Here is a 57671-nt window from a genome sequence, read left to right as displayed (position 1 = left end):
GGTTTGCGATGCTTTTGAGCAGTACGCACCGGTCGGAAAGCCGGACGCCATGAACGCCCCTCACCCTCCGAAAGTGGCTGGAATCGATTCAACGGTTCCCGCGCCCGCACACACTGTCGCGCCCGCGCCCCTCGCCCCGGGAACCACTCCGGTCCCCCCGCCGAGCGCACCGGGAGCACTGCTCCAGGACCGTCTCGCCGGCTGGGTCTCGGACCTCACGACCCTCCATGAACTGACCGAACGGCTGGCCCGCACGGACGCACTCGCGGACGCCCTGACCGAACTGCTGCGCGCCGGAGCCGCCCTGGTGGGCGCCCGCCGCGGTCTCGTCGTACTGGAGCCGGCCGACGGGCTCGGCCCGGCCACGACGATCGGCCTGGGCCTCGGCCGGGCCGACCTCGGTCACATCGAGACCGTGCCGCGCAGCGCGATGCCCTACGGCCGCATCCTGGACGGACTGCCGGGCGCGGATTGCGAGATCGCCGAGCCCGACCTGCTCTCCGAGGACGGCCTCGACCCCCGCCACCGCGAGGTGGCCGCCCGCCTCGGCTACGCCGCCAGCTACTCCCTCCCCCTGTCCGCCGAGGCCGCGGGCCGCCTGGGCGCCGCCGTGTGGCTGTACGACGAGCCCGCCGAGCCGGTCGAACGCCGGCGCCACCTCGTCGGCCTGTACGCGCGCTACGCCGGTGAACACCTGGGCCGGCTGGTCGAGGTGGAGCGCACGCGTGCGTGCATGGCGACGATGGCCGAGGAGCTGCTGCCGTCCCGGCTCCCCCGCGTCCCCGGCGTCCAGCTCGCCGCCCGGCACCGCACCGGCCCGCGCGGAGGAGGCGACTGGTACGACGCGCTGCCGCTGCCGGACGCCGCCCTCGGCCTCGCGGTCGGCTCGGTGACCGGTTGCGGACCGAGCGCCGTCGCCGCGATGGGCCGGCTGCGGGCCTCCCTGCGCGCGTACGCCGTGATGGAGGGCGAGGACCCGGTGGCCGTCCTGTCGGACCTGGAGCTGCTGCTGCGCCTGACCGAACCCGCCCGCTCCGCCACCGCCCTGTTCGCCTACTGCGAACCCGCGCTGCGCAAGATCACCCTGGCCGGCGCCGGGCACTGCCCCCCGCTGCTGGTCGGCGAGCGGCGCACCGAGTACGTGGAGACGTCGGTGTCCGCGCCGCTGGGCATGCTCGCCTGCTGGGAGGCGCCCAGCATGGAACTCGAGGCGCAACCCGGCGAGACGGTGCTGCTCTACACCGACGGCCTGCTGCACCGCACCGGCGACCCCACCGACCGCGCCTTCGCCCGGCTGCACGCGGCGGCGGCCGGCGTGCCGAGAGCGCTGCGGCACGATCCCGACGCGATCGCCGACCATGTGCTGCGCACGGTGCTGCCGGAGGGGCTGGACGCGGCGGACGGCGAGGAGGACGTCGTCCTGCTGGCGGCACGGTTCGAGTGAGCCGGAGGCGTGTTCTTCCGTACGCGCGCGCTTCCCTCGGTAACAGGCCTTTCGTCCCTGGGCCCCCTTCCGTACGACCGTACGATGGAGGGGGTCCAGTGCCGTATCGAGGAGGATGACCGTGGCCGACGAGCTCAATCCGGCTGATACATCCGCTGCTGCCGCAGCGGACCCGGAAGAGACCGAAGAGCCCATCAAGCAGCGCAAGAACGGCCTGTACCCGGGCGTGTCCGACGAGCTGGCCGAGAACATGAAGTCCGGCTGGGCCGACACGGAGCTGCGCGACCTGCGGCCGATCGCCCAGGCCGCCGAGACCGCGGCCCGCCGTGCGGCGCTGTCCGCGCGCTTCCCGGGCGAGCGTGTGGTGATCCCCGCGGGCAACCTGAAGACCCGTTCGAACGACACGGACTACCCCTTCCGGGCGTCGGTCGAGTACGCGTACCTCACGGGCAACCAGACCGAGGACGGCGTGCTCGTGCTCGAGCCGACCGCCGAGGGCCACCGGGCGACGATCTACCTCCTGCCGCGCTCCGACCGCGAGAACGGCGAGTTCTGGCTCTCCGGCCAGGGCGAGCTGTGGGTCGGCCGCCGGCACTCGCTGACCGAGGCGGAGAAGCTGTACGGCATCCCGGCCTCCGACGTGCGCGAGCTGCCCGACGCGCTGCGCGAGGCGACCGGTCCGGTGCGCGTCGTGCGCGGCTACGACGCCGGGATCGAGGCGGCGCTGACCGACAAGGTCACCGCCGAGCGCGACGAGGAGCTGCGGGTCTTCCTCTCCGAGGCGCGGCTGGTCAAGGACGAGTTCGAGATCGGCGAGCTGCAGAAGGCCGTCGACTCGACGGTGCGCGGCTTCGAGGACGTCGTACGCGTGCTCGACAAGGCCGAGGCGACCAGCGAGCGGTACATCGAGGGCACGTTCTTCCTCCGCGCGCGGGTGGAGGGCAACGACGTCGGCTACGGCACGATCGCCGCGGCCGGGCCGCACGCGTGCACGCTGCACTGGGTGCGCAACGACGGGCCGGTGCGCTCCGGTGAGCTGCTGCTGCTGGACGCGGGCGTCGAGACGCACACGTACTACACCGCCGACGTCACGCGCACGCTCCCGGTCAACGGCCGCTTCAGCGAGATCCAGAAGAAGATCTACGACGCCGTGTACGACGCCCAGGAGGCCGGTATCGCGGCCGTGCAGCCGGGCGGCAAGTACCGGGACTTCCACGACGCCGCGCAGCGTGTGCTCGCCGAGCGGCTCGTCGAGTGGGGGCTGGTCGAGGGTCCCGTGGAGCGGGTGCTGGAGCTGGGGTTGCAGCGGCGCTGGACGCTGCACGGGACGGGCCACATGCTCGGCATGGACGTGCACGACTGCGCCGCCGCGCGCGTGGAGTCGTACGTCGACGGCACGCTGGAGCCGGGGATGTGCCTCACCGTCGAGCCGGGGCTGTACTTCCAGGCCGACGATCTGACGGTGCCCGAGGAGTACCGGGGCATCGGTGTCCGGATCGAGGACGACATCCTGGTGACCGAGGACGGGAACCGGAACCTGTCGGCGGGCCTGCCCCGGCGATCGGACGAGGTCGAGGCCTGGATGGCTTCGCTCAGGGGCTGATACGGGACGGATGGCCGGGTACCAGTGAGGTGCCCGGCCATCGACGTGCCCGGACACACGTACCTAGGGGGAGGGTTTTCGTGAACGACTTCTTGGCCGGTGTCGGGGTCGACCTGCATCTGGAGCCCGATGCCGGTGACGGCCGGCGGGTCGGTCTGGAGCGGGCCCTGCGGGACGCCGTGCGCGACGGGCGGCTGGCGCCCGGCACCCGGCTGCCCGCCACCCGGCGGCTCGCGAGTGAGCTCGGGATCTCCCGGGGCACCGCCAAGGCGGCCTACGACCAGTTGGTCGCCGAGGGGTATCTGACCGCCCGGCAGGGGTCGGGGACGCAGGTCGCCCAGTTGCCCTCGGCCGACCAGGAGGCGCCGGACGCGGCCACGCACGCGCGTACCCCGCGTTTCGATCTGCGGCCCGGCAGCCCGGACGTCGGGGCGTTCCCGGCGGCGGCCTGGCTGCGGGCGCTCAGACGCGCCATCGCCACGGCTCCCCTGCTGGCGTACGACTACGGGGACCCGCGCGGCCGCATCGAGCTGCGGCAGGCGCTGTCGGGGTACCTGGGGCGCGCGCGAGGGGTCATCGCGCCCCCGGAGCGCATCGTGATCACCTCCGGGTACGTGCAGGGGCTCGCGCTCCTCACGCGCGTGCTGGAGGGCGGCGAGATCGCCATGGAGGATCCCGGGCTGCCGTTCCACCGTGAGGTCGTGCGGCACAACGGCGGCACGGTGGTGCCGGTGCCGGTCGACGAACGCGGGGTGTGCGCGGATGTGTTGACGGACCCGAAGGCCGTCGTCGTCACCCCCGCCCACCAGTACCCGACGGGCGTCACCCTGCGCCCCGAGCGGCGGCGGGCGCTGACGGACTGGGCACGCGCGCGGGGCGGGCTGATCGTCGAGGACGACTACGACGGGGAGTTCCGGTACGACCGCCAGCCGGTGGGCGCGTTGCAGGGGATGGCTCCCGGGCAGGTCGTCTATCTGGGCACCGCCTCCAAGACGCTCGGGCCTGCGCTGCGGCTCGGCTGGATGGTGCTGCCGCCGCACCTGGTGGACGCGGTCGCCGACGCCAAGCTGCACAGCGACCACCACACCGAGTCCATCGGCCAGCTGGCGCTCGCCGAACTCATCGACAGCCACGCCTACGACCGGCACGTGCGCGCGTGCCGGCTCCGGTACCGCAGACGCAGGGACCAGCTCCTGGACCGGCTCGGCGGGCGACGCAACGTGCGCGGGATCGCCGCCGGGCTGCACGCGCTCGTGGAGGTCGCCGACGAGGCGGAGGTGCTCAAGCGTGCCGAGGCGGAGGGGCTCGCGCTGGGGCGGCTCGGCGACCACTGGCACGCGCCGGGCGAGGACCGGGCGCAGGGCGTGATCGTGGGGTACGGGACGCCTCGGGAGCGGGTGTATCCGCGGGCGTTGGAGGTGCTGGGCAAGGTCCTGGACGGCGGCTGAATTGGGCCAGTGAGAAGGCGGATGATTGGGCCTGTCCGAGGGTCCATTGCTGGCCTCGCTGCTGGTGGGGTGGGGGGAACACCCGGGTGGCTGCTGCTGGGCGGGGCGACGGTGGCGGCGTCGTACGCGATGGGGCCGGCCACGAGGCGGGCTGCCGACCGCATGACACGGCCGGGTGAAAGCGCGGGGCGCGAAGATGCACGGACCGGCTGGGGAGCGGGCCCGGTGCGCCGGGGAAATGGATCTCAAACTCCCCCACGAAGTAAAGCCTTGATAAAAAATTGCCGAGTTTGGAGCCGGTCGGGTACTTCTTGGACTCCTATCGGAGGAGTCATCGAGCGCGTTTCCGCCACTCCGACCCTTCCGGAACGGGGGTCTGAATGGGATTTTCCTACTGCTCAACTCCGTTACGGGTGCTGGCAGTTGGGGTACGTGCAGGCGCTTCGCGATCCTTTCGGGCCGTGTGGTTTCATGGCTCCCCCAGACTCACGAGCGTGTTCGCCAAGCGGTGCGCTCCATGTATCCGTAATATCCGCTTCGTGTGGATTGTCTTCTGGCCGGTCCAGCGGACACACGGAAGATCGAGGTTCGCCCATGAGCACGTCCACCCCAGCCTCGGCCGAAGAGCCGGGGAAGCCGTCGACCGCCGGGCCCGAGCGGGTCCCGCTGGTACGGCTCGCCGCCCGCCGGGACGGTATCGCGGCCGGTGCCCTGACCCGGGTGGTGGCGCACGGTGCTCCTGAGCGAGGTCCCGCCCGCGTCTCCGTCGCGGCGTTCCAGTCGGCCGTCTGAGTCCCCGCCCCTCGGGCAGGAATCGAACAGTGCGCTCATGGACCCCTCGCCCCACCCCCTGAGCCAGTTCGTGCTGAAGATGCACAGCCGCTGCGATCTCGCATGCGATCACTGCTACGTCTTCGAACACGCGGACCAGAGTTGGCGAGGCCGGCCCAAGGTGATCTCCGACGCGGTTCTGGACATCGCCGCCGAGCGCATCGCCGAGCACGCCCGGACCCATCGGCTCGACACCGTCCACGTGGTCCTGCACGGCGGGGAACCCCTCCTCGCCGGCCGGGCCAGACTGCGTCGTGCGGCGGAGGGGTTACGCACCGCCCTCGCCGACGTCTGCGGCCTCGACCTGCGCATCCACACCAACGGCGTCACACTCGACGAGAAGTTCTGCGACCTGTTCGCCGAGTTCGACATCAAGATCGGCGTCTCACTCGACGGCGACCGGGCCGCCAACGATCTGCATCGCCGCTACCGCGACGGGCGCAGCAGCCACGACCGTGTCCTGCGCGCGATCGCCCTTCTGCGGCAGCCGCGCTACCGGCACCTCTTCGCCGGCATTCTCTGCACGATCGACCTGCGCAACGATCCGGACACCGTCTACGACGCGCTCGCCGAACTCTCGCCTCCCCGCATCGACTTCCTGCTCCCCCACGCCACCTGGGACGAACCCCCGCCCCGTCCGGCCGCGTCCGCGACGGCGTACGGTGACTGGCTGCTCCGGATCTTCGACCGCTGGACGGCCGACGGCCGCCCCATGGGCGTGCGGGTCCTCGACTCCGTGCTGCGCACGCTGCGCGGAGCGAGCAGCCTCACCGAGTCCCTGGGACTGGCGCCCGTGGAACTGGCGGTGATCGAGACCGACGGGGCCCTGGAGCTGGCGGACAGCATGAAGACGGCATACGACGGCGCTCCCGCCACGGGAATGAGCGTGCAGGCCAACTCGCTGGACGAGATGGCGACGCATCCCGGCATCGTCGCCCGGCAACGGGGGCTGGACGGGCTGAGCGACACCTGCCGCGTCTGTCCCGTCGTCCGTTCCTGCGGCGGCGGTCTGTACGCGCACCGCTACCGCACCGGGAGCGAGGCGAACGGGTTCATGAACCCGTCGGTGTTCTGCGCCGATCTCAAGCAGCTCGTCCTCGGCATCCGCGACAGGGAAACCCAGAAGATGTCCATGCCACCCCCGCTCAGGAACGGCGGGCACCTCGCCGAGCTGGCCTCCGGCTTCGGTGGCCACGAAGCCGTCGAACTGCTGGCCCGGCACGAACTCACCGTCAACCGTGAACTCCTGGCCGCCGTCTGGCACGAGGTCCCGCACAGTGCGACCGGGACGGCCGCCTGGGAGACCTTGACCGTCCTCGACGCCGAGGCTCCCGGATCGGTCGACGCCGTACTGGCCCACCCGTATCTCAGGCCCTGGGCGCTGCGCTCCCTCGGCGGTGACGAGGAGGCCGGCCCGATCGCGATGCGCGGCGTCGCCGAACTGGCCGCCGCGGCGCTGGTGCGGGCCGGCCGGCCGGGCACGGTGACGGTTCCCGCCCGCTCCGGGCTGCTGCGTCTGCCGACCCTGGGGGCGCTCAGGGTGGGCGACGCCGCCGAGGGTCAGGTGACCGGGGACGTCGACGACGGCTTCGCCGTGCGTGTCGGGGGCCGGGAGCACCGGATCGGGCGCAAGCAGGGGACGGATCCCTCGTGGCTCGACCGGCATCTCTTCGAACTGCCCGACTGGACGGTCGCGTTGGAGGACACCGACCCCTGGCGCGACGTCCACGGGTACGCCGTGCAACCGCGGCTGTCCGACGCGGCGGCCGAGAAGTGGCGCGGCCGGCTCGCGGCCGCCTGGGAGTGGATCCGGCGTGAACTGCCCGCCTACGCCCCCGGGCTCGCCGCGGGGCTGAGCGTGGTCACCCCGCTGAAGGCGGGCGTCTCCGGCGCGGACATCAGTTCGGCCGCGCGGGACGCCTTCGGTGCGGTCGGTGTCGCGCGACCCGACGCGCCGGAGACCCTGGCCTGTCTGCTGGTGCACGAGTTCCAGCACGTCAAGCTGGGCGCCGTACTCGATATGACCGACCTCTACGACCCCACGTGCGAGCAGTTGTTCTACGCGCCCTGGCGCCCCGATCCGCGCCCCCTGGAAGGGCTGCTGCAGGGGACGTACGCGCACATCGCCGTCGTCGACTTCTGGCGCGCGCGGCACAGGACCACGGACGGTGCCCAGGCGCGCGCCGCCGAGGCGCAGTTCGCGCGGTGGCGCGAGCAGACCGCTCAGGCCGTGGACACGCTCGCCGCCTCGGGAGCCCTGACGGAGGAGGGCGAGCGGTTCGTGACAGCCATGGGGGAGACCCTGGCGAGCAGGCTGGCGGCGCCGCTGAGCCCGGACGCCCTGACCGAGGCGCGCAGGGCGGCGGCGGACCACAAGCGGCGCACGGCGTCCTGAGCGCGCCACCGCTTGCCTCGCTCCCCGCCCCGGAGGCCCTTTCTCCGTCGGACAACTCCCGGATTTCGCGGCCCCGTTCCGCGAAGGGAGCCTGGTTCCTACACTGAAGCTCCGTCGGCGGCTCATCGGGGGGCATTCGTGCGAGTGGACGCAGAGGACCCCAGGAACAGACGGCCGTACTTCTTCCTGAGCTACGCCCACACCCCGCGCAACGACTCCGAGGTCGCCGGTCCCAACGCATGGGTGAAGAAGCTCTACGACGGCCTGTGCGCCCACATCCTGGAGATGACGTCGTTACCGGTGGGGGCGAGGGCCGGGTTCCTGGACCAGGGGATGGCGCTGGGGACACGGTGGACGGACGAGCTGTCGGAGAACCTGGCCCGGTGTCAGGTGTTCGTCCCGCTCTATTCGCCGCGCTACTTCATCAGCGAGCAGTGCGGCCGCGAGTGGTGGGCCTTCTCCCAGCGGGAGATATACCGCCACACCCGGCGCGGGGAGTCCCGGGAGAGCGCCATCGTCCCCGCGTTATGGGTGCCCGTCGAAGTCGCTCAGCTGCCCCAGGTGGCCAAGGACCTGCAGTTCCAGCACGCGGACTTCGGGGAGGACTACGCGGCCGAGGGGTTCTACGGACTGACCAAGCTCAGCTATCTGAAGGACCAGTACGAACGCGCCGTGTACCGGCTGGCGCAGCGGATCGTGCGGGCGAGCCGGGCCATCGACCTGGAAGAGGGGCAGATCTACCGGGACTACGAGTCGCTGCCCAGCGCGTTCGGCGACACCGCGCACCCACCCGGGTTCGACGTCACCGTGCTCGCCCGCTGCCGCTCGGACCTGCCGGACGGCCGGGTGCCCGACTACTACGGTGAGACCCCGACCGAGTGGAACCCGTACCACCCCGTCTCGACCCGTTCCCTCGTGGAACACGCCGCCGACCTCGTGCGGGCCATGAACTTCCGCGTCACCGTGAGCGACTTCGAGAACGAGGCCGACCGCCTCCTGTCCTCCGGCCCGCCCACCGCACCCGTCCTGCTGCTGCTCGACCGGTGGGCCCTGGACTCCCCGCGCGTCAAGGAACTGATGGCACAGCTGGCCGAGCGCCGACGGCCGTGGATCAGCGTCATGATCCCCCAGCACAAGGACGACGCCATCCCGCCCGAGCGGGACCGGCAGCTGCAGGAACTCACCGACCGGCTGCTGGCCACGCGACAGGCGGCGGGCTCGGGCCATCGGTCCCCGGGCGGCGGCATCCGCACCCTGGAGGCGTTCTCCGTCGAGCTGCAGAAGGCCGTACGACAGGCCGTCAGCTACTTCGAGGCCCATGCGATGACGTACCCGCCGAAGGGACCACCGGCCGATCCCCCCTGGCTGCCCAGGCAGGTGCACCCCGTCTAGGCGGGCGCCGAGCACCCGCGGGACGCACTCGGGCGGCACACGACAGGCACGGCACCAGGGAAGGGCAGGCCGAGACAGTGGAGGGCTCCATGACCGAGAACCGCAAGGGCTCAGTGATCACCTTCTACTCGTACAAGGGTGGGACCGGCCGCACGATGGCTCTCGCCAACGTGGCCTGGATCCTGGCCGCCAACGGCTATCGCGTGCTCGCCGTCGACTGGGACCTGGAGGCGCCGGGACTGCACAGGTTCTTCCACCCGTTCCTGAAGCCCTCCCTGCTGCGGGCCACGCCCGGCCTGATCAACCTGATAGACGACTACCGGCGCGAGGCGCTGCGCGACCTTCCCGACCGCGAGCCGGACTGGCACCGCCGCTACGCCCGGGTCCGGCCGCACGCCATCTCCCTGGACTGGTCGTTCCAGCCCCCCGGCAGCCTGGACTTCCTGTCGGCCGGCATGCGGCACCGCGACTATCCGATCGTCGGCAACATGGACTGGGACCGCTTCTACAGCAGTTACGGCGGTGGGCAGTTCTTCGACGCGATGCGCGCGGACATGGAGCGCTACTACGACTACACGCTGATCGACAGCCGGACCGGCCACAGCGACCTCGCCGACATCTGCACCGTCCAGATGCCCAGCACGCTGGTGGTCTGCTACACCCTCAGCGACCAGAGCATCGACGGTGCCGCCTCGGTCGCCCGGGACATCGAGGAGCGCTACGGCGAGAAGGGGATCCGCATCCTCCCGGTCGCCATGCGCATCGACGACGGCGAGAAGGACAAGGTGGACGCGGGACGGGCCCTCGCCCGTGAGCGCTTCGACGGTCTGCCCAGTGGCATGAGTCCCGACGAACTCGTCGCCTACTGGGGATCGGTGGAGATCCCGTATCGCCCCTACTACGCCTACGAGGAGATCCTCGCCCCCTTCGGCGACCCGCCCAAGGTGGCCAGTTCCATGCTGACGGCCTGCGAGCGGCTGACCGCCGTCATCACCGGGAACCGGGTGACCGGCCTGCCGCCCATCAGCGAGGTCAAGCGCGCCCAGTACGTCTCGGCCTACACCCGCCGCCGTCCCCTGCCGCCCTCGAAGCTGCTGCTGCAGTACGTCTCCGAGGACCGGATGTGGGTGGACTGGCTGGAGACCGTGCTGCGCGAGTCCCGGTTCGACGTCGCCTCCCAGGACGTGCGGTCGATGACGACCCTGGAGGTCGGCGCCGGAGCCACCGGTGGCTCGCAACGGGTGCTCGCGGTCGTCTCCTCCGCGTTCCTCGGCTCACGGACGGCTCGCGCGGCCTGGGAGGCCGTGATGCACGCGGACGGTTCGCAGAAGCACCAGCCCGTCGCACTGCGCGTCGGGGACGTACCGCAGATTCCCCACGCCGGCCGCAACGGCACCATCGACCTGGTGCGGCTGGACGAGGACGCGGCGGCCGCGGCGCTGCTCACGGGCCTGGGCCGGCCGAGTTCGCCGGGACCGGTCGGCAACCTGCACGGCGTGCGGTTCCCGAACGCCAGCACGAGCGTGTCCAATGTCCAGCCCCGCTACCCGTTCTTCACCGGCCGCTCGTCGATCCTGGACCAGGTGCGGCGGCAGTTCGTCGCCGGCGCCTCCGGGCAGCGGCTGCCGCAGGTACTGCACGGGCTCGGCGGGGTGGGCAAGACCCAGCTGGCACGCGAGTACGCCAACCGCTTCAAGGCCGACTACGACCTGGTGTGGTGGGTCGACGCCGAGCAGCCCGACCTGGTCCCGCCCAAACTCGCCGACCTGGGCCGCCGGCTCGATCCCGGCATCGGCGACGACGTCAACGAGGCAGCCCTGGCCGCCCTGCAGGCGCTGCGGGCCGGACGGCCGTACAAGCGCTGGCTGCTGGTGTTCGACAACGTCGAGGACCTGGACCAGGTGCTGACCCGGTTCGTCGACCTGACCACCCCGATCCCGGACGACCTGTACGGCCATCTCCTGGTGACCACCCGGACCAAGCCCACGTCGACCCAGGTGCAGCCGGTGGAGGTGGAGGTGTTCACGCGCGAGGAGAGCGTCGAACACCTGTCCCGGCGGGTGCCCGGGCTGCGCGACGAGGACGCGACCCGGGTCGCCGAGGCGGTCGGCGACCTTCCCCTGGCGATCGAGGTCGCCGCGGCCTGGCTGGAGACCACGGCGACACCGGTCGGCGAGTACATCGAGCAGCTGAGCGAGCAGAGCACCCGGGTGCTGTCGGTCCCGGCCGCCGTCGGCGCCGTGGAGTACCCGTCCTCCGTGGGCGCCACCTGGAACATCTCGATCAACCGGCTGCGCCAGGAATCCCCCGCGGCGGCCCGGTTGCTCGAACTGTGCAGCTTCCTGTCCGCCGAACCGATCTCGATGACGCTGGTCGGCAGCGACGCGATGATCAGGGCGTTGCTGCCGTACGACAAGGATCTGCGGGCCCGGTACATGCTCGGCAAGGTCACCCAGGCGCTGAACAGGTTCGCGCTGGCCAAGGTCGACTCCACCGACAACTCCATCCAGGTGCACCGCCTGGTGCAGGCGGCGGTCCGCGACAGCATGGAGCCGGAGGCGTTCAACGACACCGCTCACGAGGTGCACCGCATCCTCGCCGCGGCGCGGCCGCCCGAGGGCGCGGTGGACGACCCCGCCCAGTGGCCCGGGTTCGAGGTGATCTGGCCGCACCTCGTGCCCTCCCAGATCCGCGAGTGCGCGGAGGAGGAGCCCCGGCAGCTGATGGTGGACCGCATGCGCTACCTGTGGAAGCGCGGCGAACTGCACGTCGCCCGGACCCTCGGCACCCAGTTGAACGAGTTCTGGAGCACCGAGTTCCCGGACTCCAACGACGAGCAGATACTCAACCTCCGTTTCGAACTGGCCAACATCGTGCGCTCCCAGGGCGAGTACCAGACCGCCCGTGAGATGGACGAGGACACGTTGGAGCGGCAGCGCCGGCTCCTCGGCGAGGGCCACCCCTCCCTGCTCATCACCTCCGGCAGCGTGGCCGCCGACCTGAGGGCGCTCGGCCGCTTCAACGAGGCGCTCGAACTGGACCAGCGCATCTACAGCGGCTTCCGCGAGATCTTCGGCGAGGACCACCCGCGCACCCTCAGCTCGGCCAACAACCTCGCCATCGACTACCGCCTGACCGGGGAGAGCAAGGCCGCCCGACGGCTGGACGAGGACACCGTCCGACGCCGTACCGCGCTCCTGGGCCCCCTGCACCCCTACACACTGACCACGCGCAGCCACTACGCCCGCGACCTCAGGGAACTCGGCGAGTACGACGAGTCCGTGCGGATCCTGCAGGAGGTGCGCGAACTCTTCGGGCAGGTCCTCAACCCGTACGTGCCGGAGGTGCTGCGGGTCGACAAGAGCCTCGCCGTGTCCTTGCGCAGGGCAGGACGGCACCAGGAGGCGCTGCGGCTGAGCGAGCAGACGTGGGAGACCCATGCCCGCTCCCGTGACCGCTACGGCCGCTCCATCCCCGAGGAACTCGCCTGCGGGCTCAACCTCGCCGCCGACTACCTGGCCACCGACCCCGGTCAGGGAGCCGAACGGGCCGTGCAGCAGGTCACGGACGTGCTGGAGGGGTACCGGAACTCCTTCGGCGCCGACCATCCGTTCACGATGTTCTGCATCAACAACCTCGCCGTCTACCACCGGGCCCAGGGCGACGCGCGCACGGCCGCCGACCTGGCCGAACAGGCCCGCTCCGCGCTGGCGGGGGCCCTCGGCAACCTCCATCCCGCCGCCCTCAGCGCGGGGACCAGCCTGGCCAACACCCTGGCCGACCTCGGCCGGCACGAGGAGGCGGAACACTGGGAGCGACTGACCTTGACCGGCCTGCGCAAACGGCTCGGTCCCAGCCATCCGGACACCGTGAGCAGCATGGCCAACCTCGCGATCACCCTGCGCGAGCTGGGCCGGGGCGCGGAGGCCACGGAACTCCACCAGGAGGCGGAGACCGAACTGATCCAGCGTCTGGGTGAGACGCACCCGCTGAGCGAGGCGACGGTGGCCTGGCGCCGCATCGACCGGGACCTGGAGCCGCAGCAGGTGTGACGGGGGCCTCGACCCGAAGGGGAGCCTCGACGGCACTCCCGTACCGGGCCTCGGCTACCCCCAGTGCCAGGCCCGCCGCTGTTCCTCCCCCTGGGGCCGTGAGGCCCAGCCGATGACGCGGGTCATCACCCGCAGCGCGCCGAAGTGGGCCGCGTCGCGTTCGACCTCGACCCGGGCACCGGGGATGTTGCGGCCGAGCCAGCGTGTGTGGGCCACCGGCGCGAAGATGTCCTCCTCCCCGTGCCAGAGGTAGACGGGGGCCGTGATGCCCGAGAGGTCGAAGCCCCAACTGGTGCTGAACGCCATGACGTCGTCCACCCAGCCGTCCGCGGAACTGCGCAGTCCCTCGGCGAAGTTGCGCTCCAGCATGGCCTGGATGCCGGCGTCCGCGACGATCCAGCGGTCGGACTCGGGCAGTTCGCTGCGCATCTCGGCGACGGAGGCCGCCGGGTCCGCGCGGATCGTCAGCGACCGGCGCCCCAACGCGGCGGTGAGCCGCTGCCGGCCCGCGGCCGCGTTGACGTACGCGTGGACGTTGGCCTCGGTCATACCGTCGAACCAGTCCAGATCGGCGGCGTCCGGAGGAGCGAGGCCCACCAGGGCCCCGGCCCGTGCCGTACGGTCCGGGAGCAGAGCCGCGCAGGCGAGGGCGTGCGGGGCTCCGCCGGAACGGCCCACCACGCCGAACCGGTCGATCCCCAGGGCGTCGGCGATCAGGCTCACGTCCTCGGCCGCGGCGCGTACGGTGCGTCCCGGCCTGCGGTCGGAGTCGCCGTATCCCGGCCGGTCGAACGTGATCAGACGGACGCCCATGCGGTAGAGCACCGACGGCCGCGGCGCGGGCCCCAGCCTGCTGCCGGGAGTGCCGTGCAGCAGGAACACCGGGCGGCCCCGCGGATCACCGCGCTCCTCCACCGAGAGCCGCCGCCCGTCCCCCGCGCATACCGTCCACGCCATTGACAGTCCCCCTGCAGCCCGGCGTTCCCCTGACTCCGACAGCGGACCGACCGGCGTCGGCCCCAGTGGTGCGCGGCGCACCGCGGATGCCCTCAGCCCGGTACTCCCGCTCGCCTCCGCGCCGGGCCGGACCGCGTGTGCCGGACGTCCGCCGACTTCGCCGCCTGGCCAGTATGCGGAACGGTCCCCCCGCAGTCATGCCGTCGGATCCTCACACCGCCATCAGCGGCGCGTCCTCGCGCCACTTGAGGATCTTGTCGAAGCTCACCACCGTGCCACCGCGGCCCGGCTTGTCGCCGATGTGGACGTGGTCGGCGAGTTCCTGGATGAGGCACAGGCCCCGGCCGTGCTCGGCGTCGGTACGGGCCGGACGGACGGGGGCGGCGGCGGAGATGCCAGGCCCGGAGTCGGTGACCTCGATGCGGCACTTCTCGCCGTCGAGATAGGCGGTGACCCGGTACGCCTCGGAGGACGCGCCCCGCGCCGCGTCGCCGCCGTGCTCCACGGCGTTCGCGCAGGCCTCGCTCAGCGCGACCGAGAGGTCGTAGGAGACGTCCGGGTCGACGCCCGCCGTCTCCATCGTGCCGAGCAGCAGCCGTCGCGCGAGAGGAACGCTCGCAGCTTCCCGCCGCAAGTGGAGTGACCACCAGATGCTCATGCTCCAGCCTCCCGGCCGCGGCTCGACATACCGTTTCTTATTGCCGCGCGTGCCCTTGTGTAAGCACGGAGTTGACGTGATACCGCCCATATGGTCGATGCATCCAGGCCGGAATCGGTGTATGTGTGGGCAGCCCCCATCGACTCACCCCAGAGGGTGGTCTTCCCGCCCGGACACGACCTTGCGGACCTGCCGTACGGCGGCCGTACGGCCAGTGGGATGATGAGCGCGCCATGACCGACCCCCACCAGCGCACGGCGCGCTCCGGACGAGACATCCGGATGCTGCGGGCCGCGGTGTTCGCCGCGGTCTGCGTCGTGCTGGCCGCGGGCGGTCACACGCTGGCCTCCTGCGCCACCGTTCCGCTGTGGACACTGGGCGCGGGGTTCCTCGGGGTTCTCCTGGTCGCGGCGCCACTCGCCGGACGCGAGCGCTCGCTGCCCGGCATCGCCGCGCTGCTCGTGCTCGGCCAGACCGTGCTGCACACGCTGTTCGGGCTGGGACAGAGCGCGTCGGCCTCCAGTGGGATGGCGATGACGTCGACCGACGCCTCGCTGGTCGCACGCGCGGCACGGCTGGTGTGCGGGACGACGGCGGCGGCGATCACGCCGGCGCACGCCCGCCGGATCCTCGCCGACGCCCGGCTGTCCACCACCCCGGCCATGGACATGAGTTCCATGCGCCATCCGACGGACGCGCTGTCCGCGACGACCTCGCTGCTGCCGTCCCTGCCGATGCTGCTCGGTCACGTCCTCGCGGCCGTCGCCGCCGGCTGGCTGCTGCGCCGCGGCGACCTCGCGCTGCTCAGGCTCATGGCCCTGTCCGCCGGCTCCCTCGCCGACGGGGCGCTCGTACGGTCGCTGCGCGCCGCCCTCGCCCTGGTGCGCGCCCTGCGCGCCGGACTGCCGGCGACTCTCGGGGCGGCCCCGCGACCGCCGCGCACCGCGCTGCTCGCGCCACCGAAGCCCCGCACCACCGCACTCCAGCACTCGGTGATCCGGCGCGGCCCGCCGGCCGTCGCGTACGCCCTCGCCGCCTGACGCGACGCGACCGCCCTTCCGGTTTCGAGTTCCCGGTTTCGAGTTCCCGGTTTCGAGTTCCCGGTTTCGGGGTCCTGGTTTCGGGTCCCTGGTTCCCGGTTTCCGTTTCCTGGATGACGGGGCCGCCGTCGCGCGGCGCACACGCGCGTACCCGCGTCGTCCGGTTCTTCGGCCTCGGCGACGGCCACGCGCGCGTACCCCTCGTCATCACCGGAACCTCACTCGAAGTGGAGTGCTCCCTGCCATGAAGGCTTCTCGTCTCGCCGCCTCCGGCGCCCTCGCCGGCGCCACGGTGCTGGCCCTGTCCGCCCCCGCGTTCGCGCACGTCACCGTGCAGCCGGAGGGCACGGCCGCCAAGGGCGGCTACGCGGTGATCGACTTCAAGGTGCCCAACGAGCGCGACGACGCCTCGACCACCCGGCTCGAGGTCACCTTCCCGACCGACCACCCGCTGGCCTCCGCCCTGCCGGAGCCGATGGCCGGCTGGAAGATCCAGGTCACCAAGTCCAAGCTGGCCAAGCCGGTCGAGATGCACGGCGAGAAGATCAACGAGGCCGTCTCCAAGATCACCTGGACCGCCGAGGACAAGGGCGTCGAGCCCGGCTACTTCCAGAAGTTCCCGGTCTCCGTCGGCGCCCTGCCCGAGGACACCGACGAACTCGTCTTCAAGGCGCTGCAGACGTACTCCGACAACGAGGTCGTGCGCTGGATCGAGGTACGGCAGGACGGCCAGGAGGAGCCCGAGAACCCGGCTCCCGTGCTCACCCTGTCCGCCGCCTCCGGGGACGGTCACGGCACGGCGACGGCCGAGGACGCCTCCGACAGGACCACCACGACCGCCGCGGACTCCACCGGCGACACGGGCGACGGCACCGACACCACCGCGCGTGTGCTCGGCGTGGTCGGCATCGCCGTGGGTGCGCTGGGCGTCGCCTACGGCGTCCTCGCCGGCCGTCGGCGCACCGACGCCTGAAGCCCTCGATCCGCCGTGCGCACCGGGGGGCGAAGGACCCCCGGTGCACACCGGGACTCTCACATCTGGGACATTTTTCTATGCGCAAGAAGACGTTCGCCGCGGCCGCGCTGCTCGCCGCCGCCACCCTGACCCTCTCCGCCTGCGGCAGTGGTGGCAGCGGCGACTCACCCGTCGCCGTGGTCTCCGAGGACACCTCGCAGAAGGCCGCGACGGTCCTCGACCAGCCCTTCGAGAAGCCGGATCTGGTGCTCACCGACACCAAGGGGCAGAAGTACGACTTCCGCAAGGAGACGGCGGGGCGGCCCACGCTGATCTACTTCGGCTACACCCACTGCCCGGACATCTGCCCGCTGACGATGAACAACATCGCCGTCGCCAAGAAGCAGCTGCCCAAGGCCGAGCAGGACAAGCTGCGGGTCGTGTTCGTCACCACCGACCCAGCCCGTGACACGCCGTCCGAGCTGGGCAAGTGGCTCAAGGGCATCGACCCGCAGTTCATCGGCCTGACCGGCGACTTCGCCACCATCCAGGCCGGCGCCCGCACCCTCGGCATCTCGATCGAGCCGACCCACAAGGACAAGAAGACCGGCAAGGTCGTCTCGGTCCACGGCACCCAGGTCATCGCGTTCTCGCCGAAGACCGACGGCGGTTACGTCCTGTACGGCGAGGACGCCACCGTCGACGACTACACCAAGGACCTCCCCAAGATCATCAAGGGGCAGAACCCGTGAACCGGCTCGCCCCCACGGCCCTGCTGATAACCGGGACGCTGGCCCTGACCGGCTGCGGCGGCTCCGGTGACGCCAGGCCCGAACTGTCCGTGAGCTCCGCCTACATGCCCCAGCCGATCACCGGCGACATGGCCGCGGGCTTCTTCACCGTCGTCAACAAGGGCGGCGCCAAGGACGAACTGACCTCCGTCACCAGCGGCGCCTCCACCAGTGTCACCCTCCACCGGACCGTCGGGCAGTCCATGGAGCAGGTCACCTCCCTGGATGTGCCCGCCCACGGTCAACTCGTGTTCAAGAGCGGCGGCAACCACCTGATGTTCGAGAACCTGAAGCGGAAGCCGGTGCAGGGCGAGAAGGTGACCGTCGAACTGCACTTCGCCACATCCGATCCCATCACGATCGAGATGCCGGTGAAGTCGGCGACGTACAACCCTGCGACCGGCCACTGAGGGAAGGCACGACCGTGACACCGACCATCACCCCCCGCCGACTGCGGGCCCTGGTGCTGCTGTTCCTGGCCGTCGCCGGCGCACTGCTCGCCGGCGCCGGACCGGCCTCGGCGCACGCCGCACTGAACGGAAGCGACCCCGCGCAGGGGGTGGTGGTCGACAAGGCTCCCACCGAGGTCGCGCTGACCTTCTCCGAGAAGGTCGCCACGAACTCCGACTCCCTGCGCGTGCTCGACCCCAAGGGCAAGCGGGTCGACACCGCCAAGCCGTCGAACATCAGCGGCACCACCTACGCCGTGCCCCTGCACAGCGGACTGGCCGACGGCACCTACACGGTGTCCTGGCAGGTCGTGTCGGCCGACAGCCATCCCGTCTCCGGTGCCTTCACCTTCTCCATCGGCTCCCCCTCCAAGACCTCGGTCAAGGCGGTCGGCCAGGAGGTCGGCGGCGGGGTCGTCGGCTGGCTGTACGGCTTCGGGCGGTACATGTCGTACGCCGGCTTCATCGTGATGGTCGGCGGCGCGGCCTTCGTCATCGGCTGCTGGCAGCGCGGATCGGGTGTACGGCCGCTGCAGCGGCTCGTGGTCTCGGGGTGGCTCTCGCTCACCGCGGCGACGCTCCTCCTGCTGCTCCTGCGCGGTTCGTACACCAGCACCGGCAAGGTCGGCGACATCTTCGACCTCGGCCTGCTGGGACAGGTGCTGCAGACCAAGTCGGGCGCGGCCCTGGTGTCCCGGCTGCTGCTGCTCGCCGCTGCGGCCCTGTTCATCGCCGTGCTGTTCGGCGCGTACGACAAGCGCGAGGACGGCGAGAAGCGGGACCTGACGTTCGGGCTCGCGATCGGCGGGGTCGTGGTGTCCGCGGGGCTCGCGGCGAGCTGGGCCATGGCCGAGCACGCCTCGACGGGGCTGCAGCCGGGCATCGCCATGCCGGTCGACGTGATCCATCTGCTGGCCGTCGCGGCCTGGCTGGGCGGACTCACCGCCCTGCTGGTCGCCCTGTACCTCTCCCGGACACCGATCGAGGCCGCCGCGGTACGACGCTTCTCGACCGTCGCCTTCGGCAGTGTCCTCGCGGTGGTGGCGACCGGCGTCTACCAGTCGTGGCGCCAGCTCGGCTCCTGGTCGGCGTTCACCGACACCGCGTACGGACAGCTGCTCCTCGTCAAGATCGGGCTCGTGGCGCTGCTCGTCGGCATCGCGTCGATCTCGCGGCGCTGGACGGCCCGGCTGGTGGACACCGTGCCCGCCAAGGCGGGCAAGCGGGAGAAGGAGCACGTCAGCGCGGGCACCGGCGGGAAGAAGGGCGCCGCGGGCGGGACGAAGACCGGCGGCGACTCCAAGCGGGCCGCCCAGCTCGCCCGCCAGCAGGCGGCCATGGACACGGCACGGCAGAAGCAGCGGCGCGACGCCGACCCCCACCGCTTCGGGCTGCGGCGCTCCGTGCTCGCCGAGGCGGGGGTGGCCGTCGTGCTGCTCGCGGTCACCACCGTGCTGACGCAGACCGAGCCGGGCCGTACCGAGCAGGACGCCAAGGCGGCCGCCTCCACCTCGTCGGCCTCCTCCTCCGCCTCGGACTCCTCCTCCGGCGCGCTCACGCTGACCATGCCCTTCGACACGGGCGGCAGCGACGGCAAGGGCGTGGTGTCGGTCGACCTCGATCCCGCGGGCGTGGGCGCCAACGAGATGCACGTCTACGTCACCCGGCCCAACGGCCGCGCCTTCGACGTCCCCGAGGTGAAGATCGCCTTCACCCTCGACGCCAAGAAGATCGGGCCGCTGCCCGTCTCTCCCGACCACGTCACCACCGGGCACTGGGCGGCGAACGGGGTGCAGATCCCGATGGCCGGCGACTGGAAGGTCGCCGTCACCGTGCGCACCTCCGACATCGACCAGGTGACCGTCTCCAAGAACGCGCAGATCGGCTGAACCGCACCATGGCTGACCAGACCAGTCCGCAGGCCCGGACCCCGCTCGACCCGGGTGTCCCTCCGCAGAGCCCCGCCCGGGACGGCATCTCGCGCCGCGCCCTGCTCGGCACCGCCGGCGCCACCGGGCTCGTGCTCGGCGCGGCAGGGGGTGCCGTGGGGTATTCCGCGGCGCCCTCCGAGGCCACGCCGTTGACCTCCGTCGGCGCGAACATGGCAATGTTTCACGGGAAACATCAGCCCGGCATCACCGACGGTCTCCAGGCGCGCGGCCACCTCGTGGCCTTCGACCTGGTGGCGGGCGCCGGCCGCAAGGAGGCGGCCGCCCTGCTGCGCCGCTGGTCGGCGACGGCCGAGCGGTTCATGGCGGGCGAGCCGGCGGCGAGCGACGACACGGACGTGGCCCGCGACGCCGGACCCTCGTCGCTGACGATCACCTTCGGCTTCGGGCACAGCTTCTTCGCCCGGACCGGCCTGGAGAAGCAGCGGCCCGTCTCCCTCGACCCGCTGCCGGACTTCTCCTCCGACCAGCTCGACAAGGCCCGCAGCGACGGCGATCTGTGGGTGCAGATCGGCGCCGACGACGCCCTGGTCGCCTTCCACGCCCTGCGCGCGATCCAGAAGGACGCCGGAAACGCGGCGAAGGTCCGCTGGCAGATGAACGGCTTCAACCGCACCCCGGGCGCCACGGCCCACCCCATGACGGCACGCAATCTCATGGGCCAGATCGACGGCACGCGCAATCCGAAGCCGACGGACGCCGACTTCGACCGGCGCGTTTTCGTGCCGGCGTCCGGCTCGAAGGACCCGTCCTGGATGGCCAACGGCTCCTACGCCGTCGTACGCCGCATCCGGATGCTGCTGGACGACTGGGAGAAGCTCTCGCTCACCGCCCAGGAGAACGTCATCGGGCGCCGCAAGTCCAACGGCGCGCCGCTGTCGGGCGGCTCGGAGACGACCCCGATGGACCTGGAGAAGACGGACGCCAAGGGCGAGTACGTCGTCCCCGTCAACGCCCATTCCCGCATCACCCGGCCCGACCAGAACGGCGGGGCGGCGATCCTGCGGCGACCGTTCTCCTACCACGACGGCATCGACGCCGACGGAGTGCCGGACGCGGGTCTGCTCTTCGTCTGCTGGCAGGCCGACCCGCTGCGCGGCTTCGTCACCCTCCAGCGCAAGCTCGACCGCGGGGACGCCCTGTCGAAGTACATCCGCCACGAGTCGAGCGGCCTGTTCGCGGTGCCGGGCGGCGCCGCGAAGGGGGAGTACGTGGGTCAGGCGCTGCTGGAGGGCTGACGGGGGGGGCTTCGCCGCGACGCGTGGGCCGTCTTCCGCAAGGGCCATTAGGGTGAGGTCATGCCTGCGAGCTACGCCTATCTCGGTCCCGAGGGCACCTTCACCGAGGCCGCCCTGCGCACGCTGCCCGAGGCGGCCACGCGGGAGCTGGTCCCGTACGTGTCCGTCCAGTCCGCGCTCGACGCGGTCCGCTCCGGCGAGGCCGAGGCCGCGTTCGTGCCGATCGAGAACTCCGTCGAGGGCGGGATCACCACCACCCTCGACGAACTGGTGGCGGGCGCGCCGCTGATGATCTACCGCGAGGTGCTGCTGTCGATCACCTTCGCGCTGCTGGTCAGGCCGGGCACGAAGCTGTCGGACGTCAAGACCGTCTCCGCGCATCCGGCCGCCCAGCCGCAGGTGCGCAACTGGCTGCGCGCGAACCTCCCGGACGCGCACTGGGAGTCGGCCGCCTCGAACGCGGACGCGGCCCGGCTGGTCCAGGAGGGTCAGTACGACGCCGCGTTCGCCGGTGAGTTCGCCGCCGCCCTGTACGGGCTGGACGCGCTGGAGACCGGCATCCACGACGCCGAGAACGCCCAGACCCGTTTCGTGCTGGTCGGCCGTCCCGCCCGTCCGGCGGCCCCGACCGGCGCGGACAAGACGTCGGTCGTGCTGTGGCAGCGTGACGACCACCCCGGCGGTCTGCGGGATCTGCTGGGCGAGTTCGCCACCCGCGGCATCAACCTGATGCTGCTCCAGTCCCGCCCGACCGGCGCCGGCATCGGCAACTACTGCTTCTGCGTCGACGCCGAGGGCCATATCTCCGACCGCCGGGTGGCCGAGGCCCTGATGGGGCTGAAGCGGATCTGCCTGGAGGTGCGGTTCCTCGGTTCGTACCCGCGTGCTGACGTCGGTGTCGAGGACGTGAGCGCTCCGCGGGCCGGGACCTCGGACGAGGAGTTCGTGGCGGCGTCGGACTGGGTGGCGCGCTGCCAGGACGGACGTTTCTAGCGTGTTAACGGACGCTGTGCACCGGTCCGACCTGCAGATTTTCGTTATCCACAGGAGTTATCCACAGGTCCGCTTCTCGACCTGGGGACAAGTCGACATCGAAGGGCGACTGTGTCGACAAATCTGCCCTTCGACCGCTGCCATGTCCCCATGTACGCACATCGCCGTTCGTCCACTCGTTTCCTTTAGGCAATCCTTTGGGGCGACCCCTTTCCACTCGAAAGTGGGGGCAAGAGCGGGTTTGGGCAGGGAATCCTCGCTGTGATCCCCCGGTTTCGGAGTGATCGATTCCGAAATCCACAGATCCTCCGCACAGCCTGTGGATAACTCTTCGGAGGGTGTGGACACCTGTGGACAACCGATCCCCAAATCCCGTTCCGCACAAGGGAATCCGGTCAACCCGGCGCCGACGACGTGATCCGTCTCGGGGAGTGGGATGCCTTTTGTTGACACGCTGCGCATTTCCCTCATAACACCATGTAAAGGTCTTTTCGTGATCGTTGGAATGGTTGAGTCGTGAGCCGTATCCCCGCACCGGTAGCCTTGGCCACGTGATTGACCTTCGCCTGCTCCGTGAGGACCCCGACCGTGTGCGCGCGTCCCAGCGCGCCCGTGGAGAGGACGTCGCGCTCGTCGACGCTCTCCTGTCTGCAGACGAGCGGCGCAGGTCCTCCGGCGTCCGCTTCGACGAGCTGCGTGCCGAGCAGAAGCAGCTCGGCAAGCTCATCCCCAAGGCCACGGGTGACGAGAAGGCCGAGCTGCTGAAGAAGGCCGGCCAGCTCGCCGCCGACGTCAAGGCCGCCGACGCCGAGCGCGACGCGGCCGACGCCGAGACCCAGGAGCTGCTGCTCCGGCTCGGCAACCTCGTCCACCCCGACGTGCCCGTCGGCGGCGAGGAGGACTTCGTCACCCTCGAGACGCACGGCACGATCCGCGACTTCGGCGCCGAGGGCTTCGAGCCCAAGGACCACCTGGAGCTCGGCACCCTGCTCGGCGCGATCGACGTGGAGCGCGGCGCCAAGGTCTCCGGCTCCCGCTTCTACTTCCTCACCGGCGTCGGCGCCCTGCTCGAGCTGGCGCTCGTCAACGCCGCGATCGCCCAGGCCACCGAGGCCGGCTTCACGCCGATGCTGACGCCCGCCCTGGTGCGTCCCCAGTCGATGGCGGGCACGGGCTTCCTCGGCCAGGCGGCCCAGGACGTCTACCGCCTCGACAACGACGACCTCTACCTGGTCGGCACCTCCGAGGTCCCCCTCGCCGCGTACCACATGGACGAGATCCTCGACGTCGACCGCCTGCCGCTGCGCTACGCGGGCTTCTCGCCGTGCTTCCGCCGCGAGGCCGGCTCGCACGGCAAGGACACCCGGGGCATCTTCCGCGTCCACCAGTTCGACAAGGTGGAGATGTTCTCCTACGTCGCCCCCGAGGACTCCGAGGCGGAGCACCGGCGGCTGCTGGAGTGGGAGAAGCAGTGGCTGAGCTCGCTGGAGCTGCCGTTCCGGGTCATCGACGTCGCCTCCGCCGACCTCGGCGCCTCGGCCGCCCGCAAGTTCGACTGCGAGGCGTGGATCCCGACGCAGGGCAAGTACCGCGAGCTGACCTCCACCTCGGACTGCACCGAGTTCCAGTCCCGGCGGCTGCAGATCCGCGTCCGTGACGGCAAGCAGGTCAAGCCGCTGGCGACGCTCAACGGCACACTGTGCGCCGTACCGCGCACGATCGTGGCGATCCTGGAGAACCACCAGCAGGCCGACGGCTCCGTGTACGTGCCGCCGGTGCTGCGCCCGTACCTGGGCGGCCGGGAGGTCCTGGAGCCGGTCGCCAAGTGACCGACTTCCCCTACCGGCTGGTCGCGACCGACCTCGACGGAACGCTGCTGCGCTCCGACGAGTCGGTCTCGCGGCGCACCCGTGACGCCCTCGCCGCGGCCGCCGCGGCGGGCGCCGCGCACATCGTCGTCACCGGCCGCGGAGCGCCGTGGACCCGGCACATCCTGGACGACCTCGGCTACGACGGCCTCGCCGTCTGCGGTCAGGGCGCACAGGTCTACGACGCCAACGAGCACCGGCTGCTGACATCCGTGACGCTGGACCGGCAGCTGGCCGGCGTCGCCCTGGCCAAGATCGAGGCGGAGGTCGGCCCCCTGCACCTGGCGGCGAGCCGGGACGGGCTGGACGGCGACGTCCTGGTCGGTCCGGGCTACGCGGTCACCGGCGCACTGCCCTCCGTTCCCTTCACGGACGCGGCCGACCTGTGGGCCGCCCCGCTGAACAAGATCTACATACAGCATCCGACGCTCGGCGACGACGAACTGGCCGAGGCGGCCCGCCAGGCCGCGGGCGGCTTCGTCACGGTCGCGATGGCGGGCGCGGGCATCGTGGAACTGCTGCCGCTGGGCCTCTCGAAGGCGACGGGACTGTCGCTGGCGGCACGCAGGCTCGGTGTGAAGGCGGCGGAGACCATCGCCTTCGGCGACATGCCGAACGACATCCCGATGTTCGCCTGGGCGTCCCACGGGGTGGCCATGGCCAACGCCCACGAGGAGCTCAAGGCGGTGGCCGACGAGGTGACGGCCTCCAACGAGGAGGACGGCATCGCGGTGGTGCTGGAGCGGTTGCTGGCGTAGCCGCCTCAGGTCCGCGCGGCTGCGGGCAGTGGTGCCGCCGGGGCGGCACGGGTGAGCGCGGCGGCACCTGTCGATGCCGAGGTGCGCGACCGACCCGGCCGCCCCAGCGGAGGGTGCCCCCTTGCAGCAGGGGGCGGAAAGGGAAGGCGGCCCACGCGAGAGCGACGTCGCGTGCTCGAAGCGGCCGCCCGGGCAACTCCCCGTGCGGTGCGGGTTCGACGGTGGGGTAACTACACCGGAACCCGCCGCGAGCTGCCCTGTCGGGAGCTCGACGGACTGTCGTGCATGGACATCGCCGGCTCCTCTCCCAGAACGTGGCGCCGGACTCGTCGTCCGGCGGAGTGGACACAACCACTGTGCCTGTCGGACGAGTTGGACGCCACCGAATAAAACGGCCGTACGACGGGCTACCGCCGCCGCCACTTCCGGCGGCGCCCCTTGCTGAAGAACCACCCGGCGGGCGGCTCGTCGGAGCGCCAGGGCTGCGGCTCCGGCTCCTCGTCGCGCCAGCGGGCGGCGAGCATCCGGGCGCGGGCTGAGGGTTCGGTCGTCTCGGCGGACCGTATGAAGTTCTCGTCCAGGACGAGGTCGTCCCAGTTGTCGGCCATCCCCATTCCTCTCAGCCCACGCCCGCTCTTCCCCTTTTGCCCAGTGTGCCCGGACAGTGGTGAAGTCCCTGTCAATAAGGCCTGTGTCTACTCCTCGCCCGCCAGCGTCAGCGACCGCAGTTTCTGTCCCGCGTACCAGGTGGCCAGGACGGTCACCGCGACCAGGAACACCGTCGCCGTGGTCAGACCGACGTCCGAGGTCACCAGGTCCCCGCCGGCCACCTTGTGGGCGACGGCCAGCGACCACTGCTGGACGCTGAGCGTGCGCGCGCCGGGCACCAGGGAGCCGAACAGGGCCTCCCAGACGAGGGCGTAGACGAGTCCGAAGACCACCGCGTGCCGGGACACCGTGCCCAGCAGCAGGAACAGCGCCGCGTAGGCGATCGAGGAGACCAGGGCCGCGACCGTGTAGGCGACCGCGATCTGCTGGCCGTTGCCGTTGAGGATGAACCCGGCGATCAGGGTCGGCAGCGCCGAGAAGACCATGGTGACCGCGATCGCCACGATCAGCTTGGTGAAGATGATCGTCGGGCGCTTGAGCGGCTTGGACAGCAGGTACACCACGGAGCCGTCGTCGATCTCCGGGCCGATCGCGCCCGTACCGGCGATGACACCGATGATCGGCACCATCGTGGCGAGCGCGAGCCCGCCCAGCAGGTTGGCGGCCGTCTGGTCGTCGGCTCCGGCGAGAGCGCGGACGACGACGGAGATGACGATGAGCAGCAGGGGCAGGGCGCCCAGGATGAGGGCCCGGCGACGGCCGAGCAGGGCCCGGTAGGTGAGCCGGGCGACGGTGGGGTCGTACATCTTCGGCCTCCTACGCCGCGACCAGGTATGAGAAGACGGACTCGAGGGACTCGTCGGACGGCGAGACCGTGAGCAGCCGGATGCCGTGGTCGCGGGCGACCCGGGGCAGCAGGGCGGTGAAGCGGCCGAAGTCGACGGCCTGGACGCGCAACGCGCCCTCCGCGAGGTCGACCTCGATGCCGGACGTCGACGGGTCGGCGATCAGCGCGGCCGCGAGGGCGCGGTCGTCGCTGGAGCGCACCAGGTAGCGGTGCGGACGGTCGGTCATCAGCCGGCGGATCTTGCGGAAGTCGCCGCTGGCCGCGTGCCGACCGGCCACGACGACCTCGATGTGCCAGGCGAGCTGCTCGACCTCTTCGAGGATGTGGGACGAGAACAGCACCGTGCGGCCCTCGTCGCCCATCCGCCGCAGCAGGTCCATCAGCTGCATCCGCTGGCGCGGGTCCATGCCGTTGAAGGGCTCGTCCAGCAGGAGCAGTGAGGGGTCGTGGACCAGCGCGGACGCCATCTTCACGCGCTGGCGCATGCCCTTGGAGTACGTGGAGATCTTGCGGTCCTGCGCGTACTCCATCTCGACCGTCGCGAGAGCCCGCTGGGCGGCCTTGTCGCCGAGGCCGTGCAGCTCGGCGTTGGCGACGACGAATTCGCGGCCGGTGAGGAAGTCGTACATCGCCTCGCGCTCGGGGACGATGCCGATCTGCCGGTAGATCGCCTCGTTGCGCCACACCTGCTCGCCGTCGAGGGTGACGGTGCCGGTGGAGGGCGCGAGGAAGCCCGCCATCATGTTGATGAGGGTCGACTTCCCTGCGCCGTTGGGGCCGAGCAGACCGGTGACACCTGGGCCGATGGTCATGGTGATGTCGTTGACGGCGACCACGTTGCCGAACCAGCGGGAGACGTGGTCGATGGAGAGCGTGGTCACAGTCCCACCTTCTTGTAGCGGCGCATCAGGAGGCCGTAGCAGGCGGCGATCAGGCCCAGGACGACGAGCACGTAGACCGCGCCCTCGCCGTTGGTGGGGCCGACCGCGCCGGGGAACGCCGAACTCGCGCCGAGGAAGGCCGACTGGACTCCGTCGATGAGCGTGACGGGCGAGAAGAGGCCGATCCACGGGATGGCGCCGGTGCTGTTCTGCGCGTCGGCGATGGCCTGGAGCGTGGAGACGGCGCCGTAGGAGATGGTCAGTACGGCGATGACGGCCGCGATGCCGAAGCCGCGCCGGGGCGTCACCGAGGCGATGACCAGGCCGATGCCGGCGAAGAGCAGGGAGAGCAGTGCCACGGAGACCAGCCCCTGTGCGAACCCCTTGGTCTGGTGGGCGAAGTCGAGTTTTGCCAGCAGCGCGCCGACGTAGAGCACGATCAGCGGAGCCGCGGTGAGGACGAACATCGCGGAGGCCAGCGCCGCGTACTTCGCGCGGACGTAGTCGGCGGTCTCGATCGGCCGCGAGAAGTACAGCGGGACGGTCTTGAAGCGCAGGTCCCGGGAGACGGACTGGGGCGCCTGCGAGGCGACGTACAGGCTGATGACGGCCTGCATGATGATCGCGTAGCGCGTGTAGTCGGCGGGCAGTTCCTTGGCCTTGGTGGCGACCGCGACGGCGACCATGATGGCCGCGGGCACGCACATCACCACGAACAGCAGCATCGGCAGCACCTTGGACTTGATGGAGCGTCCGAGGCCGTAGGCGCCGCGCAGGGACTGCGAGTAGAGGGAACGGGTGGCGTAGGAGCGGCCGAGGCGGGGGCCGTCGTAGTTGCGGTAGCCGATGTTGTGGATACGGGTCTGGTCACCCGGCGTGGCCGCGGATGCCGACAGGGGCTGCTCAACTGCCATGGACGGCCGCCTCCTTGCGCTGCTCGTCCTCGGTGGTGAAGACCTCCGAGATGTGGTGCCGGCGCTGCTCCATGCGCACGAGGCCCAGGCCCAGGTCGGCGACGACGTCACGGACCAGGTCGTAGGTCTCCTCGCCCTGCGCGGTCAGCAGCAGGACGTGACCCGCGCCCGGCAGGCCGCTGCCCGCCTCGACGCTCACCCCGCGCGCGTGCAGCGCCTCGCGCATCGCGCGCGTGCCGTCGGGGTGCTCGTCGGTGTCGGTGACCTCGACCGCGAGCGTGGTCGTGGTCTGGGTGAAGTCCGTGGTGGAGCTGGAGCGCAGCAGCTTGCCGCCGTCGATGACGACGACGTGGTCGCAGGTGCGTTCGAGTTCGCCCAGGAGGTGGGAGGTGACCAGGACCGAGATGCCGAAGTCGGTGTGGATGCGGCGGATCAGGCCGAGCATCTCGTCCCGGCCGACCGGGTCGAGGCCGTTGGTCGGCTCGTCCAGGAAGACCAGCTGCGGGTCGTGCACCAGGGCCTGCGCGAGCTTCACGCGCTGCTTCATGCCGGTCGAGTAGCCGCCGATGGGGCGGTAGCGCTCCTCGTACAGGCCGACGTGGCGCAGGGTGTCGGCGGTGCGCTCGCGGGCGGCGGTCGGCGGCAGGCCCGACATGCGGGCCATGTGCACGACGAACTCGGTCGCCGAGACGTCCGGCGGCAGACAGTCGTGCTCCGGCATGTAGCCGACCCGCTCGCGGATGGCGGCACCCTTGGTCGCGACGTCGAGCCCGAGCACTTCGGCTCGGCCCTCGGAGGCGGGGGACAGACCCAGCAGGATCTTGATCAGTGTGGACTTGCCGGCTCCGTTCGCTCCGACGAGTCCGGTCACACCGGGCCCGACGTCGACGGAGAGCCGGTCAAGCGCGGTCACCCGGGGGAACCGCTTGCTCAGGCTTTCGGTCGCGATCACAGTCACGCTTCGAAGGTAGTGACCTGGACCACCCCTGTAGTCAGACCCGAGGGCCGTCTTCGTCTCAGCCTCCAGACGTACGGGTCCGTAGGGGATTCCCCTACCTGAGAGCTACGCAGAGTTATCCACAGCCCCGAACCCGGCTATTGACGCAGCCTCTGACGACTGTCACATTCACCGGTGTCACGTTACGGACACGTACCGCGGTCGAGGTACGACGAGGGGCGGGCGGTGGCATGACGACGGCAGTGACGGGCGAACCACCGGCGCGGCTGCGGGGGTTCAGACGGGTGCAGCGCCTCGCCTACGACTGCGCCGAGGCGGTCGCCGCCCGGCTGCGACCGGGGTGACCGAGCGCGAGGCGCCCCGGATGCAGCGGGCCTGGTGCGCGAGATCTACGAGGACGTGGACCGCCTCATGGTCCGCCAGGGCTACGCCAACCGGCACCGCGCCCATTCCTTCGGCGTGATCGCCCCCAAGGTCGGCCGGGTGAAGCGGCGCCGCTGGTCCCCGCACCTCTTCGGGTTCGGCACGCAGGCGCTCAGGGGCCTCGCCTCCGACGCACTGCACGGTCACCGCGAGGGCTGGTCGCCGCTGTGGTCCCCGTACCGCTTCTCCGACCACCCACCGCGGCCGGGTCTGTGGGCCGTCGAGCCCCATCTCGGCTTCCGGGGCACGGGTGTGAAGTTCGAGGAGATCCTGGTCGTCACCGACTCCAGGGATCCCCTGAAGAGCGCCTTCTGGCTGGACGACGATCTGCCGCACATGCGGCGCTGGACGGAGGAGAAGTGACGGAGCTGGAGGGCGCGCGCGAGCGCCGGGTGCGCACGGGCGGCATCGAGCTGTGCGTCGCCGAGCTGGGCGATCCCGGGCGGCCGACGGTCGTGCTGGTGCACGGCTACCCGGACAGCAAGGAGGTGTGGTCCGAGGTGGCCGCACGGCTGGCCGAGCGCTTCCACGTCGTGCTGTACGACGTCCGGGGGCACGGCCGGTCGACGGCGCCGCGGCCCCTGCGCGGCGGTTTCACCCTGGAGAAGCTGACGGACGACTTCCAGGCGGTGATCGACGCCGTCAGCCCGGACCGCCCGGTGCACGTCGTGGGACACGACTGGGGCTCGGTGCAGTCCTGGGAGTTCGTCACCGTCCGGCGCACCGAGGGACGCATCGCCTCCTTCACCTCGATGTCCGGTCCGTCCCTCGACCACTTCGGCCACTGGATCGACGGCCGCCTGAAGCGGCCCACCCCGCGCCGCGTCGGCCAGCTGCTCGGCCAGGGCGCCAAGTCCTGGTACGTCTACCTGCTGCACACGCCCGTGCTGCCCGAGCTGGCCTGGCGCGGCCCCCTCGGCAAGCGCTGGCCCGACATCCTGCGGCGCCTGGAGAAGGTGCCCGGCGGCGACTACCCGACCTCCTCGCTGCCCCGGGACGCGGCGCACGGGGCGTGGCTGTACCGGGACAACGTCCGCGCCCGACTGCGCAGGCCCCGCACCGACGCGTACGCGCACGCGCCCGTGCAGCTCATCACGCCCCTGGGGGACACGTTCCTCTCCGAACGCCTCTACGACGAACTGGAGCAGTGGGTCCCCCGGCTGACCCGCCGCACCCTCCCGGCCAGGCACTGGATACCCCGCACCCGGCCCGACCAACTGGCCGCCTGGATCACCGAGTTCGTGCGGTCGGTCGAGGACGGCGGGCCCGAGACGGTCAAGCCCACCGGGAAGTACGCCGACCGCTTCGGCGGGCAGCTCGTGCTGGTCACCGGCGCGGGCAGCGGCATCGGCCGGGCCACGGCGTTCGCGTTCGCCGAGGCGGGCGCGCGCGTGGTCGCCGTCGACCGGGACGACGAGGCCGCCGCCCGCACCGCCGAGCTGTCCCGGCTGATCGGCGCCCCCGAGGCGTGGGCGGAGACGGTCGACGTCTCCGCCGAGCAGGCCATGGAGAAGCTCGCCGACAAGGTCGCCGCCGAGTACGGCGTGGTGGACGTCCTCGTCAACAACGCCGGGATCGGCCTGGGCGGCTCCTTCCTCGACACGACCCCTCAGGACTGGAAGGAGGTCCTCGACGTCAACCTGTGGGGGGTCATCCACGGCTGCCGGCTCTTCGGGAAGCAGATGGCCGAGCGCGGCCAGGGCGGCCACATCGTCAACATCGCGTCGGCGGTGGCCTACCAGCCCTCCAGGGCGCTGCCCGCCTACAGCACCTCCAAGGCTGCGGTGCTGATGCTGAGCGAGTGCCTGCGCGCCGAACTCGCCGGCCGGGGGATCGGCGTGAGCGCCATATGCCCCGGCTTCGTCAACACGAACATCACCTCCACCGCGCGCTTCGCGGGCGTGGACGCGGAGGAGGAGAAGCGGCGCCAGAAGCGGACGGCACGGCTGTACGGCCTGCGGAACTACCCGCCGGAGAAGGTCGCCGACGCGATCCTGAAGGCGGTCGTGCGCAACCAGGCCGTCGTGCCGGTCACCCCCGAGGCGCGTGGCGCCCGGCTGATGTCCCGCTTCGCCCCGCGCGCGTTGCGGGCGATCGCACGACTGGAACCACCGCTGTGAGCGCGCCGATCGCACCCCGGCGGGTGTCCTTCGACTGGTCGCGCACGCCGCTGCACTGGATACCGGGCGAGCCGACCGCGACGCGCGTGATCAATGTGCTGCACCTGGTGCTGCCGGCCGGTGAGCGGTGGTTCGTGAAGGGGTTCAAGGAAGGGCTGCCGCTGGCCGGGGATCCCGAACTGCTCGCGGACGTCAAGGGGTTCATGGGCCAGGAGGCCACGCACAGCGAGCAGCACGCGTACGTGCTGGACCATCTGGCGGCCCAGCGGCTCGAAACCGCGCACTTCACCTGGTACGTCGACTTCCTCTTCGAGAGGCTGCTGGGCGAGCGACCCCCTTTGCACGCGCCGCTGCCCGCGCGCGAGTGGCTGCGCTTCCGGCTCGCGGTCGTCGCCGCGATCGAGCAGTTCACGGCGGTGCTCGGCGACCGGATCCTGGCCGTCGGCTACTCCCTGGCGGAGCACGACAAGGCCGTGCGCAAAGGTCTGTTGCCGGCCTGGAAAGACCTCGGCGCGGCGATTCCGCGGTATGTCCGGCGGTCCTACCACCCCTCGCAGGAAGGGTCGTTGAGCCGCGCGGTCGCGTACCTGTGCAGCTCACCCGCCGCGAGGAGAGCGGCGTGAGCGGGAGGGACGGATACCGGATCGAGGATCTGGCGCACCGCAGCGGCGCCACGGTCCGTACGATCCGCGCCTACCAGGACCGCGGGCTGCTCCCCCGTCCCGAGCGCCGGGGCCGTGCCAACGTCTACTCCGACGCCCATCTCGTCCGTCTGCGCCAGATCGCCGACCTCCTCGGCCGCGGCTACACCCTGGCGTCCATCAAGGAGCTCCTGGAGGCGTGGGACGCCGGCCGGGGGCTCGGCGGGGTGCTGGGGCTGGTCGCCGAGGTGGACGGACCGTGGACCGACGAGGAGGCGGTACGGATCTCACGCGCCGAGCTGGACGAACGGTTCGGTGGCTCCCCCGATGACCAGGCGGTCGCCGAGGCGGTGGAACTCGGGGTGCTGGAGCGGGTGCCCGGTGGCGAGGAGATCTTCCTCGTGCCCAGCCCCCAAGAGCTGGCGGTCGCGGCCGAGTTGTACGCCGCCGGTGTTCCCCTGTCCGCGATCTCCGGTCATCTGCGGGAGTTGAGGGGGCAGGTCGAGCACATCGCCGTCCGTTTCCTGGAGTTCACCACCGAGCACGTCTTCGCTCGCTATCTGCGGGGACCGCACCGTCCGACCGACGCGGACGCGGCCGAGGCGGCCTCCCTGGTACGGCGTCTGCGGCCGCTGGCGCGGCAGACGGTGGACGCGGAACTGGCGCGGGCGATGCGGTCGTTGGCGGTGCGGCATCTCCGCCAGCAGTTGGAGAACGGGGATGTGCCGGAAGGACGGTCCGTGTCACGCTCCGTGGTCCTGCCCGAGGAGACGATTCGGGCGGTGGAGGGACTGGTTGGGGCGGAGCGGGTGGCGGAGTTCGTGACGTTGGCGGCTGAACGGGAGGTGCGGGCACGGGAGTTGGACGCGCTCACGTCAAGGGGTGGGCCCCCAGTGGATCTTGACGAAGAGGGCTGACATGTCGGGGAGTTGTCCACAGAACTGCCAAGTGGCCTGTGGATAACTACAGTTGGTTGTGGATCAAACCTCCGGGCGAAAATAATCTGCGTGACGCGCGTCTCTCCCGTCATGCTGAGCGGATGGATGAAAGACGCACCGTCAAGGTGTCGAAGTACCTCTCGAAGCACCTGCGCCATCAGCCCGAGCGGATCGGGCTCACGCTGGACGAGGCCGGCTGGGTCGAGATCGACGTGCTGATCGCCGCGGCCGCCGCCCACGACTTCCGCTTCACCCGCGACGAACTCGACCATGTGGTCGCCCACAACGACAAGAAGCGCTTCGCGATCGACGGCACCCGGATCCGCGCCAGCCAGGGCCACAGCATCGAGGTCGAACTGGGCCTCCCCCCGGCGACCCCGCCGCCGTACCTCTACCACGGCACCGTGGCCCGCTACCTGGACGCGATCCGTGCCGAGGGGCTGCGCCCCATGAACCGGCACGACGTCCATCTCTCCGCGGACCGTGAGACGGCGACCCGGGTCGGCGCGCGCCGCGGGCGGCCCGTCGTGCTCTCCGTGGACGCGGGCGCCATGCACCGCGACGGCCATGTCTTCCACGTCAGCGCCAACGGCGTGTGGCTGACACAGGCCGTACCGCCGCGATACCTGAGGTTCCCCGAAGCGCACTGAGCCTGCATGATCCAAGGTATGGACCATCTGCCCACCACCCAGGCCGCCGTCAACGCCCTGTGCGCCATCGCGGCCGAGTACGCGCGCGAGATCGAGGTGAGCCACGACATCGGCGCCGACCAGACCTCCCGCCGCACCGCCGCGGGCATCGGCGTCACCACCGACCCGGACGGCTCCCTGCCGCACGAGGCGTATGCCGAGTTCGGCGGACTGCCCCGGGTGAGTGTGCGGCTCTACCCGGACGACGACGCGCTGATCGAGGTCGAGGGCGTCCAGTGCCCCGACATCGCCCGCGACGACGTCCCCGCCTTCCTCCGCTCCCTCTTCGACGATCTCGCCCACGTCAAGAGCCGCCGCTTTCCGCCCGGCTACTTCCTGATCGTGCCGCTGCCCGGTGACCGTACGCATCGCGAGTACCTGCCGATGCTCACCCTCACCCCCTGGCTCAGCGGCCGCGTGCGATGACGTTGGTGACCGTTTCACGTGAAACCCCGTCGCCCGCTTACGCTCGAGACATGAGTCTGCGTCTGAGCACCGTGATCCTTCCGCACCGCCGCTGGCACGAGGGCGGCCGTACGGCATGGCAGCGGGCCGAGCAGCTCGGCTTCCACACCGCCTACACCTACGACCATCTCTCCTGGCGGGTCCCGTTCCGGGACGGCCCGTGGTTCGGCGCCGTGCCGACGCTGACCGCCGCCGCGGCCGTCACCGAGCGGCTGCGCCTGGGCACGCTGGTGACCTCGCCGAACTTCCGGCACCCGGTCACTCTCGCCAAGGAGCTGATCTCCCTCGACGACATCTCCGGCGGCCGGATCACCCTCGGCATCGGCGCGGGCGGCACCGGCTTCGACGCCACCGCGCTCGGTCAGGAGCCGTGGACCCCGCGCGAACGGGCGAACCGTTTCGCTGAGTTCGTGCCGCTGCTGGACCGGCTGCTGACCGAGGACGAGGTGTCGTACGGGGGCGACTTCTACTCGGCGCACGAGGCGCGCAACATCCCCGGCTGTGTACAGCGGCCCCGGCTGCCCTTCGCCATCGCCGCCACCGGACCCCGCGGGCTGAAGCTGGCCGCGCGGTACGGACAGGCATGGGTGACCACGGGGGACCCCCGGCTGTACGAGAACGGCACTCCGGAACAGTCGGTTCAAGCCATGCGCGGACAGGCCGAGAACCTCGCCGACGCGTGTGCCGCGACCGGCCGGAACACGACGGACATGGACAAGATCCTGCTCACCGGTTTCACCCCGGACCGTGGCCGCCCGCTGGAGTCGCTGGACGCGTTCGTGGACTTCGCGGGCCGGCACCGGGAACTCGGCTTCACCGAGATCGTGATCCACTGGCCCATCCCCGACACCGTCTTCGCCGCCGACGAGAAGGTCTTCGAGCAGATCGCCATGGAGGCGCCCGCCCAGCTGGGCTGACCTCTCGGGGTGTCTTCGCGCCCCACCGCCCCGTGCCCCACCGCCCGTGCGCCACCTGCCCGTGCCCCACCTGTGGGCGCTCCCGCACGGTCGCGCGGGCATGTGCGGGAGAATGGCGCGGTGACCTCAGCGACTCGACAGCCCGAGACCCCGGCCGCAGCCGTACCGCCGCGGCTCATAGCCACCGATCTCGACGGCACCCTGCTGCGGGACGACAAGTCGGTCTCCCCGCGCACGGTCGCCGCTCTCGCCGCCGCCGAGGAAGCGGGCATCGAGGTCTTCTTCGTCACCGGACGGCCGGCCCGCTGGATGGACGTCGTCAGCGACCATGTGCACGGCCACGGCCTGGCGATCTGCGGCAACGGCGCCGCCGTGGTGGACCTGCACGGCGGCCCCGGCGCCCACCGCTTCGTGAAGGTGCGGGAGCTGGCGCGGGAGAACGCGTTGGACGCCGCGCTGCTGCTGCGGGAGGCGGCACCGGGCACGGTGTACGCGATCGAGCAGACCTACGGCTTCCACCAGGAGCCGGACTACCCCGCCCTGCACATGGAGATCCCGGACAACCTCGCCCTCGCCGAGGATCTGCTCGCGCCGGACGGCCCCGGCGCCGCGGAACCGGTGCTGAAGATCCTCGCCTACCACCCCACGATCGATCCGGACGCCTTCCTCACCCTGGCCCGTCTCGCCATCGGCGACCGCGCCACCGTCACCCGCTCCAGCCCCAGCGCCCTGCTCGAGCTCAGCGGCCCCGGCGTCTCCAAGGCCAGCACACTCGCCCTGTGCTGTGCCGAGCGCGGCATCTCGCACGAGGAGGTCGTCGCGTTCGGGGACATGCCGAACGACGTCGAGATGCTGACGTGGGCGGGCCGTTCGTACGCCATGGGCAACGCCCACCCCGACGTCATCGCGGCCGCGTCGGGCCAGACGGTCGCCAACAACGACGACGGGGTGGCGGTCGTGATCGAGCGGATGCTCACCGAGCGGCCGTAGTCGCCGGTCCTACGCCGCTCCCACCAGCGACTCCGTCTCCGCCTCCCGTTCCACCATCGCCCGCAGCGGCCCGGGAACGGCGGCCAGTTCGGCGTACGTCCCACGCTGCACGACCCGTCCCCCGTCGAGTACGACGACCTCGTCCACCGCTTCCAGCCCGGCCAGCCGGTGCGTGATGAGCAGAGTGGTACGGCCCTCGGTGGCGGCCAGGAGATCGGCGGTGAGCGCGTCGGCCGTCGTCAGATCGAGGTGCTCGGCGGGCTCGTCGAGCACCAGCACCGGGAAGTCGGCCAGGAGGGCACGGGCCAGCGCGAGCCGCTGCCGCTGCCCGCCGGACAGCCGTGCCCCGTGCTCGCCTACGAGGGTGTCGAGCCCGTCCGGCAAGCCGTCGGCCCAGTCCAGCAGCCGGGCACGCCGCAGGACGTCCCGCAGTTCGTCCTCGCTGGCGTCCTTCTTCGCCAGCAGCAGGTTCTCGCGCACCGAGCTGTCGAAGAGGTGTGCGTCCTGCGCACACAGCCCGACGAGCCTCCGGACGTCGTCGCCGTCGAGGGCGTACGCGTCCACGCCGGCCAGCGTGTAGGAGCCCGCGTCCGTGTCCAGGAACCGCAGCAGCACCTGCGCCAGCGTGGTCTTGCCGGAGCCGGAGGGACCGACCACGGCGATCCGGCGCCCTTGGTCGAGGGTGAGGTCGAGGCCGGCGAGGGCGTCCCGCTCCTGCCCCGCGTACCGGGCGGTGAGGCCCCGGAGAGCGACCGGGAACGGAGAGGCGGGCGCCTGCCTGGGCTGCCGCGGCTCCCGTACCGGTTCGGGCGCGTCCAGGACCTCGTGCACCCGCTCCGCGCTCCTGCGTACCCGCTGGCGGTACTGCACGGCCAAAGGCAGTCCCAGGACGGCTTCGAAGGCGGCGAGCGGGGTGAGCACGACCACGGCCATCGCCACGCCGTTCAACCGGCCGTCGGCGACGCCCTGGGCACCCGCGAGGGCGGCCGCGGCGACGGTCAGGCCGGAGATCAGCGCGGTGAGTCCGTCGCCGAGCGCGGTCGCGGTGGCCGCTCGGGAGGCGATCCGGGTGAGCGTGCCGTCGGCCCGCCGCGCCTCGGCGGTACGGGCGGGCAGAGCGCCCGCCACCGTCAGCTCGGCGGTGCCGGTGAGCAGGTCGGTCACGCGCGTCGCCAGGACCCCCCGGGCGGGAGCCAGTCGGCGCTCCGCGTGCCGGGACACCGTGGCGGTGACCAGCGGGACACCGACGCCGGCCGCCAGCAGGCCGACGGCGAGAGCGGCGCCCGCCTCGGGCAGCAGCCACGCCGTGAAGCCGACGGAGGCGGCGGAGACGATCACCGCGGCACCGGCGGGCAGCAGCCAGCGCAGCCAGTAGTCCTGCAACGCGTCGACGTCGGCGACCAGCCGCGACAGCAGGTCGCCCCGGCGCGTGTCGCGCAGCCCGGCGGGTGCCAGCCGCTCCAGGCGCCGGTAGACGGCGACCCGGGTGTCGGCGAGCATCCGCAGCACCGCGTCGTGCGACACCAGCCGCTCCGCGTACCGGAACACGGCCCGCCCGATGCCGAACGCCCGCGTCGCCGTCACCGCCACCATCAGGTACAGCACCGGCGGCTGCTGCGAGGCCCGCGAGATGAGCCACCCGGAGGTCGCCATCAGCCCGACGGCACTGCCGAGGGCGAGGGAACCGAGCAGGAGGGCGAGGGCGAGACGGCTGCGGCGGGGCCCGGACATGGCACGGACGCGGCCGAGGACGCCGCCCTTGGTCTTGCGGGGTTCGGTGGCCCCGGCGGCGTCGAGTGCGATGTCCTGAACGGTCTCCTGCACGGCTCGGGGGGCCGCGGGAGTCCGATTCTCCACGGGAGCGGGGACCGACGGCTGCGCCAGCCGCACGACCCGGTCCGCCACCCCGAGCAGCGCCGGCCGATGCACCACCAGCAGCACCGTCCGGCCGACCGCCAGCCGCCGTACCGCTTCCACGACCTCGGCCTCGGTGGTCCCGTCCAGCGCGGCCGTGGGCTCGTCGAGGAGCAGCACCGGCCGGTCCGCGAGGAACGCCCGGGCCAGGGCCAGCCGCTGCCGCTGACCGGCGGACAGGCCCGCACCGTCCTCACCGAGCACGCTCTCGCCGCCGGCGGGCAGCGCGTCCACGAACTCCAGCGCACCGGCATCCGCCAGCGCCCTGCGTACGGCCGCCTCGTCGGCGTCGGGACGGGCCAGCCGTACGTTCTCGGCGATGGTCCCGGCGAACAGATGCGGCCGCTGCGGCACCCAGGCGATCCGTGAGCGCCACTGCTCCGGATCGACGTCCGTGAGGTCGGTGCCGGCGATCCGTACCCGCCCCGCACTGGCCGGCACGAACCCCAACAGCACGTTCAGCAGCGTCGACTTGCCCGCACCGCTCGGTCCGACCAGCGCGACCGTCTCTCCCGGGCGTACCGAGAAGGACACGTCCGACACGGCGTCCTCGGCCCGGCCCGGGTAACGGACGGAAACCCCTTCGAACGCCACGGCGCCCGACGGCACCGCTGCCGTGCCCGACGCCGGAACGGGCGTCTCCAGCACGGCGAAGATCTCCTCGGCGGCGGCCAGGCCCTCCGCCGCGGCGTGGTACTGCGCTCCGACCTGCCGCAGCGGCAGATACGCCTCGGGGGCGAGCACGAGGATGACGAGGCCGATGTAGAGATCCATCTCGCCGTGGACCAGCCGCATGCCGATGGTCACGGCGACCAGTGCCACCGAGAGCGTGGAGAGCAGTTCCAGGGCGAAGGAGGAGATGAAGGCGATGCGCAGGGTCCGCATGGTCGCCTGCCGGTACTCACCGGTGATGCGCTTGATCGACTCGGCCTGCGCCTTGGCCCGCCCGAACACCTTCAGCGTCGGCAGCCCCGCCACGACGTCCAGGAAGTGCCCGGACAACCGGGACAGCAGCTTCCACTGACGGTCCATCCGGGACTGCGTCGCCCAGCCGATCAGCATCATGAAGACGGGGATCAGCGGCAGTGTGCCGACGATGATCGCCGCAGAGACCCAGTCCTCGGTGACGATCCGGGCCAGCACGGCCACCGGCACGACCACCGCCAGCCCCAGCTGCGGCAGATAGCGCGAGAAGTAGTCGTCGAGGGCGTCGACTCCGCGCGTGGCCAGGGCGACGAGCGAGCCGGTGCGCTGCCCGCTCAGCCACCCCGGACCCAGCGCGCCGGCCCGCTCCAGCAGCCTCCCCCGCAGCTCCGACTTCACCGCGGCGCTGGCCCGGTGGGCGGCGAGTTCCGTGAGCCAGGAGACCAGCGCCCGGCCACCGGCGACGGCCGCCAACAGCAGCAGGGGAGTGCGGAGTTCGGCGACCGGCATCCCGTGCTGGAACGCTCCCACCACCACTTCGGCGATGAGCATGGCCTGAGCGATGACCAGCGCCGCACCGACCGCACCCAGGCCGACGACCGCCACCATGAACAGGCGGGTGGCGCGGGCATATCGGAGCAGGCGCGGGTCGATCGGTTTCACGTGAAACACACCCTCTTCTCAAGGGGCATGTTTCACGTGAAACATGCCCCAAACCGGAATCAGTGCGCGGCCTCGGCGAGGTGCTGCGTACCGATCCGCTTGCGGAACACCCAGTAGGTCCAGCCCTGGTAGAGCAGCACGATCGGCGTGGCGATCCCGGCGCACCAGGTCATGATCTTCAGGGTGTAGGGGCTCGACGAGGCGTTGGTGACCGTGAGGCTCCAGTCCCCGTTGAGCGACGACGGCATGACGTTCGGGAAGAGGGAGAGGAAGAGCATCGCCACCGCGGCCACGATCGTGACCCCGGACAGTGCGAACGACCATCCCTCCCGCCCCGCCTGGTTCGCCACCAGCGCCGCGACCAGGGCGGCCACGGCCACGACGAGCGCGACCAGGCTCTTGGCATCGCCGCTGTCGACCTGCGTCCACAGCAGGAACACCAGCGCCAGCGCGGCCGCCACGAGCCCCACCTTGAGGGCCAGCTTCCGCGCCCGTTCCCGGATGTCACCGACGGTCTTGAGCGCCGTGAACACCGCTCCGTGGAAGGTGAACAGTGTCAGCGTCACCAGGCCACCGAGCAGGGCATACGGGTTGAGCAGGTCCCAGACGTTGCCGACGTACTCGAAGTTCTTGTCGATCTTCACGCCCCGCACGATGTTGCCGAAGGCCACACCCCACAGGAACGCGGGGAGCAACGAGGTCCAGAAGATCGCGGTCTCCCAGTTGCGCTGCCAGTTCTCCTCGGGCCGCTTCGCGCGGTATTCGAAGGCGACTCCGCGCACGATCAGGCAGACCAGGATGAGCAGCAGCGGCAGGTAGAAGCCGGAGAACAGGGTGGCGTACCACTCGGGGAAGGCGGCGAAGGTCGCGCCGCCCGCCGAGAGCAGCCACACCTCGTTGGCGTCCCAGACGGGGCCGATGGTATTGATCAACACCCGCTTCTCGGGCCGGTCGCGGGCCAGCAGCCCGGTGAGGATGCCGACCCCGAAGTCGAAGCCCTCCAGGAAGAAGTAGCCGGTCCACAGGACGGCGATGAGGACGAACCAGACGTCGTGAAGTTGCATGACTCGATCTCCCTGGGCCTAGTACGAGAAGGCCATCGGCTTGTCGGCGTCACGGGAGTCGCCGCCGATCTTCGTGGGCGGGTTGAGGTCGGCCTCGGTGAGCTCGGGCGGACCGGCCTTGACGTACTTCACCAGCAGCTTGACCTCGACGACGGCGAGGATCGCGTACAGCGCTGTGAAGGTGATCATCGAGGTGAGGACCTCAGCCTGGGAGACACCGGGGGAGACCGCATGCCGGGTCTGCAGGACGCCGTAGACGACCCATGGTTGCCGGCCCATCTCGGTGAAGATCCAGCCCCAGGAGTTGGCGATCAGGGGGAAGCCCAGGGTCCAGATGGCCACCAGCCAGTACAGCCTGCTGAGCTTCGGATTGAGCGCCTTGTTCCGGAACAGGACCAGATGCGGCACCTCGTCCTCGCCCACCCTCAGATGCTGGGGCAGCATGAACTTCTTGCGGGTCAGCCAGAGTCCGAGCAGGCCGATCGCGAAGGACGCCATACCGAAGCCGATCATCCAGCGGAACGCCCAGAAGGTGACGGGGATGATGGGCCGGTAGTCCCCGGGCCCGTACTTGGCCTGCTCGGCCTTGTTGGTGTCGTTGATGCCGGGGACATAGGAGTTGAAGTTGTCGTCGGCGAGGAAGGACAGCACGCCGGGGACCGAGAGCTCGACCGTGTTGTGGCCCTTGCTGACATCGCCGTAGGCGAAGACCGAGAACGGCGCCGACTTCTGGCCGTCCCACAGTGCCTCGGCGGCGGCCATCTTCATCGGCTGCTGCTTGAACATGACCTTGCCGAGCGTGTCCCCGCTGATCGCGGTGAGCATTCCGGCGATGACCACCGTGATCAGGCCCAGTCGCAGCGAGGTCTTCATCACGGGGACGTGCTTCTTGCGGAACAGGTGGAAGGCCGCGATGCCGACCATGAACGCGCCGCCGGTCAGGAAACACGCGGTGAGCGTGTGGAAGGCCTGCGCCAGCGCGGTGTTCTGGGTCAGGACGGCCCAGAAGTCGGTGAGTTCGGCGCGGCCCCTGGCCTTGTTGATCCGGTAGCCGACCGGATGCTGCATCCAGGAGTTGGCCGCGAGGATGAAGTACGCCGACAGGATCGTACCGATCGAGACCATCCAGATGCAGGCCAGATGGATCTTCTTGGGCAGCTTGTCCCAGCCGAAGATCCACAGGCCGATGAAGGTCGACTCGAAGAAGAAGGCGATCAGGGCCTCGAAGGCGAGCGGGGCTCCGAAGATGTCACCGACGAACCGCGAGTAGTCGGACCAGTTCATGCCGAACTGGAACTCCTGCACGATGCCCGTGACCACACCCATCGCGATGTTGATCAGGAAGAGCTTGCCCCAGAACTTCGTCGCCCTGAGGTACTTCTCGTTCTCCGTGCGCACCCATGCGGTCTGAAGGCCGGCCGTCAGGGCGGCGAGCGAGATCGTCAGGGGGACGAACAGGAAGTGGTAGACGGTGGTGATGCCGAACTGCCATCGCGCCAGGGTCTCCGGCGCCAAAGCCAGGTCCACGTCGCCGCTCCTTACCTCACAGGCTGGTGGAACTTACGCTCAGCGAGCGCTTGTGAAAGCGTTCACATTCACAAGCAATTATGGCGCATGGAAGTTCGGCATAGGACCGGCGGGGGGCCCTGAAGGGGGTCCGATAGGTCACACCTGGACGGGACCGGTCGGCATCTGGCGCTCGGGGCGCCTCTGTTCCACGTGAAACCAAGACGCCCCGCAGCTCACGCCGGCCATCACAGCTCGACGATCACGTCAGCCATCCCGCCCGGCGAACGTCACAGCTCCTTGCGGAAGCCCTCCGCCACCTTCAGGAAGATGTCGTTCGCCTCGGTCTCCCCGACCGTCACCCGCACACCCTCGCCCGGGAACGGCCGGACCACGACACCGTGCTGCTCACAGGCAGCCGCGAAAGCGACCGTCTGCTCCCCCAGCCGCAGCCACACGAAGTTGGCCTGCGTCTCGGGCACGGTCCAGCCCTGTGCGCGCAACGCGTCGACCACGCGCGTGCGCTCGCACACCAGCGAGCCGACCCGCCCGATCAACTCGTCCTCGGCCCGCAGCGAGGCGATCGCCGCCTCCTGCGCGATCTGGCTCACACCGAACGGCACGGCCGTCTTGCGCAGCGCCGCCGCCACCGGCTCATGGGCGATCGCGAAACCGACCCGCAGGCCGGCGAGGCCGTACGCCTTGGAGAACGTGCGCAGCACGCAGACGTTGGGCCGCTCCCGGTAGATCTCCACCCCGTCCGGGACCTCCGGATCGCGGATGAACTCTCGGTAGGCCTCGTCCAGCACGACCAGCACGTCGCCCGGCACCCGGTCCAGGAAGCGCTCGAGCTCGGCACGCCCGACCACCGTGCCCGTCGGGTTGTTGGGGTTGCAGACGAAGACCAGCCGCGTGCGGTCGGTGATGGCGTCGGCCATGGCGTCCAGGTCGTGCACATCCCCGGGTGTCAGCGGCACCTGGACCGAGGTCGCGCCACTGATCTGCGTGATGATCGGATACGCCTCGAAGGAGCGCCAGGCGTAGACGACCTCGTCGCCGGGGCCCGCCGTGGACTGGATCAGCTGCTGGGCGACACCGACCGAACCGGTGCCGGTCGCCAGGTCGGAGAGCGGGACGCCGAAGCGGTCGGACAGCTCGTTCATCAGGCCCGTGCAGGCCATGTCGGGGTAGCGGTTGAAGGACGAGGCCGCGGCCGTCACGGTCTCCATCACGCCGGGCAGCGGCGGATAAGGGTTCTCGTTGGAGGACAGCTTGTAGGCCACCGGGCCACCGGCCGCGGCAGGCTTGCCCGGCTTGTAGGTGGGGATCCCCTCCAGCTCGGCGCGCAGCTTGGGGCTCGTCTCACTCACAGCGGTCCTCCTCGCGACCACCGGCGGCCCGTCCACGCCGCCGGCTTCCAATACTCCACACCTTATGAGGATTCGGCGCCGTTGCGTACGGGGCGGCCGGACCCGGTACGGCGGCCCGGCCGACCGCATCCGCCCCCGCCCGCATCAGGGGCATCTCGTGCGAAGCCAGACGAATCATGGACCGGTCCAGGGGCGCGGCCAGATATATCTGTGCGCCGGTGGCTCACGCCCTGGCGCGCATCACCCATGCAGGTGAGTTGAGACCTCTTCGAGACATCGGGGGGTTGGCAGGCTCATGCGTGCCGACAAGTCACGTAATGCCATTGGATCGTTCAACTGACTTTGTTTCAAAGGTAGTTGACGGTAAATGACCATGCAGAAACGTGCCTGTCAACGCGTGCATATGCGTCCGCCCTACCCCACCGCATGAGCCCTACTATCGGCTCGCCATGACAGCAGCAGGGAAGCACCAGGTGAGCCGCGCGGAAACCTCACGTCGAGGCAGTCGGCCGGGTCGGGCGGGCATCAGAGACGTCGCCGCCGCCGCCGGAGTCTCCATCACGACCGTCTCCGATGCCCTGAACGGCAAGGGCAGGCTCCCGGACGCCACCCGACGCCATGTCCGTGAGGTCGCCGACCGGCTGGGCTATCGCCCCTCGGCGGCGGCCCGGACCCTCCGTACCGGCAAGTCGGGACTCATCGGCCTGACCGTGACGACGTACGGGGATGAACCTTTCACCTTCACCGAGTTCGCGTACTTCGCCGAGATGGCGCGCGCCGCAACCTCCGCCGCGCTCGCCCGCGGCTACGCGCTGGTGATCCTGCCGGCGACCTCGCGCCACGACCTGTGGTCGAACGTCGCCCTGGACGGGACGGTCGTCATCGACCCGTCCGACCAGGACCCGGTGGTCAGCGAACTGGTCCGGCAGGGTTTACCGGTCGTCTCCGACGGCCGCCCGGTCGGCGCGCTGCCGGTCACCGCGTGGGTCGACAACGACCACGAGGCGGCCGTCCTCGGCATCCTCGATCATCTCGCCGACGCCGGCGCCCGCCGCATCGGCCTGCTGACGGGGACCACGACGGACACGTACACCCATCTGTCGACGACGGCGTACCTGCGCTGGTGCGAGCGCGTCGGCCAGGACCCGGTGTACGAGGCCTACCCCGCGCACGACCCGTGCGCGGGCGCCGTCGCCGCCGACCGCCTGCTCGCCCGCCCCGACCGGCCGGACGCCGTCTACGGACTGTTCGACCCGAACGGCACCGATCTGCTCGCCGCCGCCCGCCGTTACGGCCTGCGCGTACCGGACGACCTGCTTCTGGTCTGCTGCAGCGAATCCACGGTGTACGCCAGCACCGAGCCGCCGATCACCACGCTCTCACTGAAGCCGCGCCGGATCGGCACGGCGGTGGTGCAGCTGCTCATCGACGCGATCGAGGGGGTCGAATCGGACCAACCGGTCGAGCAGGTGATACCGACCGAGCTGATCGTCCGTACCTCGTCCCAGCGACGTCCGCCGCGCACGACCGTCAGCCCGCCGCGTTCGCCCGAAGAGGAGTGAAACAAGCGCTGTCAGCAGCGGTCGAACCCCTGCCCAATCGGGGCGAAAGCCGCGGTGAACTGGACTCTTGCTCCGATTCACCACCCCTGGGTCATCACATGGCGCGATCCGCATTCCTATGATGGGCCCACGACACCGCGGGCCGCTGCGACCAGGCAGTCCGAAGCGGTGCAGATGCGGCGCGATGGTGGAGGGGTCTGATGACTCAGGGGGCCGGTCAGGGACCCGAGGTGGAGCGGACGGCGACGTTGCGCGACTTCCGGGTGCCTGCGTACGTCCACGAGACCGGTCCGTACGGCCACAGCACGCACCCCGGAGACGTCGTACCGCCCCAGGAGGAGATGTATCCCGACGGGTACACGCCCACCGAGCGCGATCTGCCGGTCGTCCACCCCGGTGACCCGCTCGGCGGGAACGTCGACGCGGTGTCCGCGGGCATCCCGCAGCAGGGGGAGGGCGTGGGGCCGCTGTACGTCGTGGGGGACGTGCACGGCTATCTGGAGGAGCTGCTGGCCGCCCTGCGGGAGCAGGGGCTGATCGACGTGGCGGGCAACTGGTGCGCGGGCACCGCCCGGCTGTGGTTCCTCGGCGACTTCGCCGACCGCGGACCCGACGGCATCGGTGTCATCGAGCTGGTGATGCGGCTGTCCGCCGAGGCGGCCGCGGCCGGCGGCTACTGCAAGGCCCTCATGGGCAACCACGAGCTGCTGCTGCTCGGCGCCAAGCGGTTCGGCGACACCCCCGTCAACTCCGGCGCCGGCACCGCCACCTTCCAGGCGGCCTGGCTGCTCAACGGCGGACAGAAGACGGACATGGACCGGCTGCAGGACCACCACCTGCAGTGGATGGCCCGCCTCGACGCGGTCGAGGAGGTCGACGGCTATCTGCTCGTCCACTCCGACACCACCGCCTACCTCGACTACGGCGACTCGATCGAGGCGGTCAACGACACGGTCCGCGAGACACTCACCCGTAACGACGCCGACGAGTGCTGGGACCTGTTCCGCAAGTTCACCAAACGTTTCTCCTTCCGCGACGAGGGCGGTGCGGACGCCGTACGCTCCCTGCTGGATACGTACGGCGGCACCCGGATCGTTCACGGCCACAGCCCCATTCCCTATCTGCTGGGCGAGGTCGGCTCCGAGGACGGCGAGGAGCGCCCCGAGCCGGTGGTCGAGGGACCGCACGTCTACGCGGACGGCCTGGCCATCGCGATGGACGGCGGAGTGACCATGGCCGGAAAGCTGCTGGTCCAGCAACTTCCGCTGGATATCTGACCGTTCTCGGGGCAGGCGCGGCCACACGGAGGATCACGGAGAACGGCCCTGGCCAGGGCCCAATTTCCGGAAACCCCCTGTCACCGCGTGCCGTCCCCGCTCTACCATCGGCTTATCCGTAGCAGGCTCCCCTCCGTTTCTGCCCGACGGCTCGTTGGCATGCGAGCCCCAAGCCCTACGGAGCATCGGGGGATGCACATGAACAGCGTTCCGCAGCACCTGCTGAGTGAGGACCGCCAGGAGTACGAGCGGGTCCTCGACGAGGCGCTGCGCTCCGCCCCACACCGCCCGGAACTGGCCGCTGTGGGACAGCGGCTGAATCCCGAACAGCTGCGCACCATGGCGCTGAACGCCACCGCCCTCATCACGGTGGCCGCGGCGACCGAGTACCAGCACTACGTGAAGGTCCGCGAGGAACTGCGCCAGCCGGCGTCGTCCACCCCGTCGTCCTCCCGTGAATCCGGCTCCGCGGAGTCGGGCGCGGGCGCGATGGGGCTCGCCACCACCCTCGGCGAGGCCGCCGAGCCGGCCGGCGCGGGCGCCGTCGCCGTCGCCGCCGTCCTCACCCCTGTCCTCGCCGGAACGGCCGCGGCGATATTCCTGCTCGTCGGCTACATCATCAGGTCCGTCGCTCCCAAACAGATGTTCGGAAAAACCCTCCTGACGGCGGGTTGGGTGTTCGGCGCCCTGACCGCGGCCGCGATCCTCGTCGCCGCCGTCGGGCTGCTCCTGACGGCCCTGCGCAACAGCCCCTCGCTGGAGGCGGGACCGTACGGCGAACTGAACGAGGAGGTGACCCGGGCCAGGGAGGCCTGGCGGGAGGCGCTGCTGGAGCGCGGGATCCTGCCGTTCCTGTGCGACGCACTGGCCGACCCGGGCACGGCGGCCCTGCACGACCCCGCCCCGCAGGCGCCGACCAGCCGCATCCCGCATCTCGGTTACGACCGCCCGGGCTTCACCAGCCCGGACGACGGCCCGGCACGCGGTCACCGCCCGAGTTTCACCAGCCCGGACTACACCAGCCCGGACTTCGGAGGCCCGGAGCACCAGCCGGAGTGACCACCGGCTTGCGCCTCCCACCGCTCAGGCCCCTCGGAGGAGCGCAAGCCGGACAGCCGGCCGCAGTCGGCGGCAGTCGGCGGCCTTACGGACGGCACGTTCGCCGCGTCGCGCGTCTTCGGCCTGTACGGCGGCGGCGTTCGCCTGCGCCCGGGCGGGGATGCTCCGCGGCGGACCGCCCGGTCCGGAGGAACCCCGGCATCGCACAAGTGCCGTCTTCCGCCGGAGCATTGAGCGGGCCGATCATGGACACACCACGCCCCCTGCCGAGGAGACCTGATGTCCGCCCGCATGCATGCCGTCGTCCAGTCCGCCTTCGGCGGCCCCGAGGCGCTCGTGTACACGGAGACCGACGTGCCCGAACCGGGGCCGGGTGAGGTGCTTCTCCGCGTCGCCGGTGCCGGGGTCAACCCGGGAGACGCGGTGCTGCGGTCCGGCCGGGTGCCGGAGCTGGTCACCCTGCCGTGGACGCCGGGCAACGACGTGGCCGGGGTCGTCGAGCGGGTCGGCGAGGGCGTGACACGGTTCGCGCCCGGCGACGCGGTGTACGGCATGCTGGCGGTCGGCCGGCACGGAGCGTACGCCGAGTTCACCGTCGCGCCGGCCGAGGCGCTGGCCCTCGCGCCGAAGAACCTCGATCTGGTGCACGCGGGTGCCGTGCCGCTGGTGGCTGTGACCGCATGGCAGGCACTGGCCGTGCTGGCGGGGGTCCGGCCGGGCGACCGGGTGCTGATCCACGCGGCGGCCGGCGGCGTCGGGCATGTCGCGGTGCAACTGGCCAAGGAGTTGGGGGCGCACGTCATCGGCACCGCGCGGGCGGCCCGTCACGACCTGCTGCGCCGACTGGGCGCCGACGAACTGGTCGACTACACCACCACCGACCTCCGGACCGCCGTGGCGCCCGTGGACGTGGTCCTCGACCTGGTGGGCGGATCCTACGGCCCGCACTCCCTCGACGTGCTGCGGCCGGGGGGTCTGCTCATCGGCGCGTCGATCGATCCGGGAACCGACGACCGCCAGGCCGCCGACCGCGGATTGCGCTACGTCTGGGTCACGGCCGAGCCGTCAGGCGCGCTGCTGGATCACATCACCGAGCGGATCGAGACGGGCCGGCTGCGGGTGCTGGTGCAGGACACCTACCCGCTGTCCGAAGCGGCGGCGGCCCACCGCGCGATCGAGGCCAGGCAGACGACTGGCAAGATCGTCCTGGTGCCCTGACGGCCTTGAGCAGAGCGTTGTTTGGAGTCCGCGGTGATCGATGCAAGCGTGCGCGTGTGGCATGACGAAGAGGGCTGGGGGGTCCTCGACTCCCCGCAGACGCCCGGCGGTTGCTGGGCGCACTTCTCGGCGATCGAGATGCCGGAGTTCCGCTCTCTGTCCGCCGGCCAGGTCGTCGCGCTGGAGTGGGAGGCCGGCGAGCAGGACGGCTGGCACTACCGAGCCGTCCGCGTGGTGCTCAGGGACACCGCGTCCGCGAACTGAGAGACGCCGGGTCCCGGTGGAGGAAACGCCGTCCCGGCCGGTGGCGGGACGGCGCTCCGGCGTTCGTCAGTCGGCGATCGGCAGATACACCCTGTTGCCGCTCGCCGCGAACTCCTTGGACTTCTGCAGCATCCCCTCCGCGATCTCCTCCTGCGACGCCCCGTCGGCCGCCTCACCGCCGAACCGCTCGGTGATGGTGTGGCTGATCTTCATGGAGCAGAACTTCGGCCCGCACATCGAGCAGAAGTGAGCCGTCTTGGCCGGCTCCGCCGGGAGGGTCTCGTCATGGAACTCACGGGCCGTGTCCGGGTCCAGGGCAAGGTTGAACTGGTCCTCCCACCGGAACTCGAAGCGGGCGTCGGACAGCGCGTCGTCCCACTCCTGCGCCCCGGGGTGCCCCTTGGCGAGGTCGGCCGCGTGGGCGGCGATCTTGTAGGTGATGACGCCGGTCTTGACGTCGTCCCGGTTGGGCAGCCCCAGGTGCTCCTTGGGAGTGACGTAGCACAGCATCGCCGTGCCCCACCAGGCGATCATCGCGGCACCGATGCCGGAGGTGATGTGGTCGTACGCCGGCGCGACGTCCGTCGTCAGCGGGCCGAGGGTATAGAACGGAGCTTCATCGCAGATCTCCTGCTGAAGGTCGATGTTCTCCTTGATCTTGTGCATCGGGACATGCCCCGGGCCCTCGATCATGGTCTGTACGTTGAAACGCCTGGCGATCCGGTTGAGTTCCCCGAGCGTCCGCAACTCCGCGAACTGCGCCTCGTCGTTGGCGTCAGCGATCGAACCGGGACGCAGACCGTCCCCGAGCGAGTACGTGACGTCGTACGCGGCGAGGATCTCGCAGAGCTCCTCGAAGTTCTCGTACAGGAACGACTCCTTGTGGTGCGCCAGGCACCACGCCGCCATGATCGAGCCGCCTCGCGAGACGATGCCGGTCTTGCGGTTGGCGGTGAGCGGGACGAACGGAAGGCGCACGCCCGCGTGGACGGTCATGTAGTCCACGCCCTGCTCGGCCTGTTCGATGACCGTGTCCTTGTAGATCTCCCAGGTCAGCTCCTCGGCCCGGCCGTCGACCTTCTCCAGCGCCTGATAGAGCGGCACCGTGCCGATGGGGACGGGGGAGTTGCGCAGCACCCACTCGCGGGTGGTGTGGATGTTGCGGCCGGTGGACAGGTCCATGACCGTGTCGGCGCCCCAGCGGGTCGCCCAGGTCATCTTCTCGACCTCCTCCTCGATGGAGGAGGTGACCGCGGAGTTGCCGATGTTCGCGTTGACCTTCACCAGGAACCGCTTGCCGATGATCATCGGCTCGATCTCCGGGTGGTTGACGTTCGCGGGCAGGACCGCCCGGCCCTCGGCGATCTCCTCGCGGACGACTTCCGGTGAGACGTTCTCCCGGACGGCCACGAACTCCATCTCGGGCGTGATCTCGCCGCGGCGGGCATACGCGAGCTGCGTGACCGCCTTGCCGTCGCGGCTGCGACGCGGCTGGCGCGGCCGTCCCGGGAAGACGGCGTCGAGATTGCGCAGGCCACCGCGGGGCGAGGTGTGCTTGACCCCGTCGTCCTCCGGGCGGACGGGCCGCCCCGCGTACTCCTCGGTGTCGCCACGGGCGACGATCCAGTTCTCGCGCAGCGGGGCGAGCCCCCTGCGGACATCCGTGTCGGTGAGCGGATCGGTGTACGGACCCGAGGTGTCGTACAGCGTGACCGACTGCCCGTTGGTGAGGTGCACCTGACGGACCGGCACCCGCAGATCGGGGCGCGAACCCTCGATGTACGCCTTGTGCCAGCCGATGGACTTCCCGTTCTCCCCGTCGAACTGCGTGGAGGCAGGCGTGCGTGCGTCCTTGTTGGTCATGAGACCTACTCCCTACGCCGGCATTACCCGGTAACAGGTTCGGCGGTCGACGCAGCGGTTTCCGTCTGCCGACGTTTCGTGGGGAACATCACTCGACTTCGGTGATGTTCCACGTGAAACATGGCTGGGACGGAGGTCAGCGCCCTCTCAGCCCGGTGCTCCGAGCTCCCGCGTGTGCAAAGGTGCCTTCACGCTAGCGTCATATGTGGCGCGGTGAACAGTGGGCCTCTGCCGTAGTTGGGATGATCTGCCGGTGACCACGACACACCAGCCCTCGTACCCGCCCCCGGAGCCGCCCCCTGGGCACGGCCCGGGATACGGCGGCACCCATGGGGCCGACGGCCACGAACCCCATCACGGACACGGCTCCCCCGTCCCCGGGCAGGGACACGGGCCCGACACGGGCTCCCATGGCGGGCAGGGGCATGATGCGGGCGGCCACAGCGGGCACGGTCACAGTCACAGCCATGGTCCGGCTGCCCCCGTGTCCCAGCATCTGCGCAAGGTCATCGCGGCCGTCCTCATCCCGTTCGCCGCCGCCGTGGTCGTCGGGCTCGTGGTGCTGTGGCCGGGCGGCGCCCCCTCGCACCAGCGGACCGGGGTGGGTTTCGACCGGCAGACCCAGCAGGCGACGGTCACCAAGGTCGTCTCCGTGAGCTGCAAGTCGGTGAACGCCTCGGGCGGGAGTTCGCTCGGTGACACCTCCGCCGCCGGGGGTTCCTCCGCCCAGCAGCAGGAGAAGGGCACCTGCAAGAAGGCGACGATCCGGGTCGACACCGGCAAGGACAAGGGCCGTACGTTCACCGAGATCGTGCAGCCCGACCAGTCGCGGCAGCTGCACCAGGGCGAGAAGGTGGTCGCCGCCTACGAGCCCTCGGCCCCCAAGGACCTGCAGTACTCGGTGGCCGACGTCAACCGGCGGTTCCCGATGGCCCTGCTGGCCGGCATCTTCGCGCTCGCCGTCGTGATCGTGGGACGGCTGCGGGGCGTCATGGCGCTGGTCGCGCTGGCCGTCAGCTTCCTGATCCTGAACTTCTTCATCCTGCCCGCGATCCTGCAGGGCTCGAATCCCCTGCTCGTGGCGGTGATCGGGTCGAGCGCCATCATGCTGATCGCCCTCTACATGTGCCACGGGCTGTCGGCCCGCACGTCCGTGGCCGTGCTCGGCACGTTGATCTCGCTGGTGCTGATCGGTTTCCTCGGCTCCCTGTTCATCGGCTGGGCAGCGCTCACGGGCAACACGGACGACAACACCGGCCTGATCCACGGCCTGTACCCGTCGATCGACATGAGCGGTCTGCTGCTCGCGGGCGTCATCATCGGCTCGCTCGGTGTCCTCGACGACGTGACGGTCACTCAGACCTCGGCGGTCTGGGAACTGCACGAGGCGAACCCCTCGACGGGATGGCGCGGGCTGTACCGCGCCGGCATCCGCATCGGCCGCGACCACATCGCGTCCGTCGTCAACACCCTGGTCCTCGCCTACGCCGGTGCCGCGCTGCCCCTGCTGCTGCTCTTCTCCATCGCGCAGAGCAGTGTGGGCACGGTGGCCAACAGCGAGCTGGTGGCGGAGGAGATCGTGCGCACGCTGGTGGGATCGATCGGGCTGGTCGCCTCGGTCCCGGTCACGACGTTGCTCGCGGCGCTCGTGGTCTCGGCCGACCGCCCGTCACGGGAGACGGCACCGGGCACGACGGCGGCCGGCATCCCACCGGCCGCGGCCCGCACGGGGAAGGGGCGGCGCCGCAAGCACTGAGGGACGAGGCGCAGGGGCGCACACGTCGACCGAAAAAGCGTTACTGCGTTCCATTCCGGCCGCCCCCGCGCACACCTCACCCGGTGCTTTGCTCCTCCGCCAGGATGCGGTCCAGCGCCTCGTCCAGGTGGGCGTCGAACTCGGCGAGCGCGCCCTCCTGGCCGAGCGGCACCAGTTTGTCGGTGCGGTCCAGGAACGCGATGAGCGGCGCCGTCGACGAACGGAACAGCGCCTGGTCACCGCCCACCTGAAGCCGGATCAGCACCTCGCTCAGCGAGTCCACCTCGGCGGGCGAGACCCGCACATCGCCCTCGCCGCACGGCCTGCCCACCCCGTCGATCAGCAGCTCCCTGCCGAACGCCCAGGTCACCGGGGCATCGCCCGGCAGATGGAAAGTCAGCCGAACGGCATAGGGATCACACGTCTCGTACCCCAGCTCGACCGGGATACGGAAGGAGAGCTCCTCGGAGACGAGGAAGCTCATCATGACCTCTGCCTGTACGGACTCGCGCATCGCCTACCCCGTCATATGAAGCCGAACAGCTGGGAATGCTCCCCTGACACTGCAGGCATCTTGCTGAAAGTGAGCGATAGATCACAAGGAGTGAGTTTTCAGATACTGATAGAGAGGGCCAGCGCCCCCAGCAGGCGTCCGATCTCGTTCTGCAGTCGCCGCGCCGCCGCCGGCAGACGGTCGGCCTGATGCGCGGGCAGGGAGATGGCCATCGTCGCGGCTGTCGTACCGATGGTGATCGGGACCGCCGCGCAGATCGTCCCCAGCGCGTACTCCTGTCGCTCGGTGACGGGCTCCATCCGACGGGTCCGCTCGAGCCGCCGCAACAGGGTGTGACTGTCACGCACCGTGTACGGCGTGATGGCCTGCACGGGGTAGCGGTCGAGATGGTCGCGACGCGCCTCCTCGTCCAGCTGGGACAGGAGGCACTGCCCAATCGCGTGCGCGTGCCCGGTCTCACGGAAATCGGCCCACTCCTCGACCGCCGGGTTGCCCGGGGTGTCGGAGACGCACATGACCTCGATCTCGCCGTCCCGGTACACGGCGTAGTACACCGGGACGCCGATCGCGTCACGCCAGCTGGCGAGCGCGTCGACCATCGTGCTGCGACGTTTCTCCTGTGCTCCGCTGCTGCTCAGCCGCTCGGCCGCGTCGCCGAGGAAGAACAACCCCTTGTCCCGGCGCAGATAGCCCTCGTGCACCAGCGTGCGCAGCAGGTGATATGCCGTGGGAAGCGCCAGGCCGGTCTCGCGGGCCAGTTGTTTGGCGGGGGCTCCGTGCTCGTGACCGGCGACGCATTCCAGCAGGCGCATCGCACGCTGGACGGATCCGATCAGGGTCGACTGCTGGGGTGGCGTGGCGGGGGGCGTCGGCAGGCGCCTCCCCGACGGGGGCGTGACCTGCTCCGGCGCCCGGGACCGTGGTCGCGAGGTGGCCGTCGACGCCGAGGCCGTCGATGCCGGGGCGGCCGCCGCGCGCTCCTGTGCGGAGGGGCCCGGCTGTTCGGGGGGCCTGAGGCGACCCGGCGCGGAGACGGCCGTCTGGAGTGGGGTGAAGGGTGCGTGGGGGGCTGTGACTGCGGTGTCTACCGTGGCCAAGGGGTCACTCCCGAAGCGCGAGGGGGGCAGCCCGTGCGGGGAGACACGGGAGGGGGCGCCGCCCGCGGGGTCTTGCCCGCGTCGGTTTCCGGACTCTAATCGCCCCCCACCGCACAGGGACGGCCCGTCCGGGAAACTTCCCCCGCCCGAGGGAACCGATGATTCCTGTTACCTCACCGGTGCCCCGGGGCCCTCACCAGTCGCCGCGCGACGAGGAGCTCGATGTGAACTTCCGTACGACGTAGATCAGTCCACCGACCAGCGCCACGAAGACCAGCGCCTTGAAGAGCAGACCGATGACGAAGCCGACGACGGTGGCTATCAGCCCGCCGAACACGACCAGGGCGATGACCGGCACCGCGATCCACTTCACCCACCACGGCAGTCCCGAAAAGATCTCTCCCATTGCTCTCGTCCTGTCCTTTCCGCCCGCCGCTGCTGCCGGGTCCCGTCGACGACCCGGTCCCGCGAGGCCGGATCCTTCTCTTGTCCTGCCCTCGATGCTAGGGCGGGCAGGGGTCCCGGCGGGGGCCTCGCAGCCCTTGTCCTCCCCTGATCGAACCCCTAGGGAACCCTGAGGCCGCGGCTCAGCTCTCCGGCGGAGAGAACACCACGAGCACCCTCAGGTCCTCGCTGATGTGGTGGAACTTGTGGGCGACCCCGGCCGGCACATACACCACGCTGCCGCGCGCCACCTCAGTCGTCTCCAGACCGACGGTGATCGAGGCGCGGCCGCTCACCACGAAGTAGACCTCGTCCTGGTTGTGCGGCTTCTGTGGATCATGTTCGCCGGCATTGAGCGCGTACAGCCCGACCGACATGTTCCGTTCCCGCAGAAACTGCAGGTAGGCGCCGTCGTTGGAGGCGCGCTCCGCCTCCAGTTCGTCCAGTCGGAATGCCTTCATCTCTCTTGCCGCCCTCGTCCCTCTGCTCATGGTCGATCTCGTCTGCCACGATCAGACACATGAAGAATTTCGTAGTCAAGACGATCGCCAACGCGGGTGCCCTGGCGGTCGCCGTCTGGCTGCTCGACAAGATCACTCTGACCGGTGACAGCACGGGCAAGAAGGTCGGCACCCTGATCGGCGTCGCGCTGATCTTCGGCCTGGTGAACTTCCTGATCAAGCCCATTGTGAAGGTGCTTTCCCTCCCGTTCGTCATCCTCACGCTCGGCCTGTTCGTCCTCGTCGTCAACGCCCTGATGCTGCTGCTCACCTCGTGGCTGGCCGGCAAGCTCCACCTGAGCTTCCACGTCGAGGGGTTCTGGACCGCGGTCCTGGGCGGGCTGATCATCTCGGTGGTCTCGTGGGCGCTGCACGTCGTCCTGCCCGACGAGGACTGACCGGGCGATGACTTATCGCGTCTGCTTCGTCTGCACGGGCAACATCTGCCGTTCCCCGATGGCCGAGTCGGTCTTCCGTGCCCGCGTGCGGGAGGCCGGTCTCCACGACCTGGTCGAGGTCGACAGCGCCGGCACGGGCGGCTGGCACGAGGGCGACGGTGCCGACCCGCGCACCGTCGCCGTACTGGAGGAGGCCGGCTACGAGAGCGCCCACACGGCCCGTCAGTTCCAGCCGTCCTGGTTCGCCCGCCTCGACCTCGTCATCGCCCTCGACAGCGGCCATCTGAGGGCCCTGCGCCGCCTGGCGCCCACCCCGGAGGACGCGGCCAAGGTCCGGCTGCTGCGCTCCTACGACGCCGCGGCGGGCGACGACCTCGACGTGCCGGACCCGTACTACGGGGGCCTGGACGGCTTCGAGGAGTGCCTTGAGATGGTGGGGGCGGCGAGCGAGGGTCTGCTCGCCGCGGTACGCGAGCAGGTGAGCGGCATGAACGATTCGGGTACGTCCGTGAGCGACGGTGACGGCACGCGCGCGGTGCGGGCGGGACTGCCCGAGCCGGTCAAGAACGAACCGACCCTGCCCGGGCCGGTGTTCGCCGCCCATTTCCACCTCCCGGGCGACGTGAGCGGCCCGTACACCTACGGCCGCGACGAGAACCCCACCTGGAACCTGCTGGAGCGCGCCATCGGCGAGCTGGAGGCACCGGGACGGGAGGACGTCCAGACGCTCACCTTCGCCTCCGGCATGGCCGCCACCGCGGCCGTGCTGTTCTCCCAGGTGGGCGCGGGCGATGTCGTCGTCCTGCCCGACGACGGCTACCAGGTGCTGCCCCTGGTCCGTGCCCAGCTGGAGGCCTACGGCGTCGAGGTGCGCACGGCGCCGACCGGCGGGGACGCCCAGCTCGACGTCCTCGACGGGGCGAAGCTGCTGTGGCTGGAGACACCCTCCAACCCCGGCCTCGACGTGTGCGACATCCGCCGCCTCACCGAGGCGGCGCACGCACAGGGCGCGCTGGTGGCCGTGGACAACACGCTCGCCACGCCCCTGGGTCAGCGGCCTCTGGAGCTCGGGGCCGACTTCGCCGTGGCCAGCGGCACCAAGCAGCTGACCGGACACGGGGACGTCCTGCTCGGTTACGTCGTCGGGCGCCACGCCGAGGCCATGGCGGCCGTGCGCCGCTGGCGGAAGATCGTCGGTGCGATCCCGGGCCCCATGGAGGCCTGGCTCGCCCACCGTTCGATCGCCACCCTCCAGTTGCGGGTCGACCGGCAGTGCGCCACGGCCCTGACCGTCGCCGAGGCCCTGCGGGAGCGGCCCGAGGTGAGCGGGCTGCGTTATCCGGGTCTGCCCGACGACCCCGCGCACAAGGTCGCCGCACAGCAGATGCGCCGCTATGGCAGCGTCGTGTCCTTCACGCTGCCCACGCGTGCGCGTGCCGAGCGTTTTCTCGAGGCGCTGCGGCTGGTGGACGACGCGACGAGCTTCGGCAGCGTACGGTCCACGGCCGAGCGGCGCGGACGCTGGGGCGGGGACCCGGTGCCGGAGGGCTTCATCCGGTTCTCTGTCGGCGCCGAGGATCCCGAGGACCTGGTGGCGGATGTGCTCCGCGCCCTGGACGAGTCGTCCGAATGACCACATCAGAGCCCCCTTTACGGGTGCCGTCGCGGTCCGGCCAGGCGGGACGGACGGTCCGAGCCTCCCCCCTCGTGGCTCGGACCGTCCTCGGTTCCGCGCGCGAAGAACCGCGCGACCAAGGCTAGTTGACTCTCTGTCAGTGTCCAATCACAGTAGCGACAGAGACCTATCGACTTATTTATAGTTGGGCCCTGCCTGGGGCCGGGAGAAGGGCAGGGGACTGGGGAGGGCGAACCATGGATCTGGCCTTGCTGCGCACTTTCGTGACCGTGCACCGGGCCGGTTCCTTCACCCGCGCCGCCGCCCTGCTCGGCCTGTCGCAGCCGGCCGTGACCTCCCAGATCCGCACACTGGAACGGCAGCTGGGCCGCCCCCTGTTCCTGCGCCAGGCCCGCGGGGTGACCCCGACGACCATCGGCGACGAACTCG

General features: G+C 70.7%; 48 protein-coding genes and 2 pseudogenes (2 of these 50 running past the window's edge). 34 read left to right on the top strand and 16 right to left on the bottom strand.

The features are described 5' to 3' along the window. The 7 genes from MKW14_RS12775 to fxsT all read left to right on the top strand — a co-directional run. Nucleotides 1-1444, top strand: partial view of a PP2C family protein-serine/threonine phosphatase gene (locus MKW14_RS12775; protein WP_240862256.1) — the 3' portion only. Its footprint begins 68 nt before the window's first position; 1444 of the gene's 1512 nt are visible here — the last part of the coding sequence; the start codon falls outside the window, past its left edge; the stop codon is at nt 1442-1444. 115 nt (nt 1445-1559) lie between these two features. Next, complete coding sequence (locus MKW14_RS12770; RefSeq protein ID WP_240862254.1) at nt 1560-3047, top strand: aminopeptidase P family protein; 1488 nt, start codon at nt 1560-1562, stop codon at nt 3045-3047. A gap of 80 nt (nt 3048-3127) precedes the next feature. After that, nucleotides 3128-4495, top strand: coding sequence for a MocR-like pyridoxine biosynthesis transcription factor PdxR (gene pdxR / locus MKW14_RS12765; protein ID WP_240862252.1), 1368 nt, complete (start codon nt 3128-3130; stop codon nt 4493-4495). 594 nt (nt 4496-5089) lie between these two features. Further along, nucleotides 5090-5287: an FXSXX-COOH protein gene (locus MKW14_RS12755; RefSeq protein WP_240862342.1), complete on the top strand. Its 198-nt coding sequence runs from the start codon at nt 5090-5092 to the stop codon at nt 5285-5287. A gap of 37 nt (nt 5288-5324) precedes the next feature. After that, the gene (locus MKW14_RS12750) at nt 5325-7721 is read left to right on the top strand and encodes an FxsB family cyclophane-forming radical SAM/SPASM peptide maturase (protein ID WP_240862250.1); all 2397 of its coding nucleotides are present in this window, start codon (nt 5325-5327) and stop codon (nt 7719-7721) included. 138 nt (nt 7722-7859) lie between these two features. Further along, complete coding sequence (locus tag MKW14_RS12745) at nt 7860-9113, top strand: TIR-like protein FxsC (protein ID WP_240862247.1); 1254 nt, start codon at nt 7860-7862, stop codon at nt 9111-9113. Nucleotides 9114-9202: 89 nt separating this feature from the next. Next, nucleotides 9203-13165: an FxSxx-COOH system tetratricopeptide repeat protein gene (gene fxsT, locus MKW14_RS12740; protein ID WP_240862246.1), complete on the top strand. Its 3963-nt coding sequence runs from the start codon at nt 9203-9205 to the stop codon at nt 13163-13165. Nucleotides 13166-13219: 54 nt separating this feature from the next. On the opposite strand, the gene MKW14_RS12735 is transcribed toward fxsT, so the two are convergent. Next, nucleotides 13220-14122: an alpha/beta fold hydrolase gene (locus tag MKW14_RS12735; RefSeq protein ID WP_240862244.1), complete on the bottom strand. Its 903-nt coding sequence runs from the start codon at nt 14120-14122 to the stop codon at nt 13220-13222. A 211-nt stretch (nt 14123-14333) separates the two neighbouring features. Next, the gene (locus MKW14_RS12730) at nt 14334-14780 is read right to left on the bottom strand and encodes an ATP-binding protein (RefSeq protein WP_240862242.1); all 447 of its coding nucleotides are present in this window, start codon (nt 14778-14780) and stop codon (nt 14334-14336) included. 233 nt (nt 14781-15013) lie between these two features. Between MKW14_RS12730 and MKW14_RS12725 the strand changes: the two genes are divergently transcribed. The 9 genes from MKW14_RS12725 to MKW14_RS12685 all read left to right on the top strand — a co-directional run bounded on the left by MKW14_RS12725 (nt 15014) and on the right by MKW14_RS12685 (nt 24821). Further along, nucleotides 15014-15820 carry a hypothetical protein gene (locus tag MKW14_RS12725; RefSeq protein WP_240862240.1) on the top strand — a complete coding sequence of 269 codons (807 nt, stop codon included), beginning with the start codon at nt 15014-15016 and terminating at the stop codon, nt 15818-15820. 244 nt (nt 15821-16064) lie between these two features. After that, the gene (locus MKW14_RS12720; RefSeq protein ID WP_240862238.1) at nt 16065-16793 is read left to right on the top strand and encodes a YcnI family copper-binding membrane protein; all 729 of its coding nucleotides are present in this window, start codon (nt 16065-16067) and stop codon (nt 16791-16793) included. Between the two features lie 80 nt (nt 16794-16873). Further along, nucleotides 16874-17527, top strand: coding sequence for an SCO family protein (locus MKW14_RS12715; RefSeq protein ID WP_240862236.1), 654 nt, complete (start codon nt 16874-16876; stop codon nt 17525-17527). Beyond that, nucleotides 17524-17976 carry a copper chaperone PCu(A)C gene (locus MKW14_RS12710; RefSeq protein WP_240862235.1) on the top strand — a complete coding sequence of 151 codons (453 nt, stop codon included), beginning with the start codon at nt 17524-17526 and terminating at the stop codon, nt 17974-17976. Before MKW14_RS12715 ends, MKW14_RS12710 begins: the two co-directional genes overlap by 4 nt. Before the next feature lie 14 nt (nt 17977-17990). Beyond that, complete coding sequence (locus tag MKW14_RS12705; protein ID WP_240862233.1) at nt 17991-19904, top strand: copper resistance CopC/CopD family protein; 1914 nt, start codon at nt 17991-17993, stop codon at nt 19902-19904. Nucleotides 19905-19912: 8 nt separating this feature from the next. Next, on the top strand, nt 19913-21202 hold the full coding sequence (efeB, locus tag MKW14_RS12700; RefSeq protein WP_240862231.1) for an iron uptake transporter deferrochelatase/peroxidase subunit: 1290 nt from the start codon (nt 19913-19915) through the stop codon (nt 21200-21202). Between the two features lie 60 nt (nt 21203-21262). Continuing rightward, a complete protein-coding gene (pheA, locus tag MKW14_RS12695) occupies nt 21263-22195 on the top strand; it encodes a prephenate dehydratase (protein ID WP_240862229.1) in 933 nt (310 codons plus the stop codon). A 551-nt stretch (nt 22196-22746) separates the two neighbouring features. Further along, nucleotides 22747-24024 carry a serine--tRNA ligase gene (gene serS, locus MKW14_RS12690; protein ID WP_240862227.1) on the top strand — a complete coding sequence of 426 codons (1278 nt, stop codon included), beginning with the start codon at nt 22747-22749 and terminating at the stop codon, nt 24022-24024. After that, complete coding sequence (locus tag MKW14_RS12685) at nt 24021-24821, top strand: HAD family hydrolase (RefSeq protein WP_240862224.1); 801 nt, start codon at nt 24021-24023, stop codon at nt 24819-24821. Before serS ends, MKW14_RS12685 begins: the two co-directional genes overlap by 4 nt. Before the next feature lie 407 nt (nt 24822-25228). Here MKW14_RS12685 and MKW14_RS12680 read toward each other — a convergent pair whose 3' ends face one another. The 5 genes from MKW14_RS12680 to MKW14_RS12660 all read right to left on the bottom strand — a co-directional run bounded on the left by MKW14_RS12680 (nt 25229) and on the right by MKW14_RS12660 (nt 29024). Then, the gene (locus MKW14_RS12680; RefSeq protein WP_441349306.1) at nt 25229-25435 is read right to left on the bottom strand and encodes an SGM_3592 family protein; all 207 of its coding nucleotides are present in this window, start codon (nt 25433-25435) and stop codon (nt 25229-25231) included. 81 nt (nt 25436-25516) lie between these two features. After that, on the bottom strand, nt 25517-26236 hold the full coding sequence (locus MKW14_RS12675) for an ABC transporter permease subunit (protein WP_240862221.1): 720 nt from the start codon (nt 26234-26236) through the stop codon (nt 25517-25519). 10 nt (nt 26237-26246) lie between these two features. After that, the gene (locus MKW14_RS12670) at nt 26247-27158 is read right to left on the bottom strand and encodes an ABC transporter ATP-binding protein (RefSeq protein WP_240862218.1); all 912 of its coding nucleotides are present in this window, start codon (nt 27156-27158) and stop codon (nt 26247-26249) included. After that, the gene (locus tag MKW14_RS12665) at nt 27155-28072 is read right to left on the bottom strand and encodes an ABC transporter permease (RefSeq protein ID WP_240862217.1); all 918 of its coding nucleotides are present in this window, start codon (nt 28070-28072) and stop codon (nt 27155-27157) included. Before MKW14_RS12665 ends, MKW14_RS12670 begins: the two co-directional genes overlap by 4 nt. After that, complete coding sequence (locus MKW14_RS12660) at nt 28062-29024, bottom strand: ABC transporter ATP-binding protein (RefSeq protein ID WP_240862341.1); 963 nt, start codon at nt 29022-29024, stop codon at nt 28062-28064. The genes MKW14_RS12665 and MKW14_RS12660 overlap by 11 nt, the downstream gene beginning before the upstream one ends. 236 nt (nt 29025-29260) lie before the next feature. On the opposite strand from MKW14_RS12660, the pseudogene MKW14_RS12655 reads away from it, so the two are divergent. From MKW14_RS12655 to MKW14_RS12620, 8 genes and pseudogenes are all read left to right on the top strand, one after another. After that, nucleotides 29261-29816: pseudogene (locus tag MKW14_RS12655) on the top strand (M24 family metallopeptidase). Continuing rightward, nucleotides 29813-31573 (top strand): SDR family oxidoreductase, encoded by a 1761-nt coding sequence (locus MKW14_RS12650; RefSeq protein WP_240862216.1) that lies wholly within the window; start codon nt 29813-29815, stop codon nt 31571-31573. The pseudogene MKW14_RS12655 and the gene MKW14_RS12650 overlap by 4 nt, the downstream one beginning before the upstream one ends. After that, the gene (locus MKW14_RS12645) at nt 31570-32196 is read left to right on the top strand and encodes a metal-dependent hydrolase (RefSeq protein WP_240862214.1); all 627 of its coding nucleotides are present in this window, start codon (nt 31570-31572) and stop codon (nt 32194-32196) included. Before MKW14_RS12650 ends, MKW14_RS12645 begins: the two co-directional genes overlap by 4 nt. Continuing rightward, a complete protein-coding gene (locus tag MKW14_RS12640; RefSeq protein ID WP_240862213.1) occupies nt 32193-33131 on the top strand; it encodes a MerR family transcriptional regulator in 939 nt (312 codons plus the stop codon). The genes MKW14_RS12645 and MKW14_RS12640 overlap by 4 nt, the downstream gene beginning before the upstream one ends. 122 nt (nt 33132-33253) lie before the next feature. Further along, nucleotides 33254-33802, top strand: a complete 549-nt coding sequence (locus MKW14_RS12635; RefSeq protein ID WP_240862211.1) for an RNA 2'-phosphotransferase — start codon at nt 33254-33256, stop codon at nt 33800-33802. 18 nt (nt 33803-33820) lie between these two features. Continuing rightward, the gene (locus MKW14_RS12630) at nt 33821-34267 is read left to right on the top strand and encodes a hypothetical protein (protein ID WP_240862209.1); all 447 of its coding nucleotides are present in this window, start codon (nt 33821-33823) and stop codon (nt 34265-34267) included. A gap of 50 nt (nt 34268-34317) precedes the next feature. Further along, complete coding sequence (locus MKW14_RS12625; protein WP_240862208.1) at nt 34318-35223, top strand: LLM class flavin-dependent oxidoreductase; 906 nt, start codon at nt 34318-34320, stop codon at nt 35221-35223. A gap of 120 nt (nt 35224-35343) precedes the next feature. Continuing rightward, on the top strand, nt 35344-36213 hold the full coding sequence (locus MKW14_RS12620) for an HAD hydrolase family protein (RefSeq protein ID WP_240862205.1): 870 nt from the start codon (nt 35344-35346) through the stop codon (nt 36211-36213). A gap of 9 nt (nt 36214-36222) precedes the next feature. Here MKW14_RS12620 and cydD read toward each other — a convergent pair whose 3' ends face one another. The 4 genes from cydD to hisC all read right to left on the bottom strand — a co-directional run bounded on the left by cydD (nt 36223) and on the right by hisC (nt 43654). Next, complete coding sequence (gene cydD / locus MKW14_RS12615; RefSeq protein WP_240862203.1) at nt 36223-39714, bottom strand: thiol reductant ABC exporter subunit CydD; 3492 nt, start codon at nt 39712-39714, stop codon at nt 36223-36225. 59 nt (nt 39715-39773) lie between these two features. After that, complete coding sequence (cydB, locus tag MKW14_RS12610) at nt 39774-40778, bottom strand: cytochrome d ubiquinol oxidase subunit II (protein WP_240862201.1); 1005 nt, start codon at nt 40776-40778, stop codon at nt 39774-39776. A gap of 18 nt (nt 40779-40796) precedes the next feature. Beyond that, nucleotides 40797-42305: a cytochrome ubiquinol oxidase subunit I gene (locus MKW14_RS12605; protein WP_240862198.1), complete on the bottom strand. Its 1509-nt coding sequence runs from the start codon at nt 42303-42305 to the stop codon at nt 40797-40799. Nucleotides 42306-42574: 269 nt separating this feature from the next. After that, nucleotides 42575-43654 (bottom strand): histidinol-phosphate transaminase, encoded by a 1080-nt coding sequence (gene hisC / locus MKW14_RS12600; protein ID WP_240862197.1) that lies wholly within the window; start codon nt 43652-43654, stop codon nt 42575-42577. 449 nt (nt 43655-44103) lie between these two features. Between hisC and MKW14_RS12595 the strand changes: the two genes are divergently transcribed. The 5 genes from MKW14_RS12595 (at nt 44104) to MKW14_RS12575 (ending at nt 49034) form a co-directional block, all read left to right on the top strand. After that, nucleotides 44104-45216 carry a LacI family DNA-binding transcriptional regulator gene (locus tag MKW14_RS12595; RefSeq protein WP_240862195.1) on the top strand — a complete coding sequence of 371 codons (1113 nt, stop codon included), beginning with the start codon at nt 44104-44106 and terminating at the stop codon, nt 45214-45216. Nucleotides 45217-45416: 200 nt separating this feature from the next. Beyond that, a complete protein-coding gene (locus MKW14_RS12590; protein WP_240862193.1) occupies nt 45417-46493 on the top strand; it encodes a metallophosphoesterase in 1077 nt (358 codons plus the stop codon). A 192-nt stretch (nt 46494-46685) separates the two neighbouring features. Continuing rightward, a complete protein-coding gene (locus MKW14_RS12585) occupies nt 46686-47552 on the top strand; it encodes a hypothetical protein (protein ID WP_240862191.1) in 867 nt (288 codons plus the stop codon). Between the two features lie 279 nt (nt 47553-47831). Continuing rightward, nucleotides 47832-48770, top strand: coding sequence for an NADP-dependent oxidoreductase (locus tag MKW14_RS12580; RefSeq protein ID WP_240862189.1), 939 nt, complete (start codon nt 47832-47834; stop codon nt 48768-48770). A gap of 33 nt (nt 48771-48803) precedes the next feature. After that, complete coding sequence (locus MKW14_RS12575) at nt 48804-49034, top strand: S1 domain-containing protein (RefSeq protein ID WP_240862187.1); 231 nt, start codon at nt 48804-48806, stop codon at nt 49032-49034. 66 nt (nt 49035-49100) lie between these two features. On the opposite strand, the gene thiC is transcribed toward MKW14_RS12575, so the two are convergent. Next, nucleotides 49101-50897 (bottom strand): phosphomethylpyrimidine synthase ThiC, encoded by a 1797-nt coding sequence (thiC, locus tag MKW14_RS12570; RefSeq protein ID WP_240862186.1) that lies wholly within the window; start codon nt 50895-50897, stop codon nt 49101-49103. A gap of 253 nt (nt 50898-51150) precedes the next feature. On the opposite strand from thiC, the gene MKW14_RS12565 reads away from it, so the two are divergent. Next, on the top strand, nt 51151-52653 hold the full coding sequence (locus tag MKW14_RS12565; RefSeq protein WP_240862184.1) for a YibE/F family protein: 1503 nt from the start codon (nt 51151-51153) through the stop codon (nt 52651-52653). 76 nt (nt 52654-52729) lie between these two features. On the opposite strand, the gene MKW14_RS12560 is transcribed toward MKW14_RS12565, so the two are convergent. The 4 genes from MKW14_RS12560 to MKW14_RS12545 form a co-directional block, all read right to left on the bottom strand. Further along, entirely contained in the window at nt 52730-53167 is a 438-nt protein-coding gene (locus MKW14_RS12560) for an SsgA family sporulation/cell division regulator (protein ID WP_240862182.1), read from the bottom strand. Nucleotides 53168-53265: 98 nt separating this feature from the next. Next, entirely contained in the window at nt 53266-54042 is a 777-nt protein-coding gene (locus tag MKW14_RS12555) for an IclR family transcriptional regulator (protein WP_240862340.1), read from the bottom strand. A gap of 415 nt (nt 54043-54457) precedes the next feature. Next, nucleotides 54458-54670, bottom strand: a complete 213-nt coding sequence (locus MKW14_RS12550) for a DUF5326 family protein (RefSeq protein WP_240862180.1) — start codon at nt 54668-54670, stop codon at nt 54458-54460. 181 nt (nt 54671-54851) lie between these two features. Beyond that, a complete protein-coding gene (locus MKW14_RS12545; RefSeq protein WP_240862178.1) occupies nt 54852-55169 on the bottom strand; it encodes a cupin domain-containing protein in 318 nt (105 codons plus the stop codon). 59 nt (nt 55170-55228) lie between these two features. Here MKW14_RS12545 and MKW14_RS12540 point away from each other — a divergent pair, with 59 nt between their 5' ends. The 4 genes and pseudogenes from MKW14_RS12540 to MKW14_RS12525 form a co-directional block, all read left to right on the top strand. Further along, the gene (locus tag MKW14_RS12540) at nt 55229-55606 is read left to right on the top strand and encodes a phage holin family protein (RefSeq protein ID WP_240862175.1); all 378 of its coding nucleotides are present in this window, start codon (nt 55229-55231) and stop codon (nt 55604-55606) included. 7 nt (nt 55607-55613) lie between these two features. Then, a pseudogene (locus tag MKW14_RS12535) lies at nt 55614-56027 on the top strand (low molecular weight protein-tyrosine-phosphatase); the annotation flags it as partial. Between the two features lie 66 nt (nt 56028-56093). Beyond that, nucleotides 56094-57239, top strand: coding sequence for a cystathionine gamma-lyase (locus tag MKW14_RS12530; RefSeq protein WP_240862338.1), 1146 nt, complete (start codon nt 56094-56096; stop codon nt 57237-57239). 239 nt (nt 57240-57478) lie between these two features. Next, nucleotides 57479-57671, top strand: partial view of a LysR family transcriptional regulator gene (locus tag MKW14_RS12525; protein ID WP_240862173.1) — the start only. The gene runs 710 nt beyond the window's last position; the window shows 193 of its 903 coding nt (coding positions 1-193); the start codon lies at nt 57479-57481; its stop codon lies off the right edge, out of view.

The sequence above is a fragment of the Streptomyces gilvus genome (assembly GCF_022513565.1).
GTDB classification, from domain to species: domain Bacteria; phylum Actinomycetota; class Actinomycetes; order Streptomycetales; family Streptomycetaceae; genus Streptomyces; species Streptomyces gilvus.
The sequence above is the reverse complement of the archived record's forward strand: the minus strand, read 5'-3'. Positions and strand labels throughout refer to the sequence as shown.

Excerpts from the sequence above, each read along its gene's own strand:
- MKW14_RS12770 (WP_240862254.1), top strand. The coding sequence starts at position 1,560 with ATGACCGTGGCCGACGAGCTCAATCCGGCTGATACATCCGCTGCTGCC.
- MKW14_RS12755 (WP_240862342.1), top strand. The coding sequence starts at position 5,090 with ATGAGCACGTCCACCCCAGCCTCGGCCGAAGAGCCGGGGAAGCCGTCG.
- MKW14_RS12750 (WP_240862250.1), top strand. The coding sequence starts at position 5,325 with ATGGACCCCTCGCCCCACCCCCTGAGCCAGTTCGTGCTGAAGATGCAC.
- fxsT (WP_240862246.1), top strand. The coding sequence starts at position 9,203 with ATGACCGAGAACCGCAAGGGCTCAGTGATCACCTTCTACTCGTACAAG.
- MKW14_RS12735 (WP_240862244.1), bottom strand. The coding sequence starts at position 14,122 with ATGGCGTGGACGGTATGCGCGGGGGACGGGCGGCGGCTCTCGGTGGAG.
- MKW14_RS12730 (WP_240862242.1), bottom strand. The coding sequence starts at position 14,780 with ATGAGCATCTGGTGGTCACTCCACTTGCGGCGGGAAGCTGCGAGCGTT.
- MKW14_RS12725 (WP_240862240.1), top strand. The coding sequence starts at position 15,014 with ATGACCGACCCCCACCAGCGCACGGCGCGCTCCGGACGAGACATCCGG.
- MKW14_RS12720 (WP_240862238.1), top strand. The coding sequence starts at position 16,065 with ATGAAGGCTTCTCGTCTCGCCGCCTCCGGCGCCCTCGCCGGCGCCACG.
- MKW14_RS12715 (WP_240862236.1), top strand. The coding sequence starts at position 16,874 with ATGCGCAAGAAGACGTTCGCCGCGGCCGCGCTGCTCGCCGCCGCCACC.
- efeB (WP_240862231.1), top strand. The coding sequence starts at position 19,913 with ATGGCTGACCAGACCAGTCCGCAGGCCCGGACCCCGCTCGACCCGGGT.
- pheA (WP_240862229.1), top strand. The coding sequence starts at position 21,263 with ATGCCTGCGAGCTACGCCTATCTCGGTCCCGAGGGCACCTTCACCGAG.
- MKW14_RS12680 (WP_441349306.1), bottom strand. The coding sequence starts at position 25,435 with ATGGGGATGGCCGACAACTGGGACGACCTCGTCCTGGACGAGAACTTC.
- MKW14_RS12675 (WP_240862221.1), bottom strand. The coding sequence starts at position 26,236 with ATGTACGACCCCACCGTCGCCCGGCTCACCTACCGGGCCCTGCTCGGC.
- MKW14_RS12665 (WP_240862217.1), bottom strand. The coding sequence starts at position 28,072 with ATGGCAGTTGAGCAGCCCCTGTCGGCATCCGCGGCCACGCCGGGTGAC.
- MKW14_RS12635 (WP_240862211.1), top strand. The coding sequence starts at position 33,254 with ATGGATGAAAGACGCACCGTCAAGGTGTCGAAGTACCTCTCGAAGCAC.
- MKW14_RS12630 (WP_240862209.1), top strand. The coding sequence starts at position 33,821 with ATGGACCATCTGCCCACCACCCAGGCCGCCGTCAACGCCCTGTGCGCC.
- MKW14_RS12625 (WP_240862208.1), top strand. The coding sequence starts at position 34,318 with ATGAGTCTGCGTCTGAGCACCGTGATCCTTCCGCACCGCCGCTGGCAC.
- cydB (WP_240862201.1), bottom strand. The coding sequence starts at position 40,778 with ATGCAACTTCACGACGTCTGGTTCGTCCTCATCGCCGTCCTGTGGACC.
- MKW14_RS12595 (WP_240862195.1), top strand. The coding sequence starts at position 44,104 with ATGACAGCAGCAGGGAAGCACCAGGTGAGCCGCGCGGAAACCTCACGT.
- MKW14_RS12590 (WP_240862193.1), top strand. The coding sequence starts at position 45,417 with ATGACTCAGGGGGCCGGTCAGGGACCCGAGGTGGAGCGGACGGCGACG.
- MKW14_RS12585 (WP_240862191.1), top strand. The coding sequence starts at position 46,686 with ATGCACATGAACAGCGTTCCGCAGCACCTGCTGAGTGAGGACCGCCAG.
- MKW14_RS12580 (WP_240862189.1), top strand. The coding sequence starts at position 47,832 with ATGTCCGCCCGCATGCATGCCGTCGTCCAGTCCGCCTTCGGCGGCCCC.
- thiC (WP_240862186.1), bottom strand. The coding sequence starts at position 50,897 with ATGACCAACAAGGACGCACGCACGCCTGCCTCCACGCAGTTCGACGGG.
- MKW14_RS12560 (WP_240862182.1), bottom strand. The coding sequence starts at position 53,167 with ATGCGCGAGTCCGTACAGGCAGAGGTCATGATGAGCTTCCTCGTCTCC.
- MKW14_RS12550 (WP_240862180.1), bottom strand. The coding sequence starts at position 54,670 with ATGGGAGAGATCTTTTCGGGACTGCCGTGGTGGGTGAAGTGGATCGCG.
- MKW14_RS12545 (WP_240862178.1), bottom strand. The coding sequence starts at position 55,169 with ATGAAGGCATTCCGACTGGACGAACTGGAGGCGGAGCGCGCCTCCAAC.
- MKW14_RS12540 (WP_240862175.1), top strand. The coding sequence starts at position 55,229 with ATGAAGAATTTCGTAGTCAAGACGATCGCCAACGCGGGTGCCCTGGCG.
- MKW14_RS12530 (WP_240862338.1), top strand. The coding sequence starts at position 56,094 with ATGAACGATTCGGGTACGTCCGTGAGCGACGGTGACGGCACGCGCGCG.